Origin of the sequence: Ochrobactrum sp. S1502_03 (assembly GCF_044435015.1) — a bacterium.
Taxonomy (GTDB): Bacteria; Pseudomonadota; Alphaproteobacteria; order Rhizobiales; family Rhizobiaceae; genus Brucella; species Brucella chromiisoli.
On record NZ_JAYEXN010000022.1, the window covers coordinates 1 to 52,903 of the forward strand.

Genomic DNA, 52,903 nt, shown 5'->3' on the forward strand with positions numbered 1-52,903 from the left:
TCTGGTCGGGCTACGCCCTTCCGACGTTCCCCGATTGCGGCATAAACTGGCCTGATTTTACACCGCCATTTGGCCTGTTTTTATTCCGCCGTTGACACTCTTTACTGCCGGGCGCGCGGCCATGATGCTGGAAGGAGACTGGCTGGTAAGCCAGTTAAAAGGCACAGGTGCGAACCTTGATGATTATGGCATCTTTCCATTCCCTACAGACACAAACCGCCTGTATGGATTTGGTGAGTATAATTACATCAGTTCAAAAAGCCCAAACCCTGATACGGCGGCTAAATTCCTTGATTATCTTTCGTCTACCCCGGTTCAACAGGACCTTGTCGGACAATTCAGCACCGTTTCAGTGAACAAGAATGTAAAATACGAAAACCAGCAGCCCCTTGAAGCTGAGTGGCTGGACATTTTTAATGATTACGGCTCCGTTTACATGAACGGCGACCAAGCATTTCCGCTGGATGTTACCACTGAATATTTCCGCGTCATCAACAGTGTGGCTGCTGGTGATATGACCTCCGATGAAGCGTCGACACAGATGCAGGCTTTCATCAAGGCTCGAAACTAATCCTCCCCGGATGCGAGCTGCCTGAGCTTGATCGCTCAGACAGCTCGCAGGGCCACAATCATCAAGGCAGTCTCATCATTGCCTGGAGGAAAGCATGTCGCTGAAAGCAATCACTCAGACACCGCGTATCCAAGCGTCCATTCTGCTCATCCCGGCTTTGGCGATATATGGCATATTCGCACTATATCCGATGCTGGATGTCATTGTTATGAGTTTCCAGAAATGGAACGGGCTTGATCCGGAGCGCCGGTTCGTGGGCCTCTCCAACTATTCTGCCATATTCACCAATGACCCCGTCTTCTGGGTTGCCTTCAAAAATACCATCATCTGGACATTGTTGAGCCTCGCAATACCTCCCTTCATAGGCTTGCTTCTGGCTTTGAGCCTCAATCAGAAAATATTTGGCCGCAACAGCCTGCGTGCAATATTCTACCTCCCAGTTATCATCGCCCCCATCGCTGTCGCGACGATGTGGAAGTGGATGTACGATCCGTTCTTCGGGCTCTTTAATCAGTTGCTGACCAATTGGGGATTGCAGTCTTGGATTCAGGACTGGCTCGGCAACAAAAGCATCGCACTTTATTCCGTATTTGTTGCCTACATTTGGCAAACCGTTGGCTTCTCGATGGTTTTGTTTCTGGCTGGGCTTCAGAACGTATCGCAGACACTGGTAGAAGCCGCACGGATAGATGGCGCCGGACGCTGGGCAATTTTCAAGCATGTAACATTGCCTGCGCTTCGGCCGACGATGACTGTTGTTCTGGTGCTATCCATCATCTCCTCGCTCAAAGCATTTGACATTGTTTATGGCCTGACAGGTGGTGGCCCAGCGCAAGGCACACAAATGCTGGCACTTTGGGCGTTTACACAAGCTATGCAGATTTTCGACTTCGGGCGTGGCGCTGCAATTTCCGTCGTCTTGTTGTTAATCACGATGGCGATTGTTGTTCCATATCTGCGCTGGATGCAGAAGAACGAGGAGTTGGAATCGTGACCACCACTTCACTCTCTCAAGTTCCATCTAAGATGCGACGAGATCCAGTCCTGATCGGTTTGTGGATCAGCCTGTTACTGATCGCGGTCATCTGGATTGCTCCCTTTGTATTCATCGTCTTCACATCGTTGAAAACACCTGCCGCTGTCACAAGCACCGGCGCCTTCATGCCGCCTGTAGAATGGGCGTGGGGTAACTATTCGGGAGCATGGAACCGGGGCAGCTTTGCCAGTTCATTTTTCAACAGCGTTATCATAACCGCGATCAAGGTCCCAATTGGGCTGCTTATATCTGCCATGGCCGCTTATGCTTTGGCCAAGATAAAGCTCAAGCTCGGTAAGCTGTTACTTCTTATTGTGGTCTTTGGAACTATGATCCCATTTCAGGTCATGCTGGCTCCACTGTTCACACTCGTCAATTCATTTGGACTGATTGACACCTATATCGGCGTTATTCTTCCCTACATTGCATTCGGTGTACCTTATCAGGTCTTCATTCTACATGGGTTCTTCAGGGGAATTCCGAAAGAATTGTCTGAGGCTGCTCTGATTGATGGGGCAAGTCACTTCACCATTTTCCGGCGGATTTTTCTTCCTGTCTGCCTGCCTGTCCTCGCAGCGCTGTTCATTCTTGACTTCGTGTCGACGTGGAACGAGTTCGCGATGGCCCTTGTGCTTTTACAAGATCAGGGCATGTGGACGCTTCCACTGGGGCTGATGTCTTTTCAAGGCCAATTCTCCAGTGATTACGGGCAGTTAAATGCAGCAATTGTGATGACGGTCCTTCCCGCTACGATCGTCTATCTGATCTTTCAACGCTATTTCGTTTCTGGCCTGACCTCTGGCGCGGTCAAAGGCTGACGAGCATTCAGTAAATTCCGAGGAGAAATGCATGTCTGGTGCAACCGTCGAAAAATGGGGTGTTTTTGAAGCATCCTTTGCCGGACCTTCCACTGGCAACCCCTTTCTCGACGTGGCTTTTGATGCGATTTTCAAACATAAAAGCCGCGAAGTTCGTGTTCCGGGTTTCTATGACGGCGATGGAACCTATCGTCTCCGTTTTATGCCCGATATTGAAGGTGAGTGGACATTCACGACACGCTCAGCAACGAAAGAACTAAACGGCCATAAAGGCTGCGTTCTGGTAGAACGACCTTCAGCGAACAATCACGGACCCGTTCGTGTTCGTAACAAGTTCCACTTCTCCTATGCGGATGGAGCCCCGTTCTTTCCGTTCGGAACGACTTGCTATGCCTGGACGCATCAGCCGCTCGATATGCAGGACGAAACTCTGGAGACGCTTTCAAAAACGCGCTTCAACAAGATCCGTATGGGCGTTTTCCCGAAAGACTATCCTTACAACACCAACGAGCCACTGCATGCCTGCTTTGAAAAAGACGCAGATGGTAAAGAAGATTTCGACAGACCGAATCCTGCCCATTTCAGGCATTTTGAAAAGCAGATTGCGGCGCTATGTGAGCTTGGTATTGAAGCTGACATTATCATGTTCCATCCTTATGATCGATGGGGCTATGCGGATATGAGCGCAGATCAGGATTACCGATATGTCGAATATCTGGCTGCCCGCCTGTCTGCCTATCGCAATGTATGGTGGTCGCTTGCCAACGAGTATGATTTCCTGCTCAACACAAAGCCAATCGAACAATGGGACCGATACTTCCAAATTTTAGAAGAGAACGATCCCTATCAGCATCTGCGCTCAATCCATAATGGCGACGTGAATTCCAACTACGATCACCGCAAACCATGGGTCACACATATCTGCATTCAAAACCCGGATGTGAAGAAAACGCAGGAATGGCGTGACACGTACGGCAAGCCGGTGGTGAATGACGAGCCGGAATATGAAGGGGACATTCTTGAATCCTGGGGCAATCTGAGCCCGCAGGAACTGGTGCACCGTTATTGGATATCGATGGCACGCGGTGGATATGTCGGACATGGTGAAACATATTCCGATGACAATGATCTCATCTGGTGGGCAAAAGGCGGCAAACTGCACGGCGAAGCGTGGAAGCGCATCGGCTTTCTCCGTGACCTGCTGGAAGCGGATGTTCAGTACGGTCTTGAACCTCTTGGGCCTGTCAAACAATGGCCCTGGTCACGCGTATCAGGTGCACGCGACGGCGATGGCGATTTCAGACTGATCTATTTTGGTGAACACCAGCCCGTCGTCTGGTCATCCGGGCTCCCGATGGATAGCGATGACTATGAAGTCGACCTGATCGACACATGGGCAATGACCATTGAACCGGCCAAAAAGATAGCCGCCCCTGTCACCCACCCAGTAAGACACGGCGCAATCGTGCGCGGGGGAAAGCCCGACGCTGCATTCGGCGTGTCAATCCCGCGCAAACCGTATCAAGCACTGCGCGTGCGCCGTAAGAAATAAATCAGGAAGGTTTGCATATGTCTGGATTAAGCATTGCGGATGTCAAAAAATCTTATGGAACGGTCGACATTATTCATGGTGTCGATGTCGAAATTAACGAGGGTGAGTTTGTCATTCTCGTTGGCCCCTCAGGCTGCGGAAAGTCGACACTGCTGCGCATGATTGCGGGCCTTGAAGATATCACTTCAGGTCAGATCAGCATCGGTGGACGCGTCGTTAACAACCTGCAACCCAAAGACCGTGATATTGCAATGGTTTTCCAGAACTATGCGCTTTATCCGCAAATGACTGTTGCTCAGAATATGGGCTTTGCGCTGGAGCTTGCTGGCTCCAGCAAACAGGAGATTGCCAGAAAGGTAAATGAAGCGGCCGATATTCTTGGACTTCAGCCGCTTCTTGATCGAAAGCCGGCACAGCTATCGGGTGGCCAGCGGCAGCGTGTAGCAATGGGACGCGCAATCGTACGCAATCCCAAGGTCTTCTTGTTTGACGAACCGCTATCGAACCTTGATGCAAAACTTCGCGTTAAAATGCGCGCAGAAATTAAGGCTCTTCATCAACGATTGAAGACAACAATCGTCTATGTGACACATGATCAGATCGAAGCCATGACCATGGCCGATAAAATCGTTGTCCTGAACGGCGGCAAAGTTGAGCAAATCGGATCGCCGCTTGAGCTTTATGATCATCCGAAAAACATTTTCGTTGCTGGCTTCCTTGGATCTCCCGCAATGAATTTTCTAAGCGGAACCCTTAAAAATACCAAGCAATTGAATTTGGAAAATGGCTCGAGTGTAAAAATCGCCGGCGCACCCTCCGCTGCGGTTGGCAAAAACGTGGTTTTCGGCATCAGACCGGAAGACATTTCTATCGGAGGTTCTGACGACATTGAGGCTGTTGTGAAGGTGGTAGAACCCACCGGCTCTGAAACGCACATTGTCCTGGATGTTCAGGGTCAAGAATTAACCTGGGTGGTGCGCGAGAGAACAACGCTTGAAGTTAGTCAAAAAGTGAATGTTTCTTTCGAAACTTCGAAACCGCACTTTTTTGATAGCGCCACCAAACAGCGCTTTGAAAATTAAAGCCTAGAAAATAAGCAAGCTATTGAGTCAACAGCTTCTGTCACACTTTCCAAAGCGTCTATGTGACGGCAAAGATTTTGATTAAATCATAAAGTAGCTTGCGCCCTAGCTTTGAGAAGAGGATCGAAAACCACAGCGCTTGAGGGGATAATCCCCCGATCATAAACTATCGTATCCGAGCGCACTGCCCGGGGCTGGAAGCGATTCCGATCATCTGGAGCGATCTGGCCCGCAATATATGGGGGCACATCCGATGCCAAGTCTTGTTGCCCAGATTTTTCAGGCAAGGCGCGCGCCATTGCTCAAGATCCGCCTGCCAATCCTCGTCCATCGACAGCCTCCGTCAAAGTGGACTCTTCTTAAATCCCAAAACTAAACTCCTGCCACAGGAGTGCTCGGCTCATTCCAGCCCATTAAATTGTAAAAAGCATAACGCCAGATACCAATTTCTTCATGTAAGACCATATCGAATGCAAGAAATGACATCGCTGAAGAAGACATATTTGTATGCGTCGTTTTCAGATATACCGCAGCGACAGGCTCAGGATGAACGCCAAAATGCGCCAAATAGAGCAAGTCGCGTTTTATGATCGGCGCTGCTTGAAGCAGAACAGTCTGAGATGGCTTGATATTTTTCAGAATGACAGCCGTATTTTTCGCATTCTGCCATGTGTTGCGGCTATTCTCATCAAGAAGGATATCTCTAGGGTTAATACCGGCCTTTTCGAGTTCTCTCGCTATGATTGCGGCTTCCGATACGCCCGTTCGTGCAACATCAGCGCCACTGGCAATGAATGTGCACTTCAAGCCAGCTTGAACACACTCATGGTTCGCGCGAACTGCCGCCAATATTGGCCCATAGGAAAACAGAAGGGGTTCCACGGTCTTTTGACCGATCTCATCAACGGATTGCGTTCCCGTACCGAAAATAAGAAATGCTGTATTGTCTTTGATCGAGGATTGCATTTTTGATGAATAAGGAGATTGCAAACGATGCAGCAGGTAACCGGGCAAAAAATTTGACGCAATCGAAATATAAAGAATGGTGCCAGCCGCAATAAACAAAAAGCTTATTTTTCGAAATTTAAAATTCCAAAAAAGAAACCCGGCAATAATTAATGCTATATTTAAGTTGAGTGCCATAAAAGCCCCCTTAATAAATCAAAGTTTATATCGTTCTATTCCAGGCACTGCCTCAGTGACAAACCCGCTTTTGTTAAAACTGAAACAGTCTGGATACCCCATAGTTTTGGCATTATTTTGCCAGGACTCCACACGAAAAAGGGCCCCGTTTCCGGGACCCTTTTAAGTTATCTATTCTTGATTATAACGCGTTACCACTTCACTTTGAAGCCAGCTGTAGCCTTATATGCGTAGCTATCCGCAAAATGATTAAGTGAGGTGTTGATAGTGCCTTCGCCATAGATGGCATATTTACTATCCGCCCAGGCATATGTCCCACCAAAGCCGACGCCAGCCCATGTCCGGTCATTGTCAGTATCAAACTTCACGCCTGCCACCTTGACTGATGAACCGCTGAGCATCTCCTGATAGAGATTGGCAATACCATAGACAGTGGTATTGACCATCAGACCATCTTCACCCTTCCAGTCATTTCGATAGTTTGCGGCAAGCCCCAGACGACCGGTCAGACTGTCAGTATCATTGGTGCTAACACGCGCACCCCAGACATCGTTGAATGAATCGGCATTAATCGAAGACCACATCAACTGAGCCTGTGGAGTCAGCGACCAGCTTGGGGCCATATCAATACGCTGTCCGACTTCAACGCTCATCGCGTAACCTGTCGCCTTGCGACCATTGGCAAGACCGGTATTGGCTGTCCAAGAATCGAGGTCACTGTTGAACCAGGTCACCTGACCCTGTGTATCGACATAGAAACCATTATTACCATACCAGGTTGCGGTTGCTCCAAGGCTCCAGGCATCGGTGGTGATGGTTCCATCGCCGGAGTCGGACGAAACATCAGCCTTGCCATGGCCGTACTGGCCGTTGATTCCAGCAATCAGTCGTCCGCTTTCGCTTTCATAGAACTGCCCATCAACACCGGACTGCATGACAAAGGTATTAACGTCCTGCTTCATGCGAGCTGCCGAAGAGTTCGGCTCCAGACGGTTATGCGCACCTTCAACGCGAGCCCAAACGCCATGCTCGTCGACAACCGCACCAGAGCTCTGACCATCGCCACTGCTACCGTTCAGGTAACGCTCACCAACACGCTGCTGCAACGTTGAAAGCTTGTTGAGCGTCTGCATGCTCGATACATAGCCTTCATAGACCGGAACACCGGCACTATAGCGGGTAGCTGGCGGGTTGACCGGGTGGTTTGGATCAACAGGGTGGTTTGGATCGACAGGGTTGTTTGGATCGACCGGATTGGTTTCCATATTGCTGGTGAGATACCAGTTGCCGTCTTGCGATGAAGCGGGGCTGTTTTTGCGCAGCGTATAGGCATAGGCACCACCTACAACAGCCTGCTTGCCGTCTTTGGTGACGTAATCGCCTGCCAGCTGGAAGTCACCATCCGATTTGCCACCAACATTGATAATCTGAATGCCGTTAACCGTCTTGGCACCAACACCATTCTGATTGTGGATCCGCAACGTTGTCTCACCCGATGTGTTACCGCCAACCTTGAGCATGTCCGTTGCGGAATTATCGTCGCCGAGAACTGTATTGAGAACGAGCGTTCCGTTCTGCCCGGTGTAGTCGCCCTTGACATTCAACCGTGCACCAGCGCTTCCCGAACTGGTGATCATGCCAGCATTGGTCAAAGATGCGACGGTGCCGCTGAAGCCACCAATGTCGAGGCTGCCCTTGTCTGCAATGCTATAGGCGGATGCGTCACTCAAAGCCTGATTTGAGCCAATATGCAACTCGCCGCTAGCGATATTGGTCGCGCCGCTATAGTCGGAAGTGCCATCCAGAAGCTGCGAAGCACCATCCAGTGTCAGACCGCCAGAGCCGGTCAATGTGCCAGAGAAATGATCGCCCATCGTCAGGGTCAGATCACCGCCGGTCAACTTGACAGTGCCATCGCCGCTCAGACCTGCAACCTTGGTGTTGAAGCCGTTCAGATCGGCAGTTCCGTCTTTTGCGACATTCAATGTGCCCGTACCGAAGGCGACATCGGCGATGCCTGCCTTTGCAATGCCCTTCTGAACATCAAGGCCGCCCGTAAAGCTGTTGGCACCGGAGAAATTGACCTCACCGCCACCCATCTGCACAACCCGGCCATCACCGCTGATCACGCCACCAAAGCCGACATTGCCACTATGGTTGAATGCAAATGTGCCGTTATTGCTCACATCGCCGGTAATGCTGCCGCCATCATCAAGCTGCAATGTGCCGCCCCCAATGTTGGTGCCGCCGGTATAGGTATTGGCCTTTGTCAGAATTATCGTGCCAGAACCGAACTGGTTGAGACTACCGGCACCGCTGACCGTATGATCGAAGGTAAGAGTGTCGGTGCGGTTAAAGGCAAGCTTTGCATTCGCATCAACGGTCACATCACCAGCAACACTACCGGTTGTGCCTCCGTTGCCGATTTGCACAGTACCCGCTGCGATCCGCACATTGCCAGTATTGTCACCGGTCAGTGCCAGTGTGCCATTGCCCATCTTGTAGAGCGCTGCCGTTGGATCGCCAGCGGTATGATCAAACTTACCGGCAAAGACGCCGTCATCATCCGAAGCGACTGTCAGGGTTTTTGCTTTGGTGTGAATGGTGCCATCACCCGCAAGTCCACCGACAGTTATATTGTGCGTTGTCAGATCGACAACACCAGGTGCGTTGACGGTAAGAACCCCCGTGCCGAAAGCAAGGTCATCGAAACCTGCGTTAACTATACCTTCAGCCACTGTGAGACCACCGGTGAAGCTGTTATCGCCGCTCAGTGTGAGTGTGCCGGAACCCGTGTGCACGACCGAGCCTTCGCCGGTGATTTGGGCTGTAAAGTTCTGCGTATCATTGTGATTGAACGCCAAGGTGCTTTTGGTGTTCACGTCGACCTTGGTGGATGCCAGCGTGCCCATTGCGCCGCCTGCACCAAGCTGCAATGTGCCGAGGCTGATTTTGGTGTCACCGGTATAGGTATTGGCACCGGTCAGAATGAGCGTGCCTTTGCCGGTCTTGTTGAGACCATTTGTACCCGCGATCACAGCAATGATCGTCGCTTTGGTTGCATCGCTGCCTGCTGAGCCATCGCCCACGCGAATAATCGGGGCCGTGTTGCCATTTGCGAGGGTCAGCGTGCCGCCGCCCATCGTATAACCGTCAACGGCAAACTGCATACCCGCAGCGCCGACCCCTGCTGGAGCAATGGTCACTGTACCGGCAGTTCCGCCAAAGATTGCGAACTGGGCGTCGACCCAAGGGCCGTTCGCTGTGCCGTTTTCATTTGTCCAGTTGTTGCCGGTTCCCCACGTGCCAGTGCCGCCATGAACAGTGCCGTCACCTGTCGTGTTGGCACCATCCCAATAGCCCAGAGTCAGACCACCTGTGTTGGTGAGGGTAACGTCATGTTGCCCGACAGTAAGCGATATATTGGCAGCTTCAATCGCAGGATCCACAGTGCCGATTGTCAGATTAGTATTGGTCACAACACCGTCAGCGTGGAAGACGTTGTTAACGCCGATGCCAAAGCCACCATCATCGCTGATGTTGAGGGTGCCTCCGACGGTCAGATCGCCAGTGACATTGAACATTGCATCGGTGTCTGCACCCATGGCAACATTTGTCTTGCTGTTCGTATCCAATTTGAGGTCGCCGTTGAATTGAAGCGTCTGGCCTGAGACGCCAGAAAGTGTGCCGCCCACAATATGGGTATTGCCCGTGATGGTGCCATCGCCATCAAGTGTCCCATTTTCCGAGACCTGCACAGCACCGCCCAGCTTGCCATGCAAGGTGAATGTTCCCCCAAGGACATTGGTTGCGCCTGTATGCGCAGAACCATCACCATTATAGACCAGCTCGCCATCGCCGTTCTTAATGAGGTTGCCTGCACCCGTGATGGCACCATTGAGCGTTAAGGTTTTATCCGTCTTCACGAAGCCGCCATTGGCACCAAAGTCAAATGTGCGGCCAGAGGTGAAGGCTGCGGTGTTGTTCAATGCGCCGCCATTGAAAGATAGCGCGCCACTTGCTGCACCCAAGGCTGCATCGGAGGCAACGGCAATGGTACCGGCATTGAGTTTGGTGCCGCCGCTATAGGTGTTGACACCGCTCAATGTCAGCGTGCCAGAGCCAAGCTGGACAACATCGCCCGTGCCGGAAATGACGGTGTCGAACTTATAGGCATTGGAGCGGTTGAAGGCGAGTGTGCTGTTGTTGGTTATGTCGGCGTAGAGAGACCCCGTCGTGCCACCATCACCCAATTGCAGCGTGCCGCCGCTGATGTTTACAGCACCGTTAAACTTACCCTCAGTGCTATCGCCCGTCAGCTTCGTGACGCCGGCAAGCTGATTGATTGTCGAGAAGTAAGAAGCCTTAGTGGAAATGGCCGCGTTAAAAACCGTGTCGCCCGTATGGTTAAAGTTGATGATTGGTCCAGGAAGCCCTGCTATGGGGACACCGCAACCAGAGCACAGATTAGAAGCGTCGAGTGTTCCGGCAGCGGTTGGCGCCTGACCAGCGGCCGCACCAATATTGATGACACTCGCATTGAACATTTGGAATGCGCCTGTATTCACTTTCACGACCGCGCCATCGGCGATGGTCAGCACGCCTTGTTCCTGCCCCCAGGCAGTAGTAGCCATCGGCGCCTGGGTTCCTATTATCAACGCGTTAGTCGTTAGCTCTGTGCCAGCGCCCGTTACAATAACCTCGCCATGGCGAGCACCTTCGGGGTTAGGATCAGAGCCAGAACCGATGAGAAAGTTTCCATTCCGACCTGGCTTTACAGCATCAACCTTGGCACCATCCTCAATGCGCACAGAAGCGGACACATTGCTACTTCCACCGACAGCGATACCACCAGTCTTAACAGTTGTGCCCTGTCCGGTGACAAGCATGCTTGCCGTTCCCGGATTGGTAAAAGTGCCTTTGTTTTTGGCAAGGGTAACGCTGTACTCCCCCAAGTCCAACGAAGCCCCGTTGCGTATAATAAGCTGGTCATTGCTGCCATTGCCTATCCCCATCGAAATACTACCAAGCTCAACCTTGGTGCCAGCACCGTCGATGGTGAAGGTGGAATTGTGCCCCGTGGCACCCTTCTCGCCAAAATTGAAATCTTGCTCGGGGGCCGTTATGGTTGCACCGCCCGAGACCGTCAGGGTTGAATTCTCATTGACGCCCATGGTGATGGGGCCATCAGGGGTCCAGTTGGTGGTGCCTGTGACGGGCGCAGGCGAGAGATCGCCACTATAGGTAATCGCCGGATCAGCAAAAGCTGCCGTGGCACAGAGGCCACTGACTGCGAGTGTCAGCGTGGAAACCCCACATAAAAGCAACGTGCGCCCCGCCATACGCGACTTTGCACCGGCAGCATTGCGCAGTCTCATGTTTTGCTTATCCGTCATGTCGATTATCCATCTCCGTTGCTCGGGCTTTGTCTGGCCAAAACGACCGGCCCCGCATGCTTTTCTGCAATCTTATGCTCCCGCAACCGCTTGTTTTCGAAAAACAAAAGGCAACAGGTCCAATATATCAATAACGAGTCTTGTACATTCAGCCGCCCTTTAAGCAGACGAACAGAATAAAAAGCAAGCTGAATCACAATTCAAAAACCGAAATGACAATAAGATCATAAATATTTATTTGTCAATTCGTGTAGAAAATTGCTAGCTATATCTAATATTCTTCATATATATACCAATAAATAATAGTTACTATGTTTTTACATGCTAAAATAAGAATTGCTATTATGAATTGAATTTATTTGAGAATCCGATCAGCGGTTTGCAAAAAGCCCGAAACATTGAAGCATCACCACCCGCAGCTCAAGCGCAGAAAGGGGGCTATGACCCGCCCATGCGCTGTGACATTGAAGCATCACCCCCACATCATTTTGAAGGCGCTCCCTTGAGGGCCATTTCCCGCTTTGATTGCGTTGTTGGAAATATTCCCGCATTTGTTTACACGCTTTATCCTCAAGCGCACCGCAAAGCTTTGGAGCTTGCCACATGCATCAACTCCGCGCATCCTTTGCCTGCACGACATGATTTGTGGAGAGACCCAATGGACCAGCCAGCCTATGATCTCGAATTCGGCGAAATGATCCGTTGGCTGAAACAACATAAGCTCATTCTGCAATCCGATTTGGAAGGCAATGCAGAGCTATCGACGCACGCCGAACGCATCGGTCGAAAACGTCGGCGGGAGGCCGGGAATTCAACCGAACCAAGACATAAAGAACACAGATCAAATTAACCTGACACGGCAAAAGGAGGAGGGAAAAGATGCGCCGCAAAGGGCTCATATCTTTTGGACGACAGGGCGTATTTTACCGGCTGTTTTTCGTATGCGCCGCATGGTGCCGTTCTCAGCAGCGTGGTGAGCCAGCATGGTGACAGCAGCTTCTGGCGCTCTGTGCATTATCTCACCAAGCCGACGGCAACACTGCTTCTGCTGTGTGCGATCCTCAATGCCCCGCGCCTGATTTCAAAGGCTTATGGCTTTGCCATTGCAACGGGCCTCGCCTTTGCCGCAGCCGGTGATTTTTTCCTTATGCTTCCCGGCGATTATTTTCTGGCCGGTCTGATCTGCTTTTTCATAACCCATTGCATCTATATTTATGCTCTGTGCCGCAAAGCGCATTTTACTCAGCATAAACGCGTTCTCATTGTCTTCGCCGCGCTTTCAATCGCTATCATTGCCGGTTTGTGGACGGGCATACCAGGCGCGTTAAAAATACCTGTTGTGATTTATGCAGGCGCAATTGGCCTTATGGGCGCGCAGGCTTTCAGCCGCGCACTCTCAACCGCGTCTGAAACCATCGCGCATTACAGTGCGTGGCTTGCAGCGGCTGGCGGGTTATTCTTCATGTTAAGTGATACATTGCTTGCCTTTAACCGCTTCCACACACCCATTCCGCTTTCTGGACTCTGGGTTCTTGGCACCTATTATGTGGCGCAATTCCTTTTTGCCCGCTCAACTGAGAATTTTGCCTATGAACGCTGATCAAGCCCTATCGCAGCCGCAGCAATTGCAGACCACCTTTGAGCGCTTGCGACAAAACTGGATCAGCCATCGCCCCGCCTATGAGCAGCGCGTGGATGATTTGCGCCTTCTGCGCAAAACTCTCCATGAACGCCTTGACGATATGGCAAAGGCTGTCAGTGCGGATTTCGGACACAGATCTGTGCACGAAACCTTGCTGGGCGAAGCAAGTGTTGTTTTCGCCGAAATTGACGAGACCATCCATCATCTCAAACGCTGGATGAAGCCGCAGCGCCGCAAGGCCGGCTGGAAATTATGGCCTGCGAAAGCGGAGGTGCGTTTTGTGCCGCTTGGCGTGGTCGGTATTATTTCGCCGTGGAACTATCCGGTCAATCTGGCACTGGCGCCGCTTGTGGCAGCGATTGCTGCCGGAAATCACGTCTTTCTCAAACCCTCCGAGCACACGCCTCAGACCGCCGCATTTTTACGCCGGCTGATTGGCGACGTCTTTGCTCCAGAAAGAGCAGCGGTTGCGCTGGGGGATGCCAAATTGTCAGCGGCTTTCTCCGCTCTGCCCTTTGATCATTTACTTTTTACCGGCTCGACGGCTGTAGGCCGAAAAATCATGAAAGCCGCCGCTGAAAACCTCACGCCGGTCACGCTTGAGCTTGGTGGAAAATCGCCAGCAATTGTCAGTGACAGCGCCAATCTCAAGCGGGCTGCGGCATCCATTGCCACCGGCAAATATTTCAATGCAGGCCAAACCTGCATAGCGCCAGATTATGTGCTGATCCATCACAGCAAGCGCGATGCGTTTGTGGCCTTAATGCGTGAAGAAACGCAAAAGCGCTATACGGGATATTCAGCATCCGCCGATCGCACGACAATCATCAATGACATGCAATATGCGCGCCTTTCCGGTCTGCTCGAAGATGCGAAGGACAAAAGCGAAGCCATTATTCCGCTTCTTGAAACATCTCCCACACAAAGCCATACGCGAGCGATGACGCCTGCGCTCATTCTTGAACCCCACGCCGACAGCGCGATCATGAATGAGGAAATTTTCGGCCCGCTGCTGCCCGTTCTGAGCTATCGCTCCATTGATGAGGCCATTGCCATTATGCTCGCACAGGAGCGTCCACTGGCGCTTTATTGTTTCAGCGACAACACAGCTGAAATCGAAGCCGTGCTTTCACACGTGGTTGCAGGCGGTGTCTGCATTAACGACACGCTCTACCATTTTGCTTGCGGTGATCTGCCTTTTGGCGGGGTTGGCCACAGTGGCATGGGCCATTATCATGGCAGGGATGGCTTTTTGACATTCTCAAAGGCCATGCCGGTGCTGACAAAATATGCGCCAGCGCCCACCGATTTGATCAAGCCGCCCTACTCCGGCCTCACGGACCGTATCATTCGCTTCATCACAAGATAGAAAACAGATACTGTTCAAACTGTAAAATGCCCTATTTATATGAGAATTGTTCAAATTCCGGCAAACAACGAGGCAGTCACGGGTGCAGAAGAAAAAAGACCCAGGTCGCATTTCAAAGAAGATATTGACCGCAATCCGCAACAGGCCCGGATTCCGACCGCCTCATGCCAATGTCGCTGAGGGCGACATTGTGATTGCGTCCTATAATGTGCACAAATGCATTGGTGTCGATAAGATCTTTGATCCACAGCGTACGGCCGATGTTATCAGTGAAATTGATGCCGATGTGATTGCATTGCAGGAGGCCGACAAGCGCTTTGGTGAGCGCTCGGGCCTGCTTGATCTCGGCCTGCTCGAAAAGCGGCACGGCCTTGTGCCGGTCCCCATCACCTCAACCATGCCCAAAGGCCATGGCTGGCATGGCAATGTGTTGCTGTTTCGCGAAGGTGTGGTGCGCAATGTCCGGCAATTATCGCTGCCCGGCGTAGAACCGCGCGGTGCACTGGTTGCCGATCTGCAATTTGCCACAGGTCCGTTGCGGGTCATCGCGGCCCATTTGGGACTTTTGAAACGGTCGCGCGAACAGCAGGCCGAAAGCATCCTCTCCGCCTTGCAGGAAGCCGATACGCTGCCGACGCTGTTGATTGGCGATCTCAATGAATGGCGTATCGGCAAACGTTCATCGCTGGCCTCATTGATGCCGACCTTCAACCATGTCGCGACCGCCGTGCCAAGCTTCCCCTCGCGTTTTCCGGTCTTTGCACTGGATCGCGTTCTGGGAACGCCGCATAATCTGGTGACATCTGTAGAAGTGCACAACACGCCGCTTGCACGCATCGCATCGGATCATCTGCCAATCAAAGCCCATCTTGACCTCAAGACAGCCACACACCTTCTGGAAGAATTCAACCCGTCACTGCTGACCAGCAATTCTACTCTTGAGACCTAAAGTGTTTCCTGTTTCGATTGAAGCATTGAAAATGCTTTGCCTGTTGTTTTCACGCATTATTCCGCGCAAAACCGCTACGCACTTTTGCTGGAAATGCTCTTTTGCTCACGCATTATCCTGCGCAAAAGCCGCTACGCACTTTTGCTGGAAATGCTCTTTTGCTCACGCATTATCCTGCGCAAAACCGCTGCGCACTTTTGCTGGAAATGCTCTTTTGCTCACGCATTATCCTACGCAAAACCGCTACGCACTTTTGCTGGAAATGCTCTAAAGATAAGGCGACCCGAGCCAAATAATACGATCAATCAGCCGCTCATAAAATGGGCGACTTTTGAGGCGCGCAAGGTTCACTTCACGGCTGGTTTCGATCGCTTTTCCGATTCTTTCTTCTACCTGAAGGGCTATGTCCCGATCCAGAATTTCCATATCGATCTCAAAATTCAGCCGAAGCGAACGCGCATCCAGATTGGATGAACCGACATAAGACCAGGCGCTATCAATGGTCATGAGCTTGGAGTGATTGAAAGCGCCGCCCGCGCGCCAGATGCGGCAGCCGCCCTGAAGCAGCTGATCGAACTGTGCACGCATGGCACGATCCACCAGCTTGAGATTATTGACACCCGGCACAACCACATCGACCGATACGCCACGTCGTGCCGCTGTGACCAGCGCACTGATCAATTCACGATCCGGCAGAAGATAGGGTGACATAATCAGGATATGCTCCTGTGCAACCGAAAACGCACCCATCATCATGCGATGGTTGGTTTCAATATTCTTGTCCGGCCCCGACCCGACAATGCGGATAAGCTTGCCCGTTCCAGGCGGATCCTTGGGCGCGGCAATGCTCCATGCGTCACCCGTCAGCAACTCGCCCGTTGCAAAGCGCCAATCCTCGGAAGCCACATGAAACAAATCAGCGATCGCCGGGCCTTCGACGCGAAAATGCGTGTCAAAGGCCACCGCGTCGCCAGCAATGGCCTGCACGAAAGCACCGCGAATATTCATGCCGCCGGTAAAGGCAAGCTTGCCGTCAATGATCAGTATCTTACGGTGTGTGCGCAAATTCGCATAAGGCAGACGCAGCCCCATGATGATGTTGCCATTGAACACATCAACGGCGATATTTTTTTGCTTCAAAAGGCCGACAATGCTTGGAATGGAATAGCGCGCACCGACTGCATCGACCAGAACGCGAACTTCCACACCCCGTTTAACCGCATTCTCCAGAGCATCGGCAAATTGCTGGCCAATGGCATCGCGATCAAAAATATAGGTTTCGAGCATAATGCTGCGCTCGGCTTTGCCAATGGCTTCAAGCATTTGCGCATAGGCTTCGTCGCCGGTTTCCAGCATTTGAATGGTGTTGCCACTGGTGAAATCATAAAGGCTGACGGTGTCGCCGAGAATTTTCATCGCGCCAAATTGTTGGCCAAAGGCTGCACGAACACGATCATTGGTCGTATCGAAATGCGACAGGTGATAAAGCGCGATATTGCCCATGTCGCGCTGATGGCCAAGCGTGCTACGCCTGATGCGGTTGACGCCCGCCAAGGCATACACGACCGCTCCAACGATCGGCGAAAGCACAATAACACCAACCCAGCCAAGCGCAGTGCGCACCTCGTCTTTGGTAAGCGTTGCATGGATGGCAGCTATCGTGCCCAGGATTATGGACACGGCGGCGAGGATATGTGGCCAATAGTGCGAAAGAATATCAAACATGACCTGACCTTACCCCATAAATCAACGCAACAGCCAAGAGATATAGTGGAACCGCCGATCAGCCAACAATGTTTTCTCGATCTGCCCAAACTCTTTTAGGACCACTGTTCAACCGAATGTTTTCCTTTATATTAGCGGCGGGACTGGAAATTAGAGGGACATCACATGGCAACAACTCAGAGTAATTTTAATCCGGCAAATCTTCCGAGCGAACTTTCGTCCAAATGGGGCTGGTTTGTCGCACTTGGCGTTGCATTGCTCATTCTTGGTGGCATTGCGTTCGGCAATCTCGTTCTGGCAACGGTCGTCTCCGTTTATTACGTTGGCATTATGATGCTGACTGCGGGTGTGATTGAAATCATCCACGCATTCGGCGTGAAAAGCTGGGGAAGCTTTTTCTTCTGGCTCTTGAGTGGTCTGCTCTATGCCGCAGCTGGAATCGTTGCCTTTATCAATCCAATTCTGGCCGCTGGCGTTCTGACATTCCTGCTTGCAGCAGCCCTTCTCGGTGCAGGTATTTTCCGTATCTGGATGGGCTTTCAGTCAAAACCTGCCGCCGGTTGGGGCTGGATTGTTGCGGCAGGCGTTGTCACCGCACTTGCCGGATTGGTCATCGCATTTCAGTGGCCGGTCAATAGCCTGTTCATTCTCGGCCTTTTTCTCGCAATCGATCTGATCTTCCAGGGCTGGTCGTTCATTGCTTTCGGTCTTGGCATCAAGCGCTAAAATCTGAACGCGAAAGCCTCAAAAGCGGCGTATCCCACGCCGCTTTTTCATTTCAACTCGACCTTTTCATCAAGGACTGCTAGATGCTGCGCACAATCTTCGCAGCTGCGTGTCGCGCCGCCCACCCTTTGCCATTACGAGTTTCTTCATGCCCGCTGATCATCCTGTTTCAAAGCGCCGTACCTTCGCGATCATCGCGCACCCGGATGCTGGTAAAACCACGCTGACCGAAAAGCTGCTGCTGTTTGGTGGCGCCATCCAGCTCGCCGGTGAAGTGAAAGCCAAAAAGGATCGCATCCAGACCCGTTCGGACTGGATGAACATCGAACGCGACCGCGGTATCTCCGTTGTCACTTCGGTAATGACATTTGAGTATAAGGATTGCATCTTCAACCTGCTCGATACGCCGGGCCACGAAGATTTTGCCGACGACACCTATCGCACGCTGACCGCTGTGGATTCTGCCGTCATGGTCATCGATGCCGCAAAGGGCATTGAACCACGCACGCTGAAGCTCTTTGAAGTGTGCCGTATGCGTGACATTCCAATTGTCACCTTCATCAACAAGATGGACCGCGAAGCACGCGATCCACTCGAAATCCTTGATGAAATTGAAGAAAAGCTGGCGCTTGATACAGCGCCGATCACCTGGCCTATCGGTTCGGGCAAAAGCTTTGCCGGCACTTATGACCTACACAACGATACCGTGCGCCAGAAAGATGCCGAAGAGCACCCCACCAAGGTCAGCGGACCGGAAGAAGCCGCGAAGCTTCTGCCTGAAAATGAACGCGAAGCATGGATTGAAAGTGTGGAACTTGCGCGCGGCGTCTGCCGCCCGTTTGATCTTGCGTCCTTCCGTGAAGGCCACATGACGCCGGTTTATTTCGGTTCGGCACTCAAAAATTACGGCGTGCGCGATCTGATCGAAGCCTTCTGCGACTTCGGCCCTTCCCCACGCGATCAGCAGGCCGACACCCGCATGGTCGGTGCGACCGAAGACAAGATGACCGGCTTTGTGTTCAAAATTCAGGCCAATATGGACCCGAACCACCGTGACCGTATTGCCTTCCTGCGCGTCTGTTCGGGCAAGCTGTCACGCGGCATGAAGGCCAAGCTGGTGCGTACAGGCAAGCCGATGAGCCTGTCTGCGCCGCAATTCTTCTTTGCACGCTCCCGCCAGATTGCTGACGAAGCCTTTGCGGGCGATGTTGTGGGCATCCCGAACCATGGCACATTGCGTATTGGCGACACGCTGACCGAGGGGGAAGATATCCTGTTCCGCGGCGTGCCAAACTTCGCACCGGAAATCCTGCGCCGCGTCCGGCTTGATGATGCAATGAAGGCAAAGAAACTGCGTGAAGCGCTTCAGCAGATGGCGGAAGAAGGCGTCGTGCAGCTCTTCGTGCCGGATGATGGTTCACCGGCAATTGTCGGCGTGGTTGGCGCGCTGCAAATTGATGTTCTGACCGAACGTCTCAAGATCGAATATTCTCTGCCCGTTGGCTTTGAAATGTCGCGTTTCTCGATTTGCCGTTGGATTTCGGCAGATGATCCGGCAGAACTCGACCGCTTCATTGCCGCACACCGCGCCGACATTGCGCATGATCTCGACAATGATCCGGTATTTCTCGCGCAGAACGGCTTCTCGCTCAACTATGAAGCCGAGCGTTGGAAGGCAATCCGCTTTGACACGATCAAGGATTATCAGGTGCGCGATAAAGCCTGATCAACCCCTTACTCCATCCGCAGATGCGTCAGCTTCTGCGGATTTCGGATCAGATAGATCGTTTGGACTAGCCCGGCTTCGATCTGAAGAGCTGCCACTTGCGGCAAACCATCTGCTTCAAGGCTCATATGGCCGGGCAAACCATCAAACAGCGCGAAATGATGGATGGCAGGCACCTGCCCACAAGCCTTTCGAGCGATCCCTTCATAAAGCCGCATAATCTTTTCACGCCCATATATCGGGTTCAGCGCCGCATTGCGGATACCGCCGCCATCGGAATACATCACGACATCTTCCGCGAGAAGACCTTTCAGCGCCGTCATGTCACCGCTGCGGGACGCCTGAAAGAAAGCCTCGGCAAGTGTGCGCCCACGATCCTCGGGCATGGAGAACCGTGTCTTCTCCTGCCGGACATGGCTGCGTGCGCGGCTAGCCAACTGGCGACAGGCCACAGCATCGCGATCAAGCACGCGCGCAACCTCGTCAAAACCCATATCGAACACGTCATGCAAGAGAAATGCTGCCCGCTCCAGCGGCGACAGACGGTCGAGCGCCAACATCAGTGTCAGCGTGATGTCATCGCTGTGATCTTCCTCATGCTCGACAAGGGGTTCAGGCAACCATGTGCCGGGATAAGTCTCGCGCCGCACACGGGCAGATTTCAGATGGTCGAGCGCTAGACGGCTGACCACGCGCGTGAGCCAGCCCTGCGGCTCACGGATGGTTGCCCGATCCGCAGCACTCCAGCGCAACCATGCATCCTGCACAATGTCTTCGGCTTCGGCATGGGTGCCAACCATACGATAGGCAATGCGAATGAGCCGAGGCCGCAAGGCCTCGAACACATCCGTATCATTTATCGCAAGCTCAGGCGAGGGTTGCATCGGTTTTGACCGGATGAACGAGACGAAAGCCAACGGCAATGCGGTTCCATGCATTAATGGTGGTAATCAGCAGGGTCAGATTGACGATCTCTTCGTCTGAGAAATGCGCTTTCAAAGCATCAAAATCCTTATCCGGTGCGCCCGTCTGCGCCAACAGGGTCAGCGCCTCTGTCCAGCCAAGTGCCGCCCGCTCCCGCGCAGTATAAAGCGGGGATTCACGCCATGCAGCAACCAGATAGAGGCGCTCTTCGGTTTCGCCAGCCTTCCGCGCATCAGCCGTATGCATATAGATACAATAGGCGCAGCCATTGATCTGCGAAGCGCGGATTTTCACCAGCTCATAAAGGCTATATTCAAGCCCTGATGCAGCAACACGCTTTTCCAGCTCCACCATTGCCTGCATGATCTGCGGTGCGAAAGTGTAAGGGGCAAGTCTCTGTTCCATGATTTTTCTCCTAGATGCCGACCAATATCTTGTCGTTCACCATCAGGACGAGATAGCTGCATGGGAATGTGACATGCCCCGCATCAAAAAATCAGTTTTTTGTTTCAAGAAGTGCGGCTGCAATTTTTTCTGCAAGGTTTCGGGCCACGTGCTCCTTGCTCATGTCCGGCCATTCTTCAATGCCAGCGTGGCTTAAGATACGCACACGGTTGTGATCACCACCCATCACATCGCCAGACACATCATTGGCAACGATCCAGTCGGCGCCTTTCTTGTCGAGCTTGCGAGTAGCATTGGCGAGAACGTCCTGCGTTTCCGCAGCAAAGCCCACCACAAGACCGGGGCGCTTGTCGCTATGGCCCACACCCGCCAGAATATCCGGGTTCTCAACCATGCTGAGCGTTGGTGCACCCTCGCCCGGCTGTTTTTTGATCTTCTGATCCGCAGCATTGACTGTCCGCCAATCGGCAACGGCTGCGACCATCACTGCCGCATCAGCAGGAAGATGCTTTTCGACCGCTGCCTGCATTTCGCGCGCGGTCTCGACATGGATGACATTGACGCCCTGCGGGTCGGGGATCGTGACCGGACCAGACACCAGATGCACGGTTGCGCCCAACTGCACTAATGCGCTCGCAATGGCATGGCCCTGCTTGCCTGAGGAACGGTTGGCGATGTAGCGCACCGGATCAATCGGCTCATGGGTCGGGCCGGAGGTCATAACGATCACTTTGCCTGCAAGCGGCTTTGGCTGTGGTGCAAGCAGATTTTCTATTGCCGCGACAATTGTCAGCGGCTCGCTCATGCGGCCTGTGCCCGCCTCTCCGCTTTCCGCCATCTCACCCTTTTCAGGGCCGATGAAATGTACGCCGTCTTTTTCCAGTGTCAGGCGGTTGCGCCGGGTCGCGGCATTGTCCCACATGGCAGGGTTCATGGCAGGCGCCACCAGCACCGGAATTTTACGTGCGAGGAGCGCGGCACTCGCGAGATCGTCCGCAAAACCATTGGCCATCTTCGCCATAAGCCCAGCCGTTGCCGGTGCAACCACGATCAGATCGGCATCACGCGCAAGGCGGATATGGCCGACATCCTGCTCATCTTCGCGCGAGAAAAGATCCGTAAACACATGATCGGCAGCAACTGCGCCAATGGTTAGTGGCGTCACGAATTGTTGCGCTGCATCTGTCATCAACGGGCGCACATGGGCACCGCGCTCGCGCAGGCGACGAATGAGATCCGGTGTTTTGTAAGCTGCAATCCCACCGCTGATGATGAGAAGAATACGCTTATCGCGCAATGAACCGGCAATCGGTGAAGAAACAACAGCAACCGGCTTTGCCTCTTCCAAACCGCCAAGAAGAAGCCTTGCTTCTTCTTCCATGGAGCGGCCGTTCTGGGCGGCTCTCACACGCAGCCGTTCTTTCGCGGCATCATCAAGATTGCGGATTGTAATGCTGGCCATTTGATTGCACCGGATCAATTTCAGTGCAATCAATGAAATCACTATTCTTACGAATAATCAACATTCAGTTGAATTAAAGCTCAATATAGAGCTTAAGCGCTATCGCAGCCAATGAAATTGCCATCACAATCTGCGCGATACGTCCCCAGCGCGAATGCCGTGCTTCGGCCTTACCAATGGCTTCTGCGGTCGCATTGTCGAAGCGCAGACCATTTGCGGCCATCGCATCAAGCGCCGCAGACGCACGATCCATTCTTGCGACCAGTTCCGGCGTTTTGCGGGTGAAATGGAGCAGCGCATAGGCGCTGTCCTTTGCATCCAACAACATGCCCTGTGGCCCAAGATTTTTGCGTATCCAGTCGCCAACGACAGGTTCTGCCGCTTTCCACATATTGAAATGCGGATCAAGCGTGCGCGAAACACCTTCCACCACCACCATCGTCTTCTGTAGCATCAGAAGCTCAGGCCGTGTTTCCATGTCAAACAACTCAGTCACTTCAAACAGAAGCGTCAGCAGCTTTGCCATGGAAATGGTTTCGGCAGGCTGTCCATGGATTGGCTCGCCAATAGCGCGGATTGCCTGCGCAAAGCTTGCCACATCATGCGTATGCGGCACATACCCCGCTTCAAAATGCACTTCCGCAACGCGCATATAATCGCGGGTGATGAAGCCATAGAGGATCTCGGCCAAAAAACGCCGCTGCTGCTTGTTGAGCCGCCCGGTAATGCCGAAATCCACGGCGACAATGACGCCCTGCGGATCGACGAACAGATTGCCCGGATGCATATCGGCATGGAAAAAACCATCACGCAACGTATGACGCAGGAAAGACTGGATCAGCGTTTCGCCAAGCTTCTTGAGATCAAAACCGGCACCCCGCAATGCGTCGATGTCGGACATCTTGATGCCATCGATCCATTCAAGTGTCAGAACATCGCGGCCCGTCCGCTCCCAATCGACATTCGGAACACGAAAGCCTGCATCATCCTTGATATTTTCGGCAATCTCGGAAAGTGCTGCCGCCTCAAGCCGCAGATCCATCTCGATGCGCGTCGTCTGGTGCAGTGTTTCCACCACCTGAACCGGGCGCAGACGGCGCGTGAACGGCACATGCCGCTCCTGCATTCGGGCGACCATGAAAAAGCTTTCAAGATCGCGCGCAAAACGCTGACGGACACCCGGACGGATCACCTTGACGGCAACCTTGTGCGGTGCGCCATCTTTCATCACATAGGCCGGATGGACCTGTGCCATGGACGCCGCCGCAATCGGCGCATCAAAACTTACATAAAGATCATCAATCTTGCGGCCAAGAGAGGCTTCAATGGCAGAAACTGCCTCAGCTTGTGGAAAATAATCAAGCCGATCCTGCAATAGCTCCAAATCGGCGGCTACATCCTTGCCGACAATATCCGGACGCGTGGCCAGAAACTGACCCAATTTCACATAAGAAGGACCAAGCTTGTTCATTGCCCGCGAAATGCGCTCTGAACGCGGGGCATCTTTCGCACGCTTGCGCGCCAGCACTTTGGCAAACTTATGCCCCAATGCAGGCAAACCCGCCGCATCATCAACAGGCAGTGCGCTCAACACGCCTTCGCGCGCCATGATCCAGCCAGCACGCATCAACCTTAGGGCCGCAGAAATATTGCTCATGTCGGTCTCAGAGCTTCCAGCCGGAATGAAGTGCAGCAATGCCGCCGGTGAAATTACGATAGCTGACACGCTCGAAACCAGCCTCGCGAATCATCCGCGCAAAATCTTCCTGTTTTGGAAACTTGCGGATTGATTCTACGAGATAGTGGTAGGAATCGGCATCACCCGTAATCATCTTGCCAATGCGCGGAATCGCCTGAAACGACCACTGGTCGTAAATTTTATCAAGCAAAGGAAGTTCGACTTCGGAAAATTCGAGGCACATAAAACGCCCGCCCGGCTTCAATACGCGATAGGCTTCAGACAGCGCTTTGTCGATATGCGGCACATTCCGGATGCCGAATGAAATGGTGTAAGCATCGAAGCTTGCATCTTCAAACGGCAGTTCTTCCGCACTGGCTTCAACAAATTCGAGATTGTCGGCAAGTCCCTTCTTGATGGCGCGCTCGCGCCCGACACCAAGCATCGAACCGTTGATATCGAGAATGGTGACATGGGCCTGACGGCCTGAAGCTTCAACAATGCGGAACGCGATATCGCCCGTACCACCGGCAACATCGAGCGAAGTCCAGCCCGGACGCCTGGAAGGCGAAAGCCAGCTGATCATCGCATCTTTCCAGACACGATGCATGCCAGCGGACATCAGATCGTTCATTACATCGTAACGCTTGGCAACCTTATGGAAAACCTCGTTGACCAGTCCCTGCTTGACATCTTCATCGACTGCTTTGAAGCCGAATGAATGTTCCATGCCACCTTGTGCACCCACGCGGTCTGCATTGCCGTTCTGCTGGCTCATAACTATCCTGCCGGTTCGTATGCGAAACGAAGACGATCTTCGCTTTCCGTTTGCCTGATGCATATAAAGCTTGTACCGGACGATACAAGCACAGACCGTAAGCCGATACCCCTTTTGTGATCTCCACTTGCGCATCTGTGCAAAATGTTAAAAGACATAGAAAACTGTGCGTGCGCGCCTGCCACGCGTTTTCTCCGGCACTATTCGCCGTTAAAGTGAAAAACGATAACAAGAAAAGTGGAAACAACATGGGCGTTAATGTCGTCAGCCATCCGCTTGTCCAGCACAAGCTTACCATTATGCGCAAGCGCGAAACTTCGACCGCGAGCTTCCGGCGCCTGCTGAAAGAAATATCGCTGCTGCTTTGCTATGAGGTGACGCGCGATCTCGAACTGACCACCATGCACATCGACACCCCGATGATGCCAATGGAAGCGCCGATCCTCGAAGGCAAAAAGCTGGTTTTCGCCTCCATCCTGCGCGCAGGCAACGGCCTTCTCGAAGGCATGCTGGATCTGGTGCCAGCCGCACGCGTGGCGCATATCGGCCTTTATCGCGATCACGATACACTTCAGCCAATCGAATATTACTTCAAGGCACCCGAAGACATCGTTAACCGCCTCATCATCGTGGTCGATCCAATGCTTGCGACCGGCCATTCAGCCATCGCAGCCATCGACAAGCTGAAAGAGCGCGGCGCAACCAATATCCGCTTCCTCTGCCTGCTGGCAGCGCCCGAAGGCATTGAGCGTTTTACCACAGCGCACCCAGACGTGGATGTCTTCACCGCCTCCATCGACGACAGCCTTGATGAAAAGGGCTATATCATCCCTGGCCTCGGCGATGCCGGTGATCGCATGTATGGCACGAAGTAAGTTTCAAACCTTACGATAAGCAAGAAACGAATCCGCGTTGTGGCCGCTCGACAATTGGTATTGAGTGGCCAGCGCGGATTTTTTATCATCTCAGCATCACAAAGATGGAACATCAATCATGTCTACCGAAGCCCGCCTGACAGAACTCGAAATTCGGGTCGCCGAACAGGAAAAGACGATTGAAGAGCTGTCTGCGGTCCTTGCCGAACAATGGAAAGCGATCGACCGGCTGAATAAAAAACACTTGGCCCTGACGGACCGTTTCCTGACACTCGAAGAACAGACAGCACCCGAAATCCCGATCACCAAGCCTCCACACTGGTAAAGCCATGATTGAAATCATCACACTCGAAGATCGCAATGATCTTGTTGCCACCTGTGCCAAATGGAACCACAAAGAGTGGGGACAAGCGGCGGGTGCAACCGAAGAGCAAGTTGCTTCAGCCTTGCAGCAAATTATCCATTCGGCCGACGGTCAGACGGCGCGTGCAGCTTTATGGAATGGAGAACTCGCGGGCTTTGTCCTGTTGATCCATAGTGATCTTGACAGTCACCCTCACCTCAAACCATGGGTTGCAAGTGTCCTGGTTGCACCCGCGTTTCGTGGGCGCGGCGTTGCCAAGGCACTGATGGCCTCGATTGAAGCGGCAGCGCAGGAGCTGGGCTATGGTGAAGCCTATCTCTATACCAGCAAGCCTGATCTTTATCGCAAAATGGCCTGGGATGATTTTGAGACACTCTCCGGCGAAAATGAAGGCATGCTGATCCTCCATAAGAAAATCGCGCAGGTTTAACTGCGCGATCGATTTTCATTCTTATGATGCCGCCGGTATCGGACAGCTCACACCTGTTCCGCGCAAGCCGCAATAACCATTCGGGTTCTTGGCCAGATACTGCTGATGATAATCCTCCGCATAATAGAATGTTGGAGCATCTGCAATTTCAGTTGTAATCAGGCCAAGACCGCGCGCAGACAAAGCTGCCTGATAGGCATCCCGGCTCTTCTCAACCGCTTCACGATCCGTCTCATCGAACGTGTAGATCACCGAGCGATATGTTGTGCCGATATCATTGCCCTGTCGCATACCCTGCGTTGGATCGTGCTCTTCCCAAAACAGTGTCAGCAAAGCACCGAGGCTCACCGCCTTCGGATCATAAACCACAAGAACAACTTCAGCATGGCCGGTCAAACCCGTACAGGTTTCCTCATAAGTTGGGTTGGGCGTTATTCCACCGGCATAACCAACCGCCGTCACATAGACACCCGGCACCTGCCAGAAAAGCCGCTCTGCACCCCAGAAACAACCCATGCCAAACATGACCTGTTTCAAACCTGCGGGCCATGGGCCTTTCAGCGGCTTTTGAGATACAAAATGCACAGAGGCTGTAGCGAGCGCTGCATCGCGACCGGGCAAAGCGTCTTGTTTTGAAGGCATCTCGACCTTCTTACGATAGCTATCCAGCAAACTCATTTAACATCTCCTGAAATGCATTTCAGCGCGCGCTGAAACTGCCAAAGGGCTTTTTGCGACGATAACCGGCCAGGTAAAAAAGCAGCGCAAGAACACCAAAAACCAACCAACCAGGCTGCTCAAGCACGGGAACGAAGACAGTGTCCCAGCCCGCAGCCCCTATATAATGCGTCATGAAGGCTTCTGCATCCCCCAAGCTTTCAGGCGCACCGCGCGCCCATATATCCAGAAGCGGTTTGACGACCCATTCCGACGCACCAACCGAACGTGCACCATCCAGAACAGCGAAGATCACTGCCAACGCCAGAAACACGACCGCAAAACTGCGCAAAACAAAACGAAACACGATTCTCTGCCTTTGATTTTACCCAGTTTCATCATGCAAAAATGCGTGCTTGATACCATCAATCCTCTGCGTAAAGCATTGCTTCATCATAACATAAAGCGGACAGAGGGAGCAGACTTAAACAAAGCACAAGTTTTTGATTGAATTATATCCTTATAAAACAGAGACTTGCGTAAATTTACGTTTAGATCCAGCGGTTCCGGACAAATTAAAGCAAAAACTGGCAAATAGCAGTTGAACATATGCGTATTCTGGCTATATTGCGCGCCGCACCAGCTGTTTTGGCAACGAACCAATGCCTGATTTGAAGAGCGGTGTGCTTTTTGCAAGAGTTCTTACCGCAGTTGCGGATTTCAAGACAGCAAAAGACGGAGAGGTGGCCGAGTGGTTGAAGGCGCACGCCTGGAAAGTGTGTATACGGGGAACCGTATCGCGGGTTCGAATCCCGCTCTCTCCGCCAGTGTCATTGATTTCATTCACTTTTTTGGCATTTTTCATCGGTTGTCATAACTGTGGAAAACCCTGCCTACCCGCAAGCAGGCAGGGCTATTCGTCTCCTCGTGTTTGGTATTGTGGACTATTGTCCACGTTATCCAGGCTGGTTAGGTGGGAAAATTTTTCCCACTATTTCCGGCTAGGTGAACGGAATCCGTCCAGCAGTCTTTTGTCCGATACCCCTGTCCAATTTTGGACAGGGGTCTTGTCGTTCCTCGTGTTTTGGTCTGCCCCCAATTTTGGGGCCAGTAACCGGCTGGTGATGCCGAATATCTGGCGATCCCGGTAGGGTTCGAACCTACGACAACCGGCTTAGAAGGCCGGTGCTCTATCCAGCTGAGCTACGGGACCGAATCTAGTTAGCCGCGTGCGGCCTTCCTCAAGGCGATGATCTCTGCTTCCAATTGGCTGTGCTTCTGGTCAAGTTCGTCAGTCTTGTCGCTCAGAATCCGCAACAGATATGGAGCGGCTCTTTCAAACAAATCTGCTTCATTCATATCCAGATTCACCAGCGTGTTCGCTATGGCGCGGATCTCGGCGATGTCGTTGCTTAAGTCTGCGTTCATGATGCACCTATTAACTGACTGCTAACCACTTTGGGCGGTTTGCGTTGAAGCCATGATTTAATTTTGATACAGTGTATCTAATTTGGTTTTATCGACACGTCAACACGAAATCGAAACATGGTATCAAAAATATGCTAAGCCCCGTACAATGCAAAATGGCTAGGGTCGCTCTTAATATCGGCGTTCGCGACCTCGCAGCTTTGGCAAAGGTTGCTCCAGGTACGATATCAAGATTTGAAAGCGGCGAACCGTTGAAGGAACGCACAGTCGATGCAATCCAGTCCGCCCTAGAGAAAGAAGGCATTGAATTCTTCAATGGAACCGGAGTAAAATTGCACCCGAAGTAATCGGGGGCAAATCATTGAAGACAGCAATTCTGATCGCCGCACTTTTGACGGCAACCAGCGCACAGGCTGATGACAAGGCACCACGCAACGAGTACTGCGCATCGGCTGGAAGAATGGCCGAGCTGGTTATGGACGCCCGCCAAAAAGAGCGCCCAATGAGTGTGATGATGCAGCTGAAAGTCGACCCGAAGATTTCAGAGCTTTATGAGTCTATGGTTATGAACGCCTATAACCAGCAGGCTTTCCTTACGGACGAGAACAAGCAGCGGGCCATTAAGGAATTTAGGAACGCTGCCGAGCTTGAGTGCTATAAATCGGTGAAGTAAAGAACAGCCTAAAGGCCGCGCTCGCGTAACCATTTCATGGGATCGAACAAAACAAGAACATAACTTCTGTGGACATTACCGCAATCGACGGGCCCAGAATGAGCGCGCACTTAAATTGTATGAGATATTAAAAGAACTAGCGGCTCGCGGGGTCGCCCTGGAAAGTGACATGTCCCGCGAACCAAATGCTAGTTGGATCTGTACCCGCAGGCGGGAAATGGTTGGCGCCATTTCCCGTTGGGGCACACTCTCATTGTGCACCGACCACTATAAACTGACAAGTTAAACCGTGTATGGCGTGTATGATGGCTGTGGATGACGCGATCATACAAGTTAGCGTTTTGTTGCGGAAAAGCAGTTCAATCAAGACGTGATGTATTGCGAGTATGCCCCCCCTGTGCCAGAGATTAGCTGGGCAAAAATAAGGGGTTACTCATGCGGGCTGACATTATTAGATCTATTATTGCAACCAAAGATCCGATTGAAACGTCATTATCTAAATTGTTGGCTACATTTGCCTCCTTGAATACATCTGATGGGATAAATTTTGGCTTAGACACTAAAATACCCGACACAGATGATAGTTTTAGTGAGGTAATAACTAGAATTCAATTGCTAATATCAAACATTATTGGACTTGAAAAAGTTAAGCAGCCAGAACTTGTCCCATACAAGCAAATAAACAACATGCTAATCTGGTGCCGTAGTATTAAAATTAATTTAGACAACATTAATGAATGTTTATTGAAGTTCGTTGGGGAAGGGTCAATTATTAATTCTTTAGAATTAGAATCCCTTTCATTTATATCTGAAGATGGTTCAAGTGTAAGTATATTGGAACCCTCTACAAAGCTGCGTCAAGCTGTAGAGGAGATTCTTTGGCTCTTATGCTTTTTGACACCGTCTGTTCGAAGCAAGGGAAGCATAGACTTTACGCTTACATCTGAAGCGCTATTGGAGGTCTATTCAAATCTGCAAACCGGATACAAGGATTTAAGAGAAGGATTGAGTTCGGTCGAAAACAGCGCAGCACAGGTCGAAAAAGACATTGAGTCCATTACTCAAGAGTCTGAAGAGATAAAGCGTTTAAAATCAGAAGTCTCGAATGAAAGAAAAACTGCTTCTGAGTACTTGGCGGAAATAACTCAGAACCGATCTGCTATTAAGGAAATTCACGATGATGCAGTTACGTTAAAAAGCGCAGTTAGCGAATACAGATCGGAATTCGATGCGTTTCAGAAAAATCTTGAACAAAGAAATCGCACATTCGAGATTGGAAAATCACGGTTGAAAGAATTGACCGAGAGTTTTGAAGCGCGAGAAAATCGAATCGCTGATATTGAGCGACAAGCAGAAGATATGCTCTCCTCATCAACAGTCGCTGGGCTTGCGTCGCATTTCTTAAAATTGAGAACAGAATTAACTCAAGAACTGAGTGATACCCAGGAAACATTCAGAAAAGGGATCATATTCTTGGCAGCGTCGGCTATTCCGTTGCTTCTTTTCGTTTTACATCCAATTCTTTCGCCGTTGTATGCTTGGCTTCTATCTGAAAATGTCGAAAAAATAGTTCGCGGCTTCACATCAGCATCTCAAGACAAATGGGGCTATCTGGGCCAAACCATTGGCAGAATTACCCTACTAGTACCCGCTGTTTGGTTTGTTTCGTTCACCGCTATCAGATACTCCTCACTATTCAGATTGCGTGAGCACTATGCTTATAAGTATTCAATGGCGGCAGCTGTGGAAGGCTTCAAACATCAGGCACCGGAATATCAGGAAGAAATAGCTGCATTGGTACTGGAGCAGTTGGCCTTCAACCCGGTTGATAAACTCGTTCCATCTAAAGAGATAAAAGAAGGCAAGATTCCCAATATCGGCAGGTTTCTATACGAGAAAATTATGGAGAATACCAAAAAGGATCCAGATATAAAGGATGACTAAGAACGGCCCGAAGGCCGCTCTTTTGTCAACAGGCATAAGAACGTACGTTTGAAATTCTTTTGACTATTCATTCAGATGCGCGCCCTCATCTGAATCGCCGCGCTACTAGCACATCATCACATGTGTTAAGTGCTGACTCCCCGTTATCCACATTTGCCCCCATAGCTTTCCCACAATATCCAGCGCCCGCGGCGTTCTGGTTAACCAATGCTTGACGCCCATTGCCGCTTCGCTCATCAGTTGTAACTGTTAGATGATTTGGTACTCAGCAAAATGCAAATATTCTGCGATGAAAGCGGCGGCTGTGATGTTGCCGATAAACATACATTTCTTGTATCGGCCGTTGCTATAGATGCAGCTGATGCGACACGCGTTATCAAGATGTTTAAAAAGACTATTAAAGAAAAAGGCGAGATCAAAGGCGGGTTGCTTCTCGATCTGCAACGGGAAGCATTCTTCGACATTCTGCGTGGAGAGTCTGAGCACAGTTCAGTAATTGTGACTAGTGCGAATTCCAGCGATCTTGGCCGGTGGGCAATAAAAGCTCTAGGCGAACGAAATATCTATCACGGAATGCTGAAGGAGGCTTGCTCTTCATTTAACGTAATTGGTGCAAAGCGCATTAATATCTTTCCGGATAGCGGGCGGTATTCCAAGCAAGAAAGATCATATATTCAAAAAGATCTTGAGAAGAAGCTTGCGCATCTTTACGGCGTTCCTGTTTCGCTGGCGTTTCAAGACAGTCGAAGCCAAGATGGTATACAGGTTGCTGATATTGTTGCAAATTCTGTGTATCAACTGTGCGGCGCCGGTATTGGCGATTTTCGAAATCACCATCTTTTCCAGCCACTTGCGGAAAAAAACCGCTTCACCGTCAGGCCAACTAGCTACAATGGCAATAAGCCTCATTGGCTATGAAAAAGGGCCGCCCGAAAGGCAGCCCTTGAATAAAGCACGTCGACGTTCTAGCTTGGTTCCCACTTCGAGTTACTAACGGTGCCAATTGGCCCCTCCTGGGTGGGCGCTAGGCGCGATCACTATACAGTGAAAACTTACCCTGACGCTGAGTTAGAAGATATCCTATAGGGTACTTTTGTCAACTATTGATAACATAAAAAGTTATACATGAGGTATCCCCCTCGCCCGCATGGTCTTCGGCTCAAACACACGATCCGTTTCGCCACCTGGAATATAAAAGGCACCCCGAAGGGTGCCAATCGTTCACGCCGCCAGTGGCTGGATCTTCTCGCCGACCTTATCAGGCCAGACTCGCAAGGTTTCGCCACGCTCGCCGTGTCTGGTTAATTCGATATGCTGAAGTCTGCCGCCAATGGCATGAGCAAGACATTCTTTTCGGTCATCATAGAAGCCGTTGATATTACCCTTGTCGTGGCGTGCAGCTTCAAAAGCTCGAATTGCCTCCGCACATACGTCCGCGGTTTCATCCATCACGCAACCGAATGAACAGACACCATCAAGATAGATGTAGGTCGCGCCAGCGTTGAATTGGTCATCTTCCTGTATGGTGTGACGATACAAGATTTCAGGCCGGCTGTTTTCTTCGGAAAAACCCGCGATGAGGATGTCCATCGGCGTGTTGTCCATCCATCGGTCGAGCAATTGCCAAATCATCGGCAGACTTTCTTTTAGCTCGTCCCATGTCTTTGCTTCACCAAGTAGCACGAGCTCCTGAAAATAAAGGAAAGCTCGTCCCTGTCCGCGTGAAATAAACGCTGCATTAAGCCCGGGCACCTGCCAGATTTTAGGGTGAATGCCCGCGACCGTCCCATCGTCGTCATAAAAAACAGCATCTGCAAACAAGTGTATTTTATCGCCGTCAATTGCGGCTGCCATAGCGCTCAATGAAGCACCTCCAGTTTAAATGTACTGTAGCGCGGACCAATCGCCCCGCCGTCGTTGAAGCCAAGCGCCTTTCCAAGTCCGCCTAAAATACCCCCGCCTTTCAGGTCAAACAGACCGTCAAAAGCAAGGTCGAGCAATTTCTGGCCGATACGCCCGAGAGCATCAGCAAACACATCGGCGGCTTTCTTTCCCTCAAGGAAACCATCGACAATGCCGCGCGATAGATCCTTCTGAAACTGCGCGGCGTCTTCTGCGTTCTCACGGATTTTGTTTTGAGATTCAGAGAGCTTGTTGGCTTCAACCGTTGCTAGAGCAAATTGATTGGCCGTTGCAGCAATCTCAGCGCGCAGTTCAGGCGTGATAGCAACACCAGCCTTTTGAGCGGCATTCAGCAACTCTTGCTCGGCACGAGCCTTTTCCATCGCGAAGCCGTAATCATCAATCAGAGGATTGATTTGACGTTGTGCCTCCGTTTCTGCGACCAGCGCCGCGGTGCGGTCAATAATAGATTGGAGCGTGTCGTCAAACTTTTCGGCAGGTGTCTTCTTTTGGCTGCCCTTCTTTTTATCGCCGGTATCTGACGGCGCGACCTGTTTGCTGACACCAGCCTTATCCAGCTTCGCAAGCTGCTGCTCGATCTGCAAAACAGAGCTTGTCAAAGCATCCGCTTCTGCTCGCGCTTGATCGGCGGCATATTCGAAGGGAGCGAACTTCATTCCAGTCATTTTCTGGAATGCATCAACTCGCCCCTGCGCTGCCCAGAAAGTCGAATCAGCCATCGCTGCAGCGGCTTTAGCCGCCTCAAGCTGCATGGCAATTTGATCACGCAATGCCTGCGTATATTTACCAGACGAATCCTTAGCCTTGTCCAGTGCCTCGGCGTTCAGTTCAATGACACCGTTGAAACGCCCCGCTGCAGCTTCTGCTGCATTCTGACGGTTGGAAAGCAAAAGAACACCAGCCGCAACCGCGCCAATCGTCAGACCAATCGGACCCAGTGCAGCATTGAAAGATGCTGCTGTTACTGTCCCAGCGCGAAGGGCGGTGATCAATGCACCGATAGCCGTGACCCCCGCACCGGCCGACGTGATCAACTGCCCGATGGCCCGACCAGCAAGGGCCGTGCCAAGGATTGTTGCGAGATTAAGAGCCACATCCGCCAACGCGCCAAAATTGTCGGCAATCGATAAGATATGTTCCGCGACCTTGACCGAGGCGCCCGACGCTTGATCCATCCCGCCGACCCACTGGAGGATTGCATTGTTCAACTGGCCGAACGCGTCCGCGACAGTCGCTGGCATCCCTTCAGCTTCCCGACGAAGCTTTTCCAGCTCCTTAGTGATACCGAATAATTCTTTACGGGTAATCTTTCCATCTGCACCAAGCTTGCGTAGCTCGAGCGTCGATTTACCCATTGATGCGGCGAGAGCTTCCGCAACTCGTCCACCTGATTCAATGACTGTATTGAGGTTATCACCAGCCAGCTTACCGGTTGCCATTGCCTTGGAAAGGGCGCTCATGACGCTTGCGGCACGATCACCTTTCGCACCAGACACGACGAGCGCATTGTTCAACGCTTCAGTGTAATCAAGCACCTGTTGGGTGCTGTAACCAAGCTCGCGCAGCGTTCCGGCGTTGGCAATATAAGCTTCGGCGGTCTGCGCCAGATCTGAGTATGTGCGGCGCGCCATCTCACTGATGCGCTCCATGACAAGCGGCGCGGCCTCCATCGATCCTGCCGCATTGCCAACGCGCGCTTGAAGATCAGACCACTGGTCGGCATATTTGACTAAGGCATTGACTGAGAGGGCGGCACCGATTCCAGCAAGAGGCCCCTTAAGACCGTCGAATGAACGAGTAAAAACACCGTTCAAATTCTTGTTCATCTGCCGAGCACGTTGCTCAATCAAGTTGAATTGCTTGTTCGATACGCCCTGCGCTCGCGCCAAGCTTTTTTCAAACGACTTGAAGTCTGCTGATAGCTGGACAACCAGGCTTTCCAGGTCGACCGCCATTTACGCGACACCACGTTCATAGTCGAATAATCGCAATAGGGCCTCGGCGCTTTCCTTGCGGTCATTGTGAGCACCCCAAATGGCAAGGCCAGCGACGATCATCGACTCTGCAACCTTCTCCGGATCTAGGCCGGTTGCCACCATTCGGCGTGCGGTATTGAGCGCAACAGAATGCGCGGATTGAAAATCATCCATTTGATTTCCCATTAAAAAAACCGCCTCAAGGGCGGGTGTGGTTAAGATGTTGGTAAATGGCTATGGCTTCTGGTCTGAATTGAGCTGCTTTCAGGTCCGGATGCCAGCAACAAGGCGGCACAAGAGGAAGATCCAGCGCGCCGATCTCGTTTAACGCATCGTGCAGCGTCCAGTGCTCCTGCCATCCGCCGCCCATCTGAGCAGGCGAATTGATATAATTTTCAAATGCGGCGGCGATTTTTGGCGTGATCTCAAATCGCGCACGGGTGGCGCGTTTGCTTTCGCGTCTACGAACCGGCATTGCCGAACTCTCGAGCACCCCAACAATCGGGGCCATACTCCTGCACGATCTGCGCACCCAACGCCCGCCAAGCATCAGTAGCGAGTTCGCGCGGCGGCGGTTCGTGATTGAACGTGACCCCTGCATGATGAAGGTCTGAGAAAATGTCGATGCCGGTTGAAAGGTATTCCTCCCACTCCTCAAAGAGGAATGCCGTGCGGCGGCGGCTAGCTTTACGACGAACCGGCATCAGCGGCGGTTCCCATAATCGGCCGTTCGCGGTGCGCGTGGCGCTTCTGGCGTGTCTACACCATCCAGAGCTAGTTCTCTGACAAGTCTTGCAAAAGCGATACGGCTGTCTCGTTCGATAGCAACTTCCGGCCTTGCCTTCGGTTGATCAAAACGGTCAAGAAAAGTCATACCATCTCGATCAATGACCTCACGGGCAGCGACGGTGCGGTCCCATGCTTCGGCCGCCAATGTCAGCAATTTGATGTGGTGAAGCTCAAGATCGAAGTCTTCAACGACCGATTTGAACCAATTTTGAGTAGTTTTTTGCAGGTGCTTCGGCGCTCGTTGCGCCGGATTCCCTAGAGTTTTGGGCATTGAGCCTCCAAAAATTTATTTGAACCGGGGCAGAACGCGTGAACGCTGTGGTCCCTCGCCGTTCCGGCGTCGCTCACCTTCGAGACTTTTGAGTCCCCATACCCCTCAGGATCACTGGTCAAGGTCAGGAGGGACGAGAATCCCTTCGGGTTCCACTATGACTGACGGGTCGATCACGCGAATCGTTGTAGCTCGTGGGCTGCAGGCACCAGCTGGAACTGCCTTATAACGGACGGCATCACCCGCCTTAACAGGAGAACCTTCGACGGACGACGCAACGAAAAAAATGTTGCAAGGTTCTGCTTTTATGAATCCATAGCGCTGCACAGGATTATAAAAGAGTACGACGCTAACCGGCATTGGTCGGCGACCAGATGCGTCGCAAATCCTCTGCCCGTCTCCTACCTTGGCATTCAGTGGTGGCATAAGCGAAGCCGTCACCGATGGCTGGCTTTAGTTTTGCAATTTTGAACGTCGTTGAATGAACAAAGACATCTGCGCCGCGAGGGGACTGATCATCTGTTAGAAAGCCAAATCCCCGTTCATCATTCCAGATTTTAAGAATACCGGTCGGCATATTGCCTCCTTATGAGAAGGGCGCCGAAGCGCCCCAATGTCTTACGAACCGATTTTCATCAGCTTGATTGCATTGCTATCGAGCAGACCGCCACCAACGCGCTTAGTGGTGTAGAACTGCACGAAAGGCTTGCGGCTGTATGGATCGCGAAGGATCTTGATCCCCATCCGATCATTGATCAGATAGCCGGACTCGAAGTCGCCCCAAGCCACAGGCGTGCTGCCTGGTGCAATGTCTGGCATTCCTTCATCTACCTCGACTGGATAACCTAGGATGGTGGATGGAATGCCAAGGGCAACAGACTGCTGAAGCAGATAACGACCATCACCATCCTTGATTTTCGCAATTGCGCCCATCGTGCGGCTGTTCAAGAGCCACGAAGCACGACGGCGATATCCGGCTTTCAGGCTGTAAAGCAGATCAATGAACTCGTCGAACTTCGGCGCAACACTCGATGCCACGGTCTGCAAGGTGCCGAATGGGCGCGTTGCATCAGCCGTCGCAGCTTGAGGATAGGTCAAAAGACCCTTGGGCTTATTCACACCGTTACCGTTGAGGAACGCCGTGCCTTCCTGCTCTTCGAACTCTTTCGTAATTTCACTGATAACAAAGTCACCAATGTTGATCGGAGAGTCGTCCAACATACGCTGCGTCACGGCAGGGTTTGCATAAACTTCCCCCGCTGGGAACTCCAGCAGCATGAGCTTGCTTGTGTCCGTCTCGTCACGATCGTCGGTCTCGCCAACCCATCCTGAAGCTGTACCGCCAAGGTTGAAGGGCTGCTGATAGTTCGAAGCCTTTGTCATGACGGTTTTGGCAAGACGCCGCATCGGAGAAACGTCACGCTGAGCCTCAATGATAGTCGTGCTCAGTTCATCAGGAACGATGTAGCCGCCGTCCTCTGGAACACCAACCTGCATTGCGGCTTTCGGACCAAGGCCGTTGAAAGCCTCTTCGCTGCCGGTTTTGACGAAGGTACCAAGAGCTGCGCGGGCTCGACTGCCGTTGCGGGCGCTGTTCGATGACGCGTTATGTGGCTGACCGGCGCCCGAAATCATGATTGCTGCCAGCTTGGAATTTGCATCATCCACCGCGGCCTCAGCCGAAGCAAGACGGGTGTCATGACTGGCCTTAAATGCTTCGAAAGCTTCGCCCTGTTTTTCGATGAGGGCAGTTACGGTATTAATGTTAGTCATGGGTTTTTCCTTAGTTCATGTCTCTGTCGACCAACGCAACGCCGAGGCGCGCAGCAGTCGTGCGATAAATTGCGTTGAGGTCGACGATCGCGACGGATGCGGATGAAACGCCGCCATGCGCGAAAATACTTTTGAGCTCGGATTCTTTGATCACCTGGGCGGTCTCTCGCTTGGGATAAGCAACAAGCAGAGTTTTCCCGTCGCTATAAAGCTCGGCCGGCAGGCGCCCAGATTTGCCTATGTCGCTGAAAGCAAGCGCGAGGCGAGTTGCTCTCTTCGCCTGAAAGCCAAGCGACGAAAGTTCGGTCGCAACTGCGATTTGCAAGGCAGTATTGAAGCTTATTTCGCGGGGTGTTGCCCTGCCATCGGCGGCCCGATCATTAGTTGAACAAGGGATTAGACCGCGATCAAACCAAGATCTAACCACCGATTCTGAAGCTCCGGCCGCGATGCATACGGCAGTCAAGCCATATGACGATTTTTCAGACATTTGACTGTCCTTTCGCGCATAAGTGCGCTGTTGATTTATGGGGTTTAAAAAAAAGCCTGCCACCGTGCTGATCCGGTGGCAGGCGAGCGTTCCGCACGTCAGCGCTGGAATAGGGTGGCGACCCTGAAGTTGAGGAGGCAAACCCAAAGTCGCCTATCGGCTGCCGATCAAGGCGCCAGATATGGGAAAGCCGCCCGGTTAAGAGCGGCTTTCTGTGTTCCTATACCTACCGTCTCAAATGACGTTGAAACGGTCGTCAGGCTGCAATTTTCTGCGAATATTTTTGCAGAGCGGACAAAACTAGCCGTTTTCCGTTGTGAGAGGTTGGCTCCATGCCTGCCGCGCCTGCAACTTCCGAAAACGAGTCTGCGTTAATCATGGCATCGATGACGGTTCGCGTTGAATCATCAACATCGCCTAAAAAATCTGCCGCATCATCTGCACGGTCTAGTTCGGCAAGTTCTTCAATCCTCGGTGCCGCTGTCATTCCGTCGCCTGCGCCTTTCATGGCAGAAATGCACAACCGTCCGTAGTCGCTTGGTTTGTACGACGCCACTCCAGGCGAATAAATCGAATATCGGCGCGAGCGTTCGCCGGAGATCAGGTAACTCTCCTCCAATACACCACGAAGAACTGGGCCAAACTTCAACCGCATGTAGGAAGCTAGGCCTGAAAGACGCAGTTTCCTTTCCTTATTGGCTTGATCCGGTTCAAGCTTGCGCTGGGTTAAAGATCCATCCTCGTATCTAACTTTTCGCCGCCTGCCTTTTTTATCCCCGTAGTAGACGACGCCGCCTTCACCGTGATTGATCAGCAATCCGATGAATTTCTTGCCTTCACGCCCACCTATCCAAGTGGCATGACGACCTCCGTTCTGTTGCGGATTGAAGTATTTCACGCCCAATGACCGGCCACGTTCATATGCTGCAATCAAAGCCGTTGGTGAAGGCTTCATGCAACTTTGATCATGCTTTTTTTCTAGTCCCCAATTGCGATCATTTTCCTCAACGCCATCATTCTGAAAATTGTCATTCGCAGCAATAAGCGGCGGCCGCATTAATTCTCGCAGCCTATAGAATGCCTTGCCCATTGCAGGATCTTGCTTGACTAAAGATCGCGCAATGCGGTCGGGTGTTGATAGCATTCCGCAACCAGCCATACGGGCCGCTAGACGGGATTTGTGAGCCGCAATAGCGTCGGCGGTGGTTTTCAGGCTTGCTTCGGCTTTGGCGCGACCTGCGGCCCTGTTTGGCACGCTACGGGCCTTCTTTTGGCGATTGTCGTTTGCAGCACGACGTGGCGTATCTGGCACAAAGTCAGAGGGCGGCGCTTGATCAGTTAGATTGTAAAATTGAAGCCATGTGAGCCGTTTCCCGCGAAACGTTCCATCCTCCAAGTCGGTAAATGTGCCACGATTGGAGGCAAGGGGCTTACGGAAAGTGACTGACTTATCTGACGCGGCAAACTTCAAGGCTCGTGCGGCCCGGATGCTGCGGCTTTTGGCGTCAAGCTGCATCGGCGGCATCCTTGCCGTTATCGTTGCCCGGCTTCAGGTCAGGTCGCTGGCGATAGAATTCTGCCCAGCTAATGCGCTTTCCACGTATTGCGCCGTCGTGCTTTGAATCTGTTTCCGTGGTCATGCTGCCTCCTCGTGTGGTGGTGGTAAAAAATCGCCGTTGGTTGCCCAGAAGAAAGACCCGCCTAAAAGGACGGCTGTATCGTCAATCGTCCTATCCAATGCGATTGAGAGTTGTTTCAGCGTTTCTTGGCCGCGGTTCTGTCGCGCTTCGATGTTGCTCTCGACGACTATCTGAATGATGTCGCCTGTGCCGTCCTTTGTCTCGGTATGGATAGCCAGTAAAGTGTCGCCGCGATCTTTCAGAACTTCAGCGTGAACAATCTCCAGCACTTCACCGCGTGCGCAAACCGGTGCCGCCGTAAGGCGCGCGCCGGGCTTGCCGCATGTGGTATTATTCTTCCCCTTTAAGGGGAGAATAATAGGTTTGGAGGACATCATGTCCCCTCTACGGTCATTAGGGGGGACATTCATGTCCGAACCGGGTGACACAAATGTCTCCTCTACGGATGACACTGATGTCCCCTCTACGCGCGGAATTCTGCAGTCTAGGATGGCTTTACCGCCATTGCCCTCGCGAACTTTATCAGCACCCCGAAACCACCAATTTACGCCATACCGCGTGGAGGCTCGGCCCAGCGGCTCCCTGACGATGAAAATGCGGCCTTGTTCGAGCAGAAGCTTTTTCACGCGCTGTACGGTTTTGATACTGATTGGCACTCGGTCTACAATAAACGTCCTAGCGCATTCTGCGTATCCAAGTTTGCGATTGTAGGCTGCACATATCTTCTGAAGAACCCGAAGCGCCGCTGCCGTTATTGAGCTGTCTTCATTGGCATCTTCGAGAAAGGCTGACTTCTCATATGCATAGGGCCTAAGTGGCTTAGCCTTGACCATGACCGGCCTCCGGCACCGGATAGGTCGGCGCTCGAAAATCCTTCAGGCGCTGTTCTTTCCGTGCCTCAGCCCATTTGCGGTCAAACTCTTTTCCCCACGCTCGGTACTCGTCGGCGCGCTCCCAGCAGCATCGATAAACAGAGCGTTTCTCTTCCGTATGCTCGATCCGCTCTATGATTTTCATTGCTAGTAGATTCTGCAACGCACGAGAGACTGTGCGCCTACAAGTTCCTGTCCGCCGCTCAAACTCTTTGTGAGGAAGGTTGCTTTGACCGTGAAGTAAGCATTCATCAGCGATGTATTGCGCAATTCGGGCAGCGGTTTTCGAGTGCACAAGCCTCAAAGCTGCGGCTATGAATGAGATCGCGCGTTCGACCTGATCTTCAGGCACGTCTTGAATAGATTTGTATTGCATCAATCCTCCTAATGGGGAGAGCAGGCGCAAGCGTGCCCATTGCGCGGGCGATAGCGCTTGCCGTGGGTTGGTAAGGATGAGTTAGGCGGCGCGCGCAGCTATCCGGCTATCGATCCAAGCTTCGACTTCAGAGCGGACGAAAGCGATGCGCTTCACCGTCAGCGGAATGGGCTTCGGAAAGTGATCTTCTTTAGCCAGTGCCGAAATTAGAAAGCGCGACATGGTTGTGGCTTCGGTCACTTCGGTGAGCGACATCAAACGTGGACGGTTGTCGTTATCGGGGGACATATTGCTCCTGACACCACGCACGGATTCCGAACGCGGTTTTTCTCAAAAAAATGGGAAAGGTGGATTTTGGGCTGTTGGCCTATTTGTTGATATGTGGCTCTTTAAAAGAACCGGCGTGCCTCAAAACGGGCAAAGATGGGCACCACCCCATCGGGAAGTCGAGGAGACTTATTATTGTATATAAAACTTACTTTCTGAAAAGTCAACTATAAAATCTACATATGCCTATAAAAATACATTAACTAGTTATTTATACACTAGATGTTGATAGATAAGCTTCCCAATCTTGCATCATTTCGCGGCGCTTAGCCAATGCTGTTCCACGACGATAAGCCGCTTCCGTCTTATCTTTGAGTGTATGCGCCAACGCTGCCTCGGCAACATCACGCGGATAGGTGGTTTCATCACCAGCCCAATCACGAAAGGACGAACGCAACCCATGCAACGTTGCATCTCCGGCACCAGCAGCGCGGAAGACTTTAACCATTGCAGTGTCACTGATCGGCTTACTTTCTTTTCCGCCACCAAAAACAAGATTATTCGTTGAACACTGTTTTTGAGAACTAAGAATTTCAATTGCACGGTCACAAAGCGGAACTTCGTGCGCTTTTGCCGCCTTCATTCGCTCAGCCGGAACAGTCCATAGCTTTTCGATAAAATCCACTTCATCCCACGTCATTGAGCGGGCTTCGTTTGAACGCGCGGCAGTCAGCGCAACAAATTCAACAGCACGCGCAGAAACCGCTGGAGACGCCCGCAGCTTCGCGATAACGGCCGGGAGGTCTTTATATCCCACCGCAGCATGATGACCGCGTGACAGCTTGCTACGGGCCGGAAGCAGTTCTTTTAATCCACCTCGCCAATCGGCGGGGTTGTCACCGACGTAAAGGCCGCGTGCTTTCGCATGATCGATGACAGCAGCGATGCGTTGGCGTGTCCTGTCAGCCGTTTCAGGTATCTTTGCCCAGATCGGTTTCAACACCTCTACAACGTCGTCGCGCGTGATTTCAGCTATCAGTTTTTTATGAAGCGGCTCAGCGTACTTAGTGAGCGTCATCGACCATTGGTCTTTATGCTTCTCGTTCTTAAAGCTGGCCTTTTTGACGGTTAGAACATCGTCCATCACATCGAGGAACGTTTTGCGACTGTGAAGTTCTTCACCACGTGCAAGGCGCTGTCTGACGGCTTCGGCCTTCTCCCTTGCCAGCGTTAACGAAACGGGCGCAGTTCCCTGCCCGTAACCGCCAAGGCCGGTTTCGGTGCGCACGCCCGCCCGCTTATGAATGAACACCCATTGCTTGCTTCCGCCTGACCTGACACGTAAATACAAGCCATCACCATCCGAATATATTCCCGGTTTGTTCAGGGTTCGGATTCGTGTTTCTGAAAGCTTGTTCCGTGCCATATCGATTCCCGTTGCCATAACGCATGGTGTGAATATACGGTGATTATGGGCGAAAACAACAAAGTCGCATCAACAAAAACAACACCTTACAAAATCAGGCGGGCGCTCTCTCCGCCATAAACCGTTCTTAAGCGCTTGTTTTCCTTAATATCAATTAGTTAGCATGTACTTTTGGTACACAAGTCGGTACGCATGTGCTTATGAAAAAAGCTGCCATTCCCGGATTTGAAGCTCAGTACCTGTTTGTAAGAGGTGATGGTAATTACCTCTACAGAAGACGAATCCCTGCTCAATATCGAGTGCTGGCTGAAGGGAAGCTTGAGTTTAAGGCTTCTTTGAAGTGTAAGAACCACCATCAGGTCATAGAAAAATATGGCCAGCTTCATGCTTATTATGAAGGTTTGATGGACCGCCTCAAGGCAGGCAAGAGCATAAACAGCATTGAAATCGAGCCTCTGAGCACCCTCAAAGCAAAAGCTGCTCAAGTTGGCATTCAATATAAGCCGATGGATGAGCTGATTAAGGCAAATGATCCATCCTTACTGTTTAGCAGAATAAATTTGGGAGAAGATTTGATTAATGATGAGGTTGCCCTGCAATCTTTGTTTGGCATGGCACCTGAGCTACCGACCCTGAATGATGTATTGGCTTTTTATGAAGAGAACACCAGAGATCAGTTGATTGGAAAAAACACCAGAGAGATTTCAAAGAAGAAAGCTCCTGTGCAACTGGCTGTCAAAAGAGCCAATGATTTCTTTGGGGAAGATAAACCCCTTTCCCAGATTACCAAACAGCTTGCCCTCAGCTACAGATCACACATGGTTGACCTGGTTCAAACTGAGGAATTGAAAGCTGGCACTGCCAACAAGCAGATTATGCACCTGAGAAAAATCATCAGGTTCTATCTGGAACAGAACGATCTCAAGCAGGATAATCCTTTCAACAAAATTAGCCTGCAAGAAGAAAAGGCGGCCCGCCCGGCCTATTCAATTCAGTTCCTGAAAGAAAAGTGGCTTAGAGGCACCCCTTTTTCATCCCTCAATGATGAATCCTTGCATATCCTTTATGCCATCATGGATACAGGAACCGGTCCGAAGGAAATATGTGGGCTGGAACCTCAGGACATCCATCTGGATCATGAAGTTCCTCACATTGACATCAAACCAAACAAGATCAGGAAGCTCAAAACTGGCCACAGAGGCAGACAAATCCCTTTGATTGGCCAAAGCTTGATTGCCTTCAAGAAATACCCACACGGCTTCCCTTCTCATACCGGCCCGACAGGACCAGACAATTTCTCAGCCAATGTGAACAAATATCTGAAAGCGCATGGTCTCTGTGAAACTGATGAGCATGGCATCTACAGCCTCAGGCACACCTTCAAAGATAGAATGAGAAAACATAAGCTCCCACCCGAGCTGCAAAATTACCTTATGGGGCATAAAGACGGGTCAATCGGGGCGCATTATGGCAGCGGATACCCATTAAATGACATTCTGGACTACATGAAGCTTTTAGAAGCTGATTGGAAAAACTAAGCCTTTACAATAACTTAAACAAAAACGAGCCTATCAATGCATCCGGTCAATAGCCAAAATGCATTTGATAGGCTTTTTCATGCAAATGATAGTATATTTGCCAAAATAAATAATGTAGGAGTTCAGCAACTGCCCAACTTGAAGGAACCTTTGGCAAGTTTAATGTAATTAATGAACTATACTGATGCTGAACTAATTTATTATTCTGAAAAACTGAAAAAAATGGGTGACATTTTAGTAAAAAAAGGCTATAATAATGTTATTCCGCTTTTCAATCACTATCACAATCTGCTGAAAACTTTCAAAAATCAGTCGACCCCTCAATGGGGTTGACTAGGACTATTTTCTCATAAGTGAATTTATATAATTTATTTTGTTGATCGCGGTTGCCGGCGGCCGCGAGCTAAATGATGTTTGGGTGAATTCGCCCGAGGTTATGAATATAAAATAAAAGCCGATATGGCCTGCAACCCTGGGTAGCCATTCCCAGGGTAATTGTAAAACTTAACTAAAAATATGAAAGTACTATTAAAATGAACATACAGAATCCATCCATTTATGGATATCTGCCGACAGGCAGATCAGTAATTAACTCTAGTCATGACAAATGGCTCTATGATCTCTTCATGGAAAAATTCAGATATGATTTTGTTGATGCAAATCTAAAATACAAACAGGCCCATTTTGAGAAAAATCTGTATTTCATAACTATGCAATTCAGAACCGGATTATTTGCAGCTAAGGATGCAAAATCGCTTTATAACTCCAGACCCATGTTTGAATCCTTCAAGCTCTGGTATCTGGATGCGGTCAGAACGGTCATGGGACCGAAATCCAATAAGAATATCAAATATCAGCCTTTTGCTGTGGCCTGTCTGGATGTTGAAGGCACAGCTCAAGGTGCTGCTGCAACAGTTTTTCAGACACCACATATTCATGCCTGTCTTCTGGTCCATCCAAACAATCAGGATGAATTTGAAAATCATCTTCTGTCTTTGAAAGCCAAACAATTCAGGGACCAGATCATATCCAAAATCGACATTAAGCAGTTTAAGGATGACAGCAGGGGAATTGAGCCGATGCTGACCTACTCATCCAAATATGCCAGAGAACAGCAATCCAGCCCAAGGCATACGGTTCTGTTGGAAGCCTATCCTGCTGTGGATGCTAAGAATTATCCGTTCTACCATCAGCCAGATGAAACGGCTCGTTGAATTTCGAAACCCCAACTTGCTGCTTCAGAGGTCTTTGGGGGCAGCAAGTTGAGGTTCGCGGGATGCTGGTGGTCTGCCAAGAGCAGAAAAACTAACCTCCATCGCAACTTCGACTAAGATTTGTCATATTGAAGGAAGAGCAGTACGAACTTTCAAAAATGATGGTCAAATGCACCAGTCATAAATGTCATGATAACAATAGACAGCAATACGACTATTTCAACTGCTTGTGCACAAGGGAGAATCCAGTAATAATCAACGGTAATATTTTCTTCTTTTTTTATTTTTCTACCGAATTTATGTTCGTAGCTCAGAAATGGTTTGAACCTAACCGTTAAAATCAACTCGTATATAAGAATAGGTATCAGCAACATTAAATAACTAAATGAAATGAAACACAAAATAATCTGTACGACAATTAATGGTAGCTGATTTATTACACCCTGACCGTATGCTAGGGACATAAAGTTAAGATAATTTATCTCATTAATCCTATTTTTTATTCTCCATGCAACAAAAACATTCATCATAATCATTAGAGCGTTTCCCTTTCAAGTTGGATCATATCCGCACGAGTTGAAGTAATTCTGAGCCTCTTGCGGTTCGATGAGTTCAACCATCTTACCGATGCGATCCCAAAGCCCATTGACTGTTCTCTCGGCAGCCTTTCGTAAAAGCGCCTTCAGCTTGGAGAAGGCCTTTTCGATCGGGTTGAAGTCTGGACTGTAAGGTGGAAGGAACATCATTGTCGCGCCGACCGCCTCGATCAATTCTCTTGCTGCCGGTCGTTTGTGGCTGGACAGATTATCGAGGATGACAATATCACCTGGTTTCAATGTTGGAACCAACACCTGAGCGACATACGCCTCGAACCAATCACCGTTGATGGGGCCGTCGATGACAAGTGGCGCGACCATTCCCGTATTGCGCAGCCCCGCAACCAACGTGGTCGTTTTGCGATGGCCGTGAGGAAAACCCATTCGCAACCGCTCACCCTTGCGGCATCGCCCATGACTACGGGCCATATTGGTCGCTGTCCAGGTCTCATCGATGAACACGAGCCGCTCTGGATCGAGATCAAGTTGCTCCTCGAACCAGCATTGCCGCTTTTCCAGAACGTCTGGACGGCTTTGCTCTACAGCATGGCCAGTCTTTTTTTACGCGTTTGTTCGTGCCGGACAAGAAAGCGGTGCAGTGCCGACTTGCTGATTATGATGCCTTGGGCGGCCAAATCACTGCGAAGTTCGAAGAGAGTACCGTCCCTGTGTTCGGCGAGCCAGATCATGATCTGATCAGCATGAGCTTCTGTCTTGTGAGAATTGCGGTCGCCGCCCAGTGGACCGGGTCGAACATTTCCCTGCTGGAGTTGAAGGTTACGCCAACGGCTAACGCTGGCTGCGCTTACACCGAAACGCTCAGCAGCCTCTCGATGCGATGCACCGCCATCAACGGCAGCAACTACACGTATGCGAAGATCAATGGAAAGGGCTCGCGACATATCTGCCGACCTCCATCGGCAGATAGCTTGAATCAGAAAGTAACTGATTTGCAAAGCCTGCCGATTCAATCAGGCAGGGAAACGCTCTAATAATCTTATGACCGATAGAAAAACCGTAATTGATAGAGTGAATTCGGGTGATGTGAAACTGTTCATAACGGGCCAAGTAATTTAAAAGCATATGCAAGAAAAATAATGTAGAGTAAATAATACTCTTCTATTGGCAGCATACTGTGAGTGGCGAAGTTATGCGTTATTCTTTGCTGAGACCATCCCCTAAAGAATAAATCGACTAAAAACACCAAGAGATTTTGCGTTAACTTCTGTAGCAGAACTTCCGGAAGGCCGAATATGACAGGAACCGGAAACATAATCACTATATATCCCACATCAAAGCAGCTATGCGCTCATTCATGGAGAGGCTGCGGATAACTCGAAATTGTCCTTCCGATACCTTAACACTCAGAGTAATGTGGTTACCAAATTAATCGGAGAATCGATACATGGCAACCGGCGTCTCAAAGCGTGAGCGATTGGGCAAAGATACCAAAACTGCTGCTCTACCGCATCGGGATCCGCATCCGCTGCCAGATTCGAATACACCGCCACTACTAGCATACGAAAATCGACTAGACTCCTCAGAGATCTTAACAAAGATATCTACATCGTTCATGTCTGTCGATCATGACGGACTCAGTGGTGTCAGATCTGTTGAGCCTAACAGTTTAGTCTTAACCGACAATTTATTTGGCCTCCATAGTTTAGCTGCATCCGGTCAAAAGGTGACACTTTTCTATTTAGACCCACCTTATAACACGGGTATGGATTTCCAATCGCGTAACTTCGAACATTCCTACAATGACAACAGGAACCTTGCAGCTTACATCGAGTTTATGCGTCGAAGATTGCATTTGATACGTGAATGCATGGCGAAAAATGGATCTATCTATGTCCACATCGGTCACCAGATGCTATTCCATCTCAAAGTTGTAATGGATGAGATATTCGGACCGGAAAACTTCCGAAATTTAATTACACGCAGGAAATGTAGCAGCAAAAACTTCACTAAGCACAGCTACGCTAACTTAAATGATTACCTGCTTTTTTACACGCGCTCAGACGAATACATCTGGAACCAACCCGGTCAAGAACCCGATGAAGCTTGGATAGATAAAGAGTACACAAAGCAGGACGAGCGTGGCCGCTACAAACTTGTGCCAATTCACGCTCCAGGTACGCGTATGGGTGCTACGGGAGGTATGTGGCAAGGCAAATTTCCCCCGCCAGGAAAGCACTGGCAATATACACCAGACAAGCTGGATCAGTTGGACGCGTCAGGAGAGATTTATCGCTCGAAGAACGGAAATCCTCGGCGAAAGGTTTATCTAACTGACAAAAAAATTGTGCCGTATACTGACTATTGGAATGACTTCCGCGACGCACATCATCAGAGCATTGCCGTAACCGGATACCCAACCGAGAAAAACTTTGACATGTTAAAGATGATCGTCTCGGCAAGCAGCAATCCTGGAGACTTAGTTGTTGACCCTTTCGCAGGATCGGGCACAACCCTACATGCAGCTGAAGAACTCGGCCGGAGATGGATCGGAATGGATGAGTCTTTTACAGCAGCGAAAACCGCTATCAAGCGCTTACGCCACGGTGTGGAGGCGATGGGGGATTACGTAGATCGTGAGACGCCCCAACCCCATGCCGTAGACCTATTCGGTGATATTGATGCTAAGCCCGCCGCGAACAAGCAGACAAAGCAGCAGACTGGCTTTGAATTCCGTTTTATTGTAGATGAAGAGCTAGTCCATGCCTACCCAGATGAGATCAAGGCGTTGGCGTTAGGATGATGCTACTCTCATCAGCCAGTCGGCAGTGACCCGCTGATCGGCGAGCTTCATCGTGGTGACTCGTACATTACCATCCCAATCACCGTCCAGTTCAACGGCAGATCTCCAAGTATCGCCGTGAGCAAGCCCAGGACCATCAGCTAAGAAGATGATGCGGATTTTATCTCCACTCATCTCGCAATATTCGCGCGCCACCGCTACCTTATAGGAGTTACCGCCTGTTCGGTCATCAGACTGGGCTCCACCGCGAGTCGCATCGTAACGCGCGAAGCCTATAGCCAAGACCTCTTTTGATTTAGATTTGCGGATTACAAAGTCGCAAGGATATTCACCGACAAACCCGGGCAAAACTGTCGAGAGTTCGATGTCGCGGCCCGCTCCACGAGGACCTTCTATCGTCATAACACTCTCAAACTCCGTCTCGAACCAATCAAAGAATAGCCCGGTGAGAGAATAACCTATCTGTCCTCTCGTGTCGTATTCGCCAATGAGAGCAGCCAGCGCAGCCTTACTTACAGGGGTTAACGCTTCAAACTGTTCTTTTAGCAGTTCGATAGGTTTGAATGTACTGCCATAATTGTCGACTAACGTTTTAGTTGCAACAGTCTTAACCTTTTTGGCCATCTCAGTATCGATTACTGGGGCAACGGCACGGCGAAACATCTTAAGCAGTGCCATGCGCTTTTTGCCAGTAAACTTGGCGCCACGAATCTGTTCTAGTAGCTCTGAACTCGAGTTCACCTGCCGAATCAACTCGATAAAATCATCAATGCTATCCTCGTACTTGGCCAAGGTGACATCCAGTATCTCTGGGAACCTTGTCGCTTTGTCGATGGCAATTACCACTGAATTCGGATCTGTGATCTTACTCAAGAATTTTTTATCAGCCACGTTCCGCCCTCCAAGATAACATTTGGATTAGCAGAGCGCACTTAATCGAATGTTAATCTTAGAATGCGGCCGCACGAAAGGTTAAATTGACTGAGTGTGCGGACATAAGCAATTCAATCCAGAGAGGATTAAGGCAAAACGGTTTCGAAAGGTCCGCGCCTAGGTCAGAAGCGTATGTCGAGTGCACGCTCAGACTAGTTTGGAGCCTTAAATAAGGCTCGTTTGGTTCGGCGCTATAGCCTGAAACAGAATATACAATTCTGTTTCAGAAATTAGACAAATGGACCATGAATTTCCCGTAACTAAGCAATTTTCATAACTAATTGAAACAAAACACATGTGAACCGCTTCACAGCCTGCTCCATTTCTGCTTTATCAAATAATAGCAATACGGGGAGCAACTCATGAAGTACAGAAGTACCAACAACTGGTCTGACACGACGAAACTAAAAGAGCTTCTTTTCGCAGCGCAGCGACTTGATGAGTTAACTTTCGAATATACTCTTGATAGTTATAGAGCGCCGACTACAAATGTACCTTTCATACTCAAAGAATGCTTATTTTCCATTGAGCTGCACAAAGAAAAAGGCCTTCCAATAAATTCTGTACAAAAAATTCTAGAGGAAACTGAAAGTAAACTCAAAAATAATATAATTGTCAAAAGTGTACTAGATATTAACTTAGATAATTACCTATCATATAATGCTGACGATATAAATGACATTGAGAAGCATATTAGAATTCTATCACATGAACTATCAGTAAATACTTACATAGATAAATGTATTGAAATGATTAAACATTCTATTGAACAATCCGAAAGAAAAGAACTAGATTTTTTGCTTGGAGAATTTGTAACATCTCTACAAAATATACTCATTGATGGAAAGTTTATAAATGAAACTGTTGTTGACTTTTTCTTTTCAAGAAAAAAAATAAAAGACAATTCACAGTTTGATGAGTTTATAAAAATCATAATTGGTCATATACATGAGTACGACATTATAATTAAGATTAAATCCCCAATTAATGTATTAAGTAAAGAAATAATTGATTTATTTAACTGTAAAATTATTAAATCTTTGCCGAGTAACTACAATATAAATCAGGACAACTATGTGTATTTTAAACTACAAACAGGTGAATGCTTGTTGCAGTTTACAAAAGTAAAATCACACGACAGATATACTGCTATAAAGCTAGTTAAATCTAATATAGCAAGGATGCATGACCTTTACGGTATTTATCATCATAAAGGGACATATTCATATTCTCACAAGGCAATAGTCAAAATGGCTTGCTGCAGTGAAAAAACTAAACTTACAAATGTTAACAATAATAAGATGCACTATGTCTCGGACAATAAACCAGAGCAGGCAGCCTTGAAATTAGGTACTATGGTGAAGTATTTAAGGCTACCTTCCGGCCCAGACAGAGAGACATTCTTTAGAATAATCGATTTTCATGGAATGAGTTTGCAGTCTGGAGTTATTGAAAACCAGCTATTGAATATTTGGACCGCGATGGAAACAATCGTTCCAAATAAAGGCGAAACCAAAATCATTACGGGTGTAATTAAAGGATCACTACCTCTTATAGGCCTTCAGTATTTCAGAAGATTATTTGAACAACTCAGCTATGATCTGACAAGATGGAATAAATCCAAGTTAAACGAATGCTTAGAAGTTTCTGTATCACCTGATGGTAGTGATTTTATTGAGCAAATTTTTTGTTTGGTTGCCACACAAGAAAATGAAGCGGCCGCATCGCTACTACTATCCAAACTCAATGATTTTGAGTTAATGAAGTTTAGAATTTCCCAGATTCATTATATGTTCAAAAGTAAAAAAAGAATAAATAAGAAACTTAAAGAGCATATGCAGCGCGTGGAATGGCAACTCCATCGCATATACAGAACAAGAAATTCTATTGTGCACTCAGCTCAAAGCTTAGATCAAACAGACATGCTTGTGTTAAATGCTCATGATTATTTTGATCAGATTTTTCTTTTAACATCAGAGCTTTGCTCTTACAAAACGGGATTTAATAACTACACGGACTGCTTTAACTATTCATATTTCGCTTATAACCAATATGAAAAATTATTACAAAGCCTTCCTGATGAGACTTTAACAAGCGATGTCAAAAAAATATTATGGTCACCTAGTAGAAAATAAATTCTCACTTCCTTCTACCGGCAGGTAAATTCGGAACTCGAGTAGTTTCAATCAGATCTGTTCGGAATAAATCCTTTACCTCACAGTTCAACGCATGGGCTAGCTTTGCCAGTGTTTGTATTGTGGGGTTTTTTTTACCTCTCTCGATATGCCCAACATATGCCCTCTCGACACCAGCAAGCAGAGCTAGCTCATCCTGAGATATGTTTTTGGCAACTCTAATCCTTCTGAGATTGAGTGCTAGAAGCTCTTGAATTTCCATAAAAAAACAAAAGCATTTTGCCTTTCTCATAACCACGTTTTTTAAAACGTGGTATTATAGAACGCGAATCGATTGGCTTTCTGTGCCAATCAGGGCAACTGTTTCTTGGGGCTATTAGAATGCTGAATGATCCTTATGGCAAAAGGCTCTACCTAACTGCATCAGAAAGAAACTCATTTCTGCACTCAGCAATGAAGATGTCGGGTGAATGAGAGCGGCGGTGCAAAATTAGTCCACGGAAGTGGCGGGATAATCCCGCTTCGGCGGAGTAAAACTCGGCCACCTATTTTCCTTCTGCAACGAGTGCA

49 protein-coding genes, 2 tRNA genes and 2 pseudogenes are annotated in these 52,903 nt (G+C 50.3%); 22 read left to right on the forward strand and 31 right to left on the reverse strand.

The genetic code is table 11. The features are described 5' to 3' along the window. Positions 1–94: 94 nt before the first annotated feature. The 5 genes and pseudogenes from VBH83_RS13775 to VBH83_RS13795 form a co-directional block, all read left to right on the forward strand. Positions 95–571: pseudogene (locus VBH83_RS13775) on the forward strand (extracellular solute-binding protein); the annotation flags it as partial. A 94-nt stretch (positions 572–665) separates the two neighbouring features. Continuing rightward, positions 666–1,565 carry a carbohydrate ABC transporter permease gene (locus VBH83_RS13780; RefSeq protein ID WP_265982871.1) on the forward strand — a complete coding sequence of 300 codons (900 nt, stop codon included), beginning with the start codon at positions 666–668 and terminating at the stop codon, positions 1,563–1,565. A 32-nt stretch (positions 1,566–1,597) separates the two neighbouring features. Then, positions 1,598–2,425: a carbohydrate ABC transporter permease gene (locus VBH83_RS13785; protein ID WP_265983835.1), complete on the forward strand. Its 828-nt coding sequence runs from the start codon at positions 1,598–1,600 to the stop codon at positions 2,423–2,425. A 31-nt stretch (positions 2,426–2,456) separates the two neighbouring features. Continuing rightward, on the forward strand, positions 2,457–3,977 hold the full coding sequence (locus VBH83_RS13790; RefSeq protein WP_265982870.1) for a DUF5060 domain-containing protein: 1,521 nt from the start codon (positions 2,457–2,459) through the stop codon (positions 3,975–3,977). A gap of 17 nt (positions 3,978–3,994) precedes the next feature. Then, positions 3,995–5,059 carry an ABC transporter ATP-binding protein gene (locus VBH83_RS13795; RefSeq protein WP_265982868.1) on the forward strand — a complete coding sequence of 355 codons (1,065 nt, stop codon included), beginning with the start codon at positions 3,995–3,997 and terminating at the stop codon, positions 5,057–5,059. Positions 5,060–5,431: 372 nt separating this feature from the next. Here the strand turns inward: VBH83_RS13795 and VBH83_RS13800 are convergent, their stop codons facing one another. Continuing rightward, positions 5,432–6,202, reverse strand: coding sequence for a YdcF family protein (locus VBH83_RS13800; protein WP_265982867.1), 771 nt, complete (start codon positions 6,200–6,202; stop codon positions 5,432–5,434). 191 nt (positions 6,203–6,393) lie between these two features. After that, positions 6,394–11,598, reverse strand: a complete 5,205-nt coding sequence (locus VBH83_RS13805; RefSeq protein WP_396998231.1) for an autotransporter outer membrane beta-barrel domain-containing protein — start codon at positions 11,596–11,598, stop codon at positions 6,394–6,396. A gap of 349 nt (positions 11,599–11,947) precedes the next feature. On the opposite strand from VBH83_RS13805, the gene VBH83_RS13810 reads away from it, so the two are divergent. From VBH83_RS13810 to VBH83_RS13825, 4 genes and pseudogenes are all read left to right on the forward strand, one after another. Continuing rightward, positions 11,948–12,448, forward strand: coding sequence for a hypothetical protein (locus VBH83_RS13810; protein ID WP_396998232.1), 501 nt, complete (start codon positions 11,948–11,950; stop codon positions 12,446–12,448). Between the two features lie 29 nt (positions 12,449–12,477). Beyond that, positions 12,478–13,198, forward strand: a pseudogene (locus VBH83_RS13815) (lysoplasmalogenase). Continuing rightward, positions 13,188–14,609 (forward strand): coniferyl aldehyde dehydrogenase, encoded by a 1,422-nt coding sequence (locus VBH83_RS13820; RefSeq protein WP_265982860.1) that lies wholly within the window; start codon positions 13,188–13,190, stop codon positions 14,607–14,609. The pseudogene VBH83_RS13815 and the gene VBH83_RS13820 overlap by 11 nt, the downstream one beginning before the upstream one ends. Positions 14,610–14,691: 82 nt before the next feature. Continuing rightward, on the forward strand, positions 14,692–15,558 hold the full coding sequence (locus VBH83_RS13825; RefSeq protein ID WP_265982858.1) for an endonuclease/exonuclease/phosphatase family protein: 867 nt from the start codon (positions 14,692–14,694) through the stop codon (positions 15,556–15,558). A gap of 267 nt (positions 15,559–15,825) precedes the next feature. Here the strand turns inward: VBH83_RS13825 and cls are convergent, their stop codons facing one another. Next, positions 15,826–17,283 (reverse strand): cardiolipin synthase, encoded by a 1,458-nt coding sequence (cls, locus tag VBH83_RS13830; RefSeq protein ID WP_265982857.1) that lies wholly within the window; start codon positions 17,281–17,283, stop codon positions 15,826–15,828. A 165-nt stretch (positions 17,284–17,448) separates the two neighbouring features. Here cls and VBH83_RS13835 point away from each other — a divergent pair, with 165 nt between their 5' ends. Further along, on the forward strand, positions 17,449–18,009 hold the full coding sequence (locus VBH83_RS13835) for an HdeD family acid-resistance protein (RefSeq protein WP_265982856.1): 561 nt from the start codon (positions 17,449–17,451) through the stop codon (positions 18,007–18,009). A gap of 148 nt (positions 18,010–18,157) precedes the next feature. Further along, a complete protein-coding gene (locus tag VBH83_RS13840) occupies positions 18,158–19,735 on the forward strand; it encodes a peptide chain release factor 3 (RefSeq protein ID WP_265982855.1) in 1,578 nt (525 codons plus the stop codon). A gap of 8 nt (positions 19,736–19,743) precedes the next feature. On the opposite strand, the gene VBH83_RS13845 is transcribed toward VBH83_RS13840, so the two are convergent. The 5 genes from VBH83_RS13845 to ubiE all read right to left on the reverse strand — a co-directional run bounded on the left by VBH83_RS13845 (position 19,744) and on the right by ubiE (position 24,982). Next, a complete protein-coding gene (locus VBH83_RS13845; RefSeq protein WP_265982854.1) occupies positions 19,744–20,619 on the reverse strand; it encodes a sigma-70 family RNA polymerase sigma factor in 876 nt (291 codons plus the stop codon). Then, a complete protein-coding gene (locus VBH83_RS13850; RefSeq protein ID WP_265982853.1) occupies positions 20,603–21,064 on the reverse strand; it encodes a carboxymuconolactone decarboxylase family protein in 462 nt (153 codons plus the stop codon). Before VBH83_RS13850 ends, VBH83_RS13845 begins: the two co-directional genes overlap by 17 nt. A 91-nt stretch (positions 21,065–21,155) precedes the next feature. Continuing rightward, positions 21,156–22,526: a bifunctional phosphopantothenoylcysteine decarboxylase/phosphopantothenate--cysteine ligase CoaBC gene (gene coaBC, locus VBH83_RS13855; protein WP_265982851.1), complete on the reverse strand. Its 1,371-nt coding sequence runs from the start codon at positions 22,524–22,526 to the stop codon at positions 21,156–21,158. A 73-nt stretch (positions 22,527–22,599) separates the two neighbouring features. Next, entirely contained in the window at positions 22,600–24,183 is a 1,584-nt protein-coding gene (ubiB, locus tag VBH83_RS13860; RefSeq protein ID WP_265982850.1) for a 2-polyprenylphenol 6-hydroxylase, read from the reverse strand. Between the two features lie 7 nt (positions 24,184–24,190). Beyond that, positions 24,191–24,982, reverse strand: a complete 792-nt coding sequence (gene ubiE, locus VBH83_RS13865; RefSeq protein ID WP_265982849.1) for a bifunctional demethylmenaquinone methyltransferase/2-methoxy-6-polyprenyl-1,4-benzoquinol methylase UbiE — start codon at positions 24,980–24,982, stop codon at positions 24,191–24,193. A gap of 248 nt (positions 24,983–25,230) precedes the next feature. On the opposite strand from ubiE, the gene upp reads away from it, so the two are divergent. From upp to VBH83_RS13880, 3 genes are all read left to right on the forward strand, one after another. Next, positions 25,231–25,857: a uracil phosphoribosyltransferase gene (upp, locus tag VBH83_RS13870; RefSeq protein ID WP_265982847.1), complete on the forward strand. Its 627-nt coding sequence runs from the start codon at positions 25,231–25,233 to the stop codon at positions 25,855–25,857. A gap of 118 nt (positions 25,858–25,975) precedes the next feature. Beyond that, entirely contained in the window at positions 25,976–26,182 is a 207-nt protein-coding gene (locus VBH83_RS13875) for a SlyX family protein (RefSeq protein ID WP_265982846.1), read from the forward strand. A 4-nt stretch (positions 26,183–26,186) separates the two neighbouring features. Continuing rightward, positions 26,187–26,651, forward strand: coding sequence for a GNAT family N-acetyltransferase (locus VBH83_RS13880; RefSeq protein WP_265982845.1), 465 nt, complete (start codon positions 26,187–26,189; stop codon positions 26,649–26,651). A 21-nt stretch (positions 26,652–26,672) separates the two neighbouring features. On the opposite strand, the gene msrA is transcribed toward VBH83_RS13880, so the two are convergent. Next, a complete protein-coding gene (msrA, locus tag VBH83_RS13885; protein WP_265982844.1) occupies positions 26,673–27,329 on the reverse strand; it encodes a peptide-methionine (S)-S-oxide reductase MsrA in 657 nt (218 codons plus the stop codon). 22 nt (positions 27,330–27,351) lie between these two features. Continuing rightward, positions 27,352–27,675, reverse strand: a complete 324-nt coding sequence (locus tag VBH83_RS13890; RefSeq protein WP_265982842.1) for a hypothetical protein — start codon at positions 27,673–27,675, stop codon at positions 27,352–27,354. 370 nt (positions 27,676–28,045) lie between these two features. Here VBH83_RS13890 and VBH83_RS13895 point away from each other — a divergent pair. Next, a tRNA-Ser gene (locus tag VBH83_RS13895) sits at positions 28,046–28,135 on the forward strand. A gap of 309 nt (positions 28,136–28,444) precedes the next feature. On the opposite strand, the gene VBH83_RS13900 is transcribed toward VBH83_RS13895, so the two are convergent. Together VBH83_RS13900 and VBH83_RS13905 are read right to left on the reverse strand one after the other, a co-directional pair. Beyond that, positions 28,445–28,521: transfer RNA gene (locus VBH83_RS13900), tRNA-Arg, on the reverse strand. A gap of 8 nt (positions 28,522–28,529) precedes the next feature. Beyond that, a complete protein-coding gene (locus VBH83_RS13905; protein ID WP_396998238.1) occupies positions 28,530–28,736 on the reverse strand; it encodes a hypothetical protein in 207 nt (68 codons plus the stop codon). A 361-nt stretch (positions 28,737–29,097) separates the two neighbouring features. On the opposite strand from VBH83_RS13905, the gene VBH83_RS13910 reads away from it, so the two are divergent. From VBH83_RS13910 to VBH83_RS13920, 3 genes are all read left to right on the forward strand, one after another. Further along, complete coding sequence (locus VBH83_RS13910; RefSeq protein WP_396998240.1) at positions 29,098–29,409, forward strand: hypothetical protein; 312 nt, start codon at positions 29,098–29,100, stop codon at positions 29,407–29,409. A gap of 435 nt (positions 29,410–29,844) precedes the next feature. Next, a complete protein-coding gene (locus tag VBH83_RS13915) occupies positions 29,845–31,353 on the forward strand; it encodes a hypothetical protein (RefSeq protein WP_396998242.1) in 1,509 nt (502 codons plus the stop codon). A gap of 273 nt (positions 31,354–31,626) precedes the next feature. Further along, positions 31,627–32,271: a DUF3800 domain-containing protein gene (locus VBH83_RS13920; protein WP_396998244.1), complete on the forward strand. Its 645-nt coding sequence runs from the start codon at positions 31,627–31,629 to the stop codon at positions 32,269–32,271. A 303-nt stretch (positions 32,272–32,574) separates the two neighbouring features. On the opposite strand, the gene VBH83_RS13925 is transcribed toward VBH83_RS13920, so the two are convergent. The 15 genes from VBH83_RS13925 to VBH83_RS13995 form a co-directional block, all read right to left on the reverse strand. Next, complete coding sequence (locus tag VBH83_RS13925) at positions 32,575–33,216, reverse strand: hypothetical protein (RefSeq protein WP_396998246.1); 642 nt, start codon at positions 33,214–33,216, stop codon at positions 32,575–32,577. Beyond that, a complete protein-coding gene (locus VBH83_RS13930; RefSeq protein ID WP_396998248.1) occupies positions 33,213–35,231 on the reverse strand; it encodes a tape measure protein in 2,019 nt (672 codons plus the stop codon). The genes VBH83_RS13925 and VBH83_RS13930 overlap by 4 nt, the downstream gene beginning before the upstream one ends. Then, entirely contained in the window at positions 35,232–35,426 is a 195-nt protein-coding gene (locus VBH83_RS13935) for a hypothetical protein (protein ID WP_396998250.1), read from the reverse strand. Between the two features lie 25 nt (positions 35,427–35,451). Then, positions 35,452–35,727, reverse strand: a complete 276-nt coding sequence (locus tag VBH83_RS13940; RefSeq protein WP_396998252.1) for a hypothetical protein — start codon at positions 35,725–35,727, stop codon at positions 35,452–35,454. After that, a complete protein-coding gene (locus VBH83_RS13945) occupies positions 35,714–35,956 on the reverse strand; it encodes a hypothetical protein (RefSeq protein ID WP_396998254.1) in 243 nt (80 codons plus the stop codon). Before VBH83_RS13945 ends, VBH83_RS13940 begins: the two co-directional genes overlap by 14 nt. After that, positions 35,956–36,312, reverse strand: a complete 357-nt coding sequence (locus tag VBH83_RS13950; RefSeq protein WP_132227990.1) for a hypothetical protein — start codon at positions 36,310–36,312, stop codon at positions 35,956–35,958. The genes VBH83_RS13945 and VBH83_RS13950 overlap by 1 nt, the downstream gene beginning before the upstream one ends. A 349-nt stretch (positions 36,313–36,661) precedes the next feature. Then, positions 36,662–36,889, reverse strand: a complete 228-nt coding sequence (locus VBH83_RS13955; RefSeq protein WP_396998256.1) for a cold-shock protein — start codon at positions 36,887–36,889, stop codon at positions 36,662–36,664. 41 nt (positions 36,890–36,930) lie between these two features. Further along, the gene (locus VBH83_RS13960) at positions 36,931–38,085 is read right to left on the reverse strand and encodes a phage major capsid protein (protein ID WP_396998258.1); all 1,155 of its coding nucleotides are present in this window, start codon (positions 38,083–38,085) and stop codon (positions 36,931–36,933) included. A gap of 10 nt (positions 38,086–38,095) precedes the next feature. Further along, a complete protein-coding gene (locus VBH83_RS13965; RefSeq protein WP_396998260.1) occupies positions 38,096–38,575 on the reverse strand; it encodes a hypothetical protein in 480 nt (159 codons plus the stop codon). A gap of 256 nt (positions 38,576–38,831) precedes the next feature. Continuing rightward, a complete protein-coding gene (locus VBH83_RS13970) occupies positions 38,832–40,091 on the reverse strand; it encodes a hypothetical protein (protein WP_396998262.1) in 1,260 nt (419 codons plus the stop codon). Further along, positions 40,081–40,215: a hypothetical protein gene (locus VBH83_RS13975; protein WP_396998263.1), complete on the reverse strand. Its 135-nt coding sequence runs from the start codon at positions 40,213–40,215 to the stop codon at positions 40,081–40,083. Before VBH83_RS13975 ends, VBH83_RS13970 begins: the two co-directional genes overlap by 11 nt. After that, the gene (locus VBH83_RS13980; RefSeq protein WP_396998265.1) at positions 40,212–41,048 is read right to left on the reverse strand and encodes a hypothetical protein; all 837 of its coding nucleotides are present in this window, start codon (positions 41,046–41,048) and stop codon (positions 40,212–40,214) included. Before VBH83_RS13980 ends, VBH83_RS13975 begins: the two co-directional genes overlap by 4 nt. Further along, positions 41,035–41,463 carry a hypothetical protein gene (locus VBH83_RS13985; RefSeq protein WP_396998267.1) on the reverse strand — a complete coding sequence of 143 codons (429 nt, stop codon included), beginning with the start codon at positions 41,461–41,463 and terminating at the stop codon, positions 41,035–41,037. Before VBH83_RS13985 ends, VBH83_RS13980 begins: the two co-directional genes overlap by 14 nt. An 81-nt stretch (positions 41,464–41,544) precedes the next feature. Then, positions 41,545–41,751: a helix-turn-helix transcriptional regulator gene (locus VBH83_RS13990; RefSeq protein ID WP_396998269.1), complete on the reverse strand. Its 207-nt coding sequence runs from the start codon at positions 41,749–41,751 to the stop codon at positions 41,545–41,547. Between the two features lie 250 nt (positions 41,752–42,001). Further along, positions 42,002–43,156 carry a tyrosine-type recombinase/integrase gene (locus VBH83_RS13995; protein ID WP_396998271.1) on the reverse strand — a complete coding sequence of 385 codons (1,155 nt, stop codon included), beginning with the start codon at positions 43,154–43,156 and terminating at the stop codon, positions 42,002–42,004. A gap of 200 nt (positions 43,157–43,356) precedes the next feature. Here VBH83_RS13995 and VBH83_RS14000 point away from each other — a divergent pair, with 200 nt between their 5' ends. Together VBH83_RS14000 and VBH83_RS14005 are read left to right on the forward strand one after the other, a co-directional pair. Continuing rightward, entirely contained in the window at positions 43,357–44,694 is a 1,338-nt protein-coding gene (locus tag VBH83_RS14000) for a tyrosine-type recombinase/integrase (RefSeq protein WP_396998273.1), read from the forward strand. 626 nt (positions 44,695–45,320) lie between these two features. Then, on the forward strand, positions 45,321–45,908 hold the full coding sequence (locus VBH83_RS14005; protein WP_396998275.1) for a hypothetical protein: 588 nt from the start codon (positions 45,321–45,323) through the stop codon (positions 45,906–45,908). A 152-nt stretch (positions 45,909–46,060) separates the two neighbouring features. Here the strand turns inward: VBH83_RS14005 and VBH83_RS14010 are convergent, their stop codons facing one another. Together VBH83_RS14010 and VBH83_RS14015 are read right to left on the reverse strand one after the other, a co-directional pair. Next, positions 46,061–46,444 (reverse strand): hypothetical protein, encoded by a 384-nt coding sequence (locus VBH83_RS14010; RefSeq protein WP_396998277.1) that lies wholly within the window; start codon positions 46,442–46,444, stop codon positions 46,061–46,063. 15 nt (positions 46,445–46,459) lie between these two features. Further along, positions 46,460–47,406, reverse strand: a protein-coding gene (locus VBH83_RS14015) for an IS630 family transposase (protein ID WP_396998279.1) whose coding sequence is annotated in 2 segments (ribosomal slippage) — positions 46,460–47,067 and positions 47,067–47,406 — 948 coding nt in all. Because the reading frame shifts where the segments join, the coding sequence is not laid out codon by codon here. A 503-nt stretch (positions 47,407–47,909) separates the two neighbouring features. Here VBH83_RS14015 and VBH83_RS14020 point away from each other — a divergent pair. Then, positions 47,910–49,265, forward strand: a complete 1,356-nt coding sequence (locus VBH83_RS14020) for a site-specific DNA-methyltransferase (RefSeq protein WP_396998281.1) — start codon at positions 47,910–47,912, stop codon at positions 49,263–49,265. On the opposite strand, the gene VBH83_RS14025 is transcribed toward VBH83_RS14020, so the two are convergent. Further along, positions 49,257–50,156: a hypothetical protein gene (locus tag VBH83_RS14025; protein ID WP_396998283.1), complete on the reverse strand. Its 900-nt coding sequence runs from the start codon at positions 50,154–50,156 to the stop codon at positions 49,257–49,259. The genes VBH83_RS14020 and VBH83_RS14025 overlap by 9 nt on opposite strands. Positions 50,157–50,560: 404 nt before the next feature. Between VBH83_RS14025 and VBH83_RS14030 the strand changes: the two genes are divergently transcribed. After that, the gene (locus VBH83_RS14030) at positions 50,561–52,333 is read left to right on the forward strand and encodes a hypothetical protein (RefSeq protein WP_396998285.1); all 1,773 of its coding nucleotides are present in this window, start codon (positions 50,561–50,563) and stop codon (positions 52,331–52,333) included. Between the two features lie 4 nt (positions 52,334–52,337). On the opposite strand, the gene VBH83_RS14035 is transcribed toward VBH83_RS14030, so the two are convergent. Continuing rightward, entirely contained in the window at positions 52,338–52,625 is a 288-nt protein-coding gene (locus VBH83_RS14035) for a helix-turn-helix domain-containing protein (RefSeq protein ID WP_396998287.1), read from the reverse strand. Positions 52,626–52,903 lie beyond the last annotated feature (278 nt).

Excerpts from the sequence above, each read along its gene's own strand:
- VBH83_RS13780 (WP_265982871.1), top strand. The coding sequence starts at position 666 with ATGTCGCTGAAAGCAATCACTCAGACACCGCGTATCCAAGCGTCCATT.
- VBH83_RS13785 (WP_265983835.1), top strand. The coding sequence starts at position 1,598 with ATGCGACGAGATCCAGTCCTGATCGGTTTGTGGATCAGCCTGTTACTG.
- VBH83_RS13790 (WP_265982870.1), top strand. The coding sequence starts at position 2,457 with ATGTCTGGTGCAACCGTCGAAAAATGGGGTGTTTTTGAAGCATCCTTT.
- VBH83_RS13795 (WP_265982868.1), top strand. The coding sequence starts at position 3,995 with ATGTCTGGATTAAGCATTGCGGATGTCAAAAAATCTTATGGAACGGTC.
- VBH83_RS13800 (WP_265982867.1), bottom strand. The coding sequence starts at position 6,202 with ATGGCACTCAACTTAAATATAGCATTAATTATTGCCGGGTTTCTTTTT.
- VBH83_RS13805 (WP_396998231.1), bottom strand. The coding sequence starts at position 11,598 with ATGACGGATAAGCAAAACATGAGACTGCGCAATGCTGCCGGTGCAAAG.
- VBH83_RS13820 (WP_265982860.1), top strand. The coding sequence starts at position 13,188 with ATGAACGCTGATCAAGCCCTATCGCAGCCGCAGCAATTGCAGACCACC.
- cls (WP_265982857.1), bottom strand. The coding sequence starts at position 17,283 with ATGTTTGATATTCTTTCGCACTATTGGCCACATATCCTCGCCGCCGTG.
- VBH83_RS13835 (WP_265982856.1), top strand. The coding sequence starts at position 17,449 with ATGGCAACAACTCAGAGTAATTTTAATCCGGCAAATCTTCCGAGCGAA.
- VBH83_RS13840 (WP_265982855.1), top strand. The coding sequence starts at position 18,158 with ATGCCCGCTGATCATCCTGTTTCAAAGCGCCGTACCTTCGCGATCATC.
- VBH83_RS13845 (WP_265982854.1), bottom strand. The coding sequence starts at position 20,619 with ATGCAACCCTCGCCTGAGCTTGCGATAAATGATACGGATGTGTTCGAG.
- VBH83_RS13850 (WP_265982853.1), bottom strand. The coding sequence starts at position 21,064 with ATGGAACAGAGACTTGCCCCTTACACTTTCGCACCGCAGATCATGCAG.
- coaBC (WP_265982851.1), bottom strand. The coding sequence starts at position 22,526 with ATGGCCAGCATTACAATCCGCAATCTTGATGATGCCGCGAAAGAACGG.
- ubiB (WP_265982850.1), bottom strand. The coding sequence starts at position 24,183 with ATGAGCAATATTTCTGCGGCCCTAAGGTTGATGCGTGCTGGCTGGATC.
- ubiE (WP_265982849.1), bottom strand. The coding sequence starts at position 24,982 with ATGAGCCAGCAGAACGGCAATGCAGACCGCGTGGGTGCACAAGGTGGC.
- upp (WP_265982847.1), top strand. The coding sequence starts at position 25,231 with ATGGGCGTTAATGTCGTCAGCCATCCGCTTGTCCAGCACAAGCTTACC.
- VBH83_RS13875 (WP_265982846.1), top strand. The coding sequence starts at position 25,976 with ATGTCTACCGAAGCCCGCCTGACAGAACTCGAAATTCGGGTCGCCGAA.
- VBH83_RS13880 (WP_265982845.1), top strand. The coding sequence starts at position 26,187 with ATGATTGAAATCATCACACTCGAAGATCGCAATGATCTTGTTGCCACC.
- msrA (WP_265982844.1), bottom strand. The coding sequence starts at position 27,329 with ATGAGTTTGCTGGATAGCTATCGTAAGAAGGTCGAGATGCCTTCAAAA.
- VBH83_RS13905 (WP_396998238.1), bottom strand. The coding sequence starts at position 28,736 with ATGAACGCAGACTTAAGCAACGACATCGCCGAGATCCGCGCCATAGCG.
- VBH83_RS13915 (WP_396998242.1), top strand. The coding sequence starts at position 29,845 with ATGCGGGCTGACATTATTAGATCTATTATTGCAACCAAAGATCCGATT.
- VBH83_RS13920 (WP_396998244.1), top strand. The coding sequence starts at position 31,627 with ATGCAAATATTCTGCGATGAAAGCGGCGGCTGTGATGTTGCCGATAAA.
- VBH83_RS13930 (WP_396998248.1), bottom strand. The coding sequence starts at position 35,231 with ATGGCGGTCGACCTGGAAAGCCTGGTTGTCCAGCTATCAGCAGACTTC.
- VBH83_RS13935 (WP_396998250.1), bottom strand. The coding sequence starts at position 35,426 with ATGGATGATTTTCAATCCGCGCATTCTGTTGCGCTCAATACCGCACGC.
- VBH83_RS13940 (WP_396998252.1), bottom strand. The coding sequence starts at position 35,727 with ATGCCGGTTCGTAGACGCGAAAGCAAACGCGCCACCCGTGCGCGATTT.
- VBH83_RS13945 (WP_396998254.1), bottom strand. The coding sequence starts at position 35,956 with ATGCCGGTTCGTCGTAAAGCTAGCCGCCGCCGCACGGCATTCCTCTTT.
- VBH83_RS13950 (WP_132227990.1), bottom strand. The coding sequence starts at position 36,312 with ATGCCCAAAACTCTAGGGAATCCGGCGCAACGAGCGCCGAAGCACCTG.
- VBH83_RS13955 (WP_396998256.1), bottom strand. The coding sequence starts at position 36,889 with ATGCCGACCGGTATTCTTAAAATCTGGAATGATGAACGGGGATTTGGC.
- VBH83_RS13960 (WP_396998258.1), bottom strand. The coding sequence starts at position 38,085 with ATGACTAACATTAATACCGTAACTGCCCTCATCGAAAAACAGGGCGAA.
- VBH83_RS13965 (WP_396998260.1), bottom strand. The coding sequence starts at position 38,575 with ATGTCTGAAAAATCGTCATATGGCTTGACTGCCGTATGCATCGCGGCC.
- VBH83_RS13970 (WP_396998262.1), bottom strand. The coding sequence starts at position 40,091 with ATGCAGCTTGACGCCAAAAGCCGCAGCATCCGGGCCGCACGAGCCTTG.
- VBH83_RS13975 (WP_396998263.1), bottom strand. The coding sequence starts at position 40,215 with ATGACCACGGAAACAGATTCAAAGCACGACGGCGCAATACGTGGAAAG.
- VBH83_RS13980 (WP_396998265.1), bottom strand. The coding sequence starts at position 41,048 with ATGGTCAAGGCTAAGCCACTTAGGCCCTATGCATATGAGAAGTCAGCC.
- VBH83_RS13985 (WP_396998267.1), bottom strand. The coding sequence starts at position 41,463 with ATGCAATACAAATCTATTCAAGACGTGCCTGAAGATCAGGTCGAACGC.
- VBH83_RS13990 (WP_396998269.1), bottom strand. The coding sequence starts at position 41,751 with ATGTCCCCCGATAACGACAACCGTCCACGTTTGATGTCGCTCACCGAA.
- VBH83_RS13995 (WP_396998271.1), bottom strand. The coding sequence starts at position 43,156 with ATGGCACGGAACAAGCTTTCAGAAACACGAATCCGAACCCTGAACAAA.
- VBH83_RS14000 (WP_396998273.1), top strand. The coding sequence starts at position 43,357 with ATGAAAAAAGCTGCCATTCCCGGATTTGAAGCTCAGTACCTGTTTGTA.
- VBH83_RS14005 (WP_396998275.1), top strand. The coding sequence starts at position 45,321 with ATGGAAAAATTCAGATATGATTTTGTTGATGCAAATCTAAAATACAAA.
- VBH83_RS14010 (WP_396998277.1), bottom strand. The coding sequence starts at position 46,444 with ATGATTATGATGAATGTTTTTGTTGCATGGAGAATAAAAAATAGGATT.
- VBH83_RS14020 (WP_396998281.1), top strand. The coding sequence starts at position 47,910 with ATGGCAACCGGCGTCTCAAAGCGTGAGCGATTGGGCAAAGATACCAAA.
- VBH83_RS14030 (WP_396998285.1), top strand. The coding sequence starts at position 50,561 with ATGAAGTACAGAAGTACCAACAACTGGTCTGACACGACGAAACTAAAA.
- VBH83_RS14035 (WP_396998287.1), bottom strand. The coding sequence starts at position 52,625 with ATGAGAAAGGCAAAATGCTTTTGTTTTTTTATGGAAATTCAAGAGCTT.